Consider the following 57671-nt stretch of genomic DNA (forward strand, 5'->3'; position numbering starts at 1 on the left):
AAGGTATGCCAGCAAAGCAGAAGAAAGCGATGCGCAGTACAGCTTATCTTGAAAAGGTATTGAATTTATAGTGTTTTTTCATGCTCTTGCCCTGGATGACAACCCTGAATAACAATATACCTTGATATGAATATTAACAAGTTAGAAAATAACGAGTATATTCATCTTAATATTATCTCATTGAGCATAATTTCAGTAGTAATATTATCTTTAATGGAAATTAAACTATGCACTTTTATAAACCAAGGCAGATTGGTGACAAGCATGTAATTAAAGTTGCTCAAGCATTAAATGAATATTTACAAGGAGAATTAATGCCTGATAAAAGTTCAATTAGTGGCGCGACAGCATTATATATTATTGATAAGCAGCCTACATTTGAATCCGTAATTAGCAAGTTTGAATATGAAAGACCAGATCAACACTCAGATTTAACTTTAGTTAAACCTGGAGGCGAAACTGTATTAGTTAACTTATACAAAATAAAAAATAATCAACACATACAGCCTAAAAATTTAGGGGCGAAAAGTTTTATTGAAAAATACTTTGGCTCTTTAGATTTACAAACTGAATTTAATAAAGATTTTGAGGATGTTTATCGTGATTACTTAGAAGGTATTATTACCACTGTGGGTGTACAACCTGATCCTTTAATGTCGATTCGTGATTTAAAGAAAATTGTACGATGTAACTACTCAAAATTCGAAAAAAACATAGACAAATATCGGTCGCGGTTACTTTATGAATTAAGAGAGAAATGCTTTTTTTTATTTTTAAAAGAGTACAACAGTAATAGCGGCTCAATTGAGAGTGCTTTTAATACTTTATTTATGACTGACTCATTCAATGTAGTCACACGATACCGAGATGACGAGTTGCTCAGAGTAGAAGAATTTTTAGTTAAAATTGGTAGCATCAAAAAGGTCAGTATATCAAAAGTCGGGATGAATTCTCTTGGTATTACCTCTGATAAAATAACACTGCTACTTCGCTTTAAGTTTGAAAGTAACCCTACAAGTTCAATCAAGCTGGCGACCAGCTTTGCAAAATCCTCAGATAAAGACACTACAGTTTCGGAGAATAGAAATTCAATTTCACTTTTTAAAAATGCTATCTCTAACAGGATGCTCATTGACATTAAATCCCGTGATAGCAATGCCATTGGAAAATGTGCTGAAGCCATTTTTTATTTCCAGTTTCTCAGTGATAATGATGCTATAAGGCAAGTTGATAAAAATAATTTCATTAATATGCTTAATACATATGCGAAAAATGTCCCGAATAAAGATCTAGACGATATTCTTTTATCGGTGGTACAAGCTACTAAAAAATTAGCTAATTTTATCATCGATAAGTATGGGTCACACACTATCGAATCAATAGAGCTAGTTCCTGAAAACTATTTAAAAAACCGATTAGATACCGCTGATTTAGAGCTTTTGCTTAATGTGTCTGGAAAATATATTACTGAGCCTATTTCGCTTAAAGCTATGGCTAAAAATACGGGAGAAATTATCTGTAAAAATCCGGGGGTTGGTAAAATAATGAGTTCAACTTATTTTAATCTCGATCAGAGGCACCTTTCCTCACTTGTTGATGAGGCAAAAAAAGATTTTAAAGATAATAAATTAGATCATCGAGAAGCTTTAGAATTCATCTCAGATAAAATTGCTTATCAACTTGTTAATGCACCACAAAGTAATTTAGTAAAAGGGCTTAAAGCAATACTCGGTGAGGCGTTAGTTATCGTTTTGTTTTATAACAGAAATCAATCTCTGATATTTGAGCACGACGAGCATATTTCAAATGTAACTGTTCATAGGAATACACCGAGTTTGATTCAAAATGGCCTGTCGTGGAGAAATGAAGATCATTTGGTAAGTATGAGAGTAAAATTTTCAAAAGGGCAAAGTTATGGGTGGAGCTCTTTAAAATTAGCCTGCTCATATAGTATAAGAGTGTGTTGACTTTTTAGTAGCTCGTCAGGGTCAGGCTTTTCTTTTTGCCATTTGTGATTATTGTATTGCTTATTTTATTGGAATATCAAGGCAGAGCATTGCATTATTACTTAACTGAATTTGAATAATTAAAATAACCGTGAGGCATTATTGAGTATTGCGATGTTGGTTTTTTTCTCTTTGGATCGTTTTACCTGCATTAATTTCGGGATAGATAACTTAAAAAATCACACCTTATTGGAGCTGCGCATTATTAGTATTGTGCTAAATTCAAGTTTTAATATTTATAATCGTAGCTCTAACGTAAAATATAAGAAGCACTTTAAACTAAGCCGTAGAGAGTGCCACAAATTATGACAAACCACTTTTAGGCTTAATACACCCCGTTAATTGCTAAGGAAAGCTTATGAAGACATTGTTTACTATAATTTTTGTATTAGTGTTTTTTGTCCCTGGTTTATTTTTAATATATGGGTCTATTTTTAGTATAATATTGCTGTTTATAGGTGACTACACTCGATTTTTTGGTATTGTTTTTAGTGTTGTTACAGGAGGGCTTGGTTTTTTTTCAGCGGCTCAGTTATTAAATAATTCCCTTGAGAAGAGTGCAAAAACAATGAAACCTTTATGGTTAAAATGGGGCTTGTTTTTTGGGTTGTCTTCTATTGTTTTTACATTAGTTAATTCACCAGACACTCCTAATGTTTTAATTTCTGTCTTGCTAATTCTTCCTATACCTTTTGTTTTAGTTTTAATGTATTTAAACAGACTCTATCTTTGGCAAGGGGCTAGCAAAAAACGTAATGGCTAAGTAGCTGATTATTTACTCGCTGATTTTAGCTTGTTACTCGCAATTATAGCCATTCATTAGTGCTTGGCAAAGTGTTATATGTTTTCAATAAATGGAGTTTTAAGATGAGAAAAGAGTTTCAGTTCAAAGTTAAAGGGCACGATATTAACGTTGTTAACTCATGGATTAGAGGGATAAAGCTGTATGTTAATGGTGATATTCGTGATCAAAACGCCAGTTTTTTTGCAAATCGTAAAATAGCGCTTTTATCTGCCAGTATTGGCGATATTGGCATTTTAGAAATCTATCCAGTTTCAACGTTAATTTCTGTAGAAATAGATGCATATTTAATTATAAATAACGCAAAGCAGTATGTTTACAGCTCACATAAACGTTTAAGTTTAGCTGAACAAAGAACCGCACAATAAACGTAACGTAAGCTGTTTAAGAATGCGCATATACGGTTGACTGCTTCGTTTATCAGCACACTAGCAAACTTAATTTAGCTTGTAGTAATGATTTATTTTGAAAAAATCTCTTATGTTCAATTTAAAGTTCATTAAAAATGAATGATGATAGTGAGCTAGCAATGACTTTGTATAAAAAAGGATTTTTGATAAAAGTATTTTTTGTGATTTACCTATCACTTTTACTTACGTCTTGTGATTCGTTTAAAGGAAATAGCAAACCCAAAAATCTATTGCTTATAGCTGCTGAAAGCTCAGAGTTAATAAACCGTGATGAATATAATGTACGATTAAACGCTATACCTAGTGCTATTAACCAAGAGAATTTATATTACATTTTATCCGATGTTTTCTTTATGGAAAAAGCCAGAAATAGCGTTATATCTATAAGTAAAAATAGCCACCAAGATTATTACGATGTGGTTATAATTTACGATGATGTGCCCGACGATGACTCCGTAAGTGGTTATCGATACGACATAAAAATACATCGTACTGATAATGATGAGTGGGAATTTATTGAGATAAGACAAAGCTGGCGCTGTTGGGAAGGTCGAGGTCACAGAGAGTTTAGTTCATCGGCTTGTGTATGACCCTAAAATATATTAATCACTAAGTTGGTGAGTTGTACTTTGGGTTGTATTTTTGATTGTACTCAAGGTAATTAGTTGATTACTACATAGGGAGAAGTTAGCAGGATGCGAATCATTAAAATTTTAGTATGGCTTAATCTTATATCGTTTATATTAATGCCATTATTTCGTTATTGCTTTTATAACTCTATGTATTTAGAGCCCAATGAGCCTTATGGTATTGCAGATGTGATTGAGCTGTTTTTAGGCTTTTGGTTCATGTTTGTAATTTTTATATCAGTAATTATATCGCTTTACTTAATGGTAAAAAAACACCCTAACAGAAAAAAACAAAGCGGGTTTTTAATCATGTTTTGTTTAGCGCTAGTAATGTTAGCTGACCCTTTGAGAAGCCTAGCTGCTCGCTTAGCGATATAATTGTTTATGTATGTATTTAAAATAAGTGCCTTTATTTTAAATACATACAACCAAGTACCTCATCAATAAAGTTTATAGCTATTCCCTTGCTTAAAATTACTCAAACCCTTTTACATAAAGTACGAGCGCGCTGTACATTACACTGAGTGCCTTTGTTACATCGCGGTCTATAACCGCTTCTGCTGGGTGATGGCTTATACCGCCTGGGCTGCGTATAAATAACATGCCAACGGGGCAAATAGGAGCGATTGCCATTGCATCGTGCCCAGCGCCTGAGGCAAGTGAAGGCGATGCTTGGTTATTGAGTTTGCATGCATTGGTGAATAAATGTTGAATAGTGGTGTCGCACGCAACGGCATCGGCGGCATGCGTCCATTGCCAATCAAGCGTTAAATTGCGTTTGCTTGCTATAGATTGAGCGCTGCTTTGTATGGCGCTTAGTAAATTAGCGAGATCGGTGTCGCTTTGTGCACGTGCGTCTAGGCTTATGGTTGTTTTACCTGCAATCACGTTTGTTGCACCGGGGCGAGATTGTATTTGCCCCACGGTTGCAACTTCGCCATTTTTAGCATTGTTTGCTAGTTTTTCAATTTCGGTTACTAATTCGGCGCAGCCTGCTAACGAATCCTGACGTAAATTCATAGGCGTAGTGCCTGCATGACCGCTTTGGCCTGTTAGGGTGATCATGGCGCGTTTTGCCCCTGCAATGGCCGTTACAACGCCTAACGCCTGATTAACCGATTCGAGCACCGGACCTTGCTCTATATGAGTTTCCCAGTAAGCTAGTAATTCGCTTTTATTTAGTGCGGTTTTTGCGTAGTCGTTGGGGTTTAAGCCAAAGTCGAGCATGGCTTGGCGCATAGTTATGCCGTTTGTGTCTTCAATGTTTAGCCACTGTGGGTCAAATTCGTTAGCGAGGGCTTTTGAGCCAATTAAAGTTGTGGCAAAGCGGGTGCCTTCTTCATCGCAAAAGCCCACTACATCTAAATGAAAGGGCAGGTCGAGCTTAAGCTTATTTGCAAGTGCTGCAATTTCTATCCCTAGTAGTACACCTAAAATACCATCAAACGCACCTGCATTTGGAACTGTGTCGAGGTGTGATCCTATAATTAAACGTTTAGCATGTGGGTTTGATGATTTTAGTCGCCCCCAAAGGTTGCCCACTTCGTCTTGCCACGATTGCATGCCTGCCTCAACCATCCATGATGCAGTAACGGCGTTACACTCTTTGTGCTCTTTTGATAAGTACACACGGTGAATGCCACCTTGCATTTGCGATAGTGTGCTGAGGGTTTTACAGCGAGATAAAGCGCGTGTTGCGTATTCATCAGCAAGTTCTTTGTTTAACAAAGGCTTTAAAAGGGGGCTTACAATCGTCATGCTAAATCCTTTTTTTATTTATAGTGAGCGAGGGCGGCAATGGCGGCTTCGCCTTTAGGGCCTTTGTAGCCATTGGCATGCAAGCAAGCGTCTAGGCTGGCAAGTGTTTGTAGTACGGTATCTTTTCGGGCGTTGTAGCCCATAGTGCCAATACGCCAAATTTTGCCATGAAGTGGTCCAAACGAGGTGCCAATTTCTATTCCAAAATCGGTTAGCATTTGTCCGCGTACGTGATCGGCATTAATGCCCTCGGGTATATAAACACCCAGTACGTTGTTCATTTTATGCGTTAAATCGCCAAATACATTTAAGCCCAGTGCTTGAATGCCCGTTAGCATGGCATCGCCATGTAATTTGTGGCGCGCTACGCAGTTATCTACGCCTTCTTCAATTACTATGCGGGCGCATTCTGAGGCGCAATACAGCATGCTGGTGGCTTCGGTATGATGATTTAGGCGCTCCTCTCCCCAGTAATTCATTATCATGCCTAAATCAAAATAGTTAGAGCGCACAAAGGGCTCTGTGCCGTCGATATGATCGGCTGTGCGAATACCAGCTTCTACCTTTTTACGTTTTTGGATCCACTCAGCGCATTTGTCGCTTAGTGTTAATGGCGCTGACCCAGAAGGACCGCCTAAACACTTTTGTAGGCCAACAGAAAGTGCATCGAGTTTCCACTCATCGGCAGGAAGTTCGTTACCCACAATAGATGCGGTGGCATCGCAATAAAATAGTACATCGTGCTTTTGGCAAATATCGCCAATATGCTCAAGAGGTTGGTTCATGGTGGTGGATGTATCGCCTTGTACCATGGCAAGTACATGGGGTTTTACATCAACAATGGCTTTTTCGATTTGTTCGGGGGTAAATACTTCGCCCCACGGTACTTCTATTGTGTGCACCTTTGCGCCAACGCGTTCTGCTATTTCAGCCAGTAAATGCCCAAAACGCCCCATAATTGGCACCAATACTTTATCGCCTGGGCGCAAAATAGAGCACAGCACGGCTTCAATCCCTGCGCGCGATGTGCCATCTATTAGCATGGTCCATTCGTTTTTGGTTTTAAAAATTTCGCGATAGCGCGCCATGGTTTCGTTCATAAAGCCGGTCATTACAGGGTCGTACTGACCTATAAGCTGCGCCGACATAGCACGTAAAACACGGGGATCTGCATTAATTGGACCTGGTCCCATTAATAAACGCTGTGGTGGGTTTAAGGTTTGAACTTGCGTGTTATTAAACATGTTTAGGCTCCCAGAGTCTGAATAAGCATGCGTATACCGGTTATCATTAAGACAACGGCAAAAGCGCGTTTTAGTTGTTTTTGATCCAGCTTACTACCAATTTTTACGCCAATAGGCGCAAATAAAATAGTTAGCGGAATAATAAGAAAAAAGGCCGGGAGGTTAACTAACCCCCACGTACCTAGGGGAGCATCGATTGGCGTTGTGCCAATACTTAATAAGGTAATTACGCCAGGTAGCGCAATTAATAAGCCAAAAACGGCCGCAGTACCTACCGCAACATGTGCGCGTACGTTAAATGCGTTTAGCATAGGTACGCCAATAGTACCGCCACCTATGCCAATCATGACCGACAAACCGCCTACAATACTTGCCATAATGCCTTGCCCAAATTTACCAGGTAGTTGTTTTACAAGTGCAGGTGCGCCGGCTCTAAATAACATGTTTAAACTGACTAAAATAGCAATACAGGCAAACATGAGTACTAATGCGTTACCGCGAACGGTATGAGCAATAATGCTACCCACAACCGCCATAACTAATATAAACGGTGCCCAATATTTTATTAGAGCAAGGTCAATATTGCCTTTGCTATGGTGCGAGCGAATAGATGAAAGCGAGGTAGGTACTATAGTGGCAAGTGATGTGGCGGTTGCTATCATCATTGCCGACTCTGGGCTTACGCCAAAACCTTGTAGCAGGAAGTACAGTACAGGCACGATAACAATACCGCCGCCTACGCCAAATAGTCCTGCTAAAATACCAGCAAAAATACCGGTTGCTATTAAGGCCACTACTATTGGCCATTGGTTAATTATTTCTGACATTGTGTTCCTGCTGTAGTTACTGTTGCACGTCCATTTGAACGAGGATCTGTTGCAGCTTCAAGGCTTGTAGGTGTATCTAAAATAGCCCCAGCGTGCCCCATCATCTCGTTATTATTATCAACGCTTACCCAATCGTGGTCACGTTGATTTAATTCATGTTCTATATGAGACGCTAAACTTTCTTCAATTTTTAAATTTGTACTTGTATCGCCCCATGTTCTTCCAAGTAACCACCGAGGGTCGCTAATTGCTTGGTTTATTGACTTATTTCGCCATGCATAACCTGCAAAAACAGCGGCTTGGGTTTGTGGTTGGCCTTCACCGCCCATTGTTCCGTAGGCAAGGCGACGACCATCGCTAAATTTTGCCATTGCAGGGTTAAGTGTGTGTGCAGGCTTTTTATTTGGGGCAAGGGCGTTAATATTGTTACTCGCATCAATATCTTCATTGCTTAAACTAAAGCTTAAACCTCGGTTATTCCACACAAAGCCGCCTTCGCTCATTAATATCCCGCTGCCAAATTCCCAGTAAATACTTTGAATAAAGCTTACTAATTGCCCGTTTTTATCTCTTGCAGCCATCCACACTGTATCGCCAGGCTCTGCGTTAAATGGCCACTTTTTGGCTTTACTCATATCAATATTGTTAGCAAGTTCGCTTAAGCGATCATCGGTTAGTGCGTTTTTATAATCATCCCCTAATATTTCAGGATCAGCCCAAAGAGTAGGGCGATGCGTAAAGCTTTGTTTAGTTGCCTCAACAATTAAGTGCGTCCAGTCGGCATCGGTTTTAGCTAAATGCTTTAACTTATTTACGGCACCAATTATTTGCAGCGAATGCACGCCCTGTGTTGGCGCGGGTAAGTTGTAGCAGTCAATACCACTTAGGTTTGCATTTAGCGGGGTAACTACTTCGGCTTGGGTACTTGCAATATCATCTGTGGTAATCGAGCTGCCTGCCTTGGCTAAATCAGCGGCAAATGAGTTGGCAAGTGCACCTTCATAAAATGCGTTTAAACCTTGTTTTGCTAAGTGCTCAAATGTTGCTGCAAGTTTAGGGTTTTTAAAATGCTGACCCGCTTGCAAGGGCTTACCATTGGGTATGTAAAGGTTTTTAAACGCGTCATTGGTATTTTCAACCGCCGCTAATTTTTCGCAGCCTGCTTGTAGGCTTTTTGTAACGGTAAAGCCCTCGCGAGCAAGCGCAATGGCAGGCGCTAAAATTTTTGAAAGTGGCAGTGCTGCGTGCTCATCAAGCTCAAGCGCTTTTTGCCAACCGCGTATTGTACCCGCTTGGGTCAGTGCGCTTAATCCGCCGCGCTCTGGTATTTGCGTGAGCGGGTTATACGCCGTTGTATTAGTTGCTGCGCGACCGCAGGCGTCAATAGCGGTAGGCGTTTTTTGGTTTGGGTTATCGATAAGCCAAAAGCTGTCGCCACCAATTGAGTTCATATGTGGATACACAACGCTAATAGCAGCGGCAGCCGCTACCATAGCCTCGGTAGCTGTACCGCCTTGTTTTAGTATATTTATACCCGCCTCAGTGGCCGAAAAATGAGACGCGGTAAATGCAATGTTGTGTGTGGTCATGCCGGTGTGTCCTGTTTAAAGTGTGCAGCTAGGTGCTTAACGCAAGCAAGTAGGCTTTTATCGTTACCGTGGGTCATCATTAATGAAAAACCATACGGATGATCATTTGCTAAATCAGCCAGCGGTAAATGCACTTGCGCTGAGCCACTAAGCCCTGCAATTGCCGAAAGTGTAATAATTTGCATGCGTAAGGCGCTTGTGTCGGCGCCTAATTTAGGTGCGGTTGTGGGGGTGGTGGGTAAAAATAAACAGCTGTGCTTATCTAAATTATTAGCCACGATTGCTTGCCACTCATGCTGTATTTTTAATGCTTCTTGTTCTTCTTGCTCGGTTAAAGCCAGTGCCATATTAAAACGTGCCGCAATTGCTGGCGCAAAATGAGAAAGCTGATCTGGGAGTTCAAGCCAGTCTCGGTGCGTTTTAGCAATCGCACGACCTTGTAATATTCTAAAGGTATCGGCAAGCTCACTTAGCAGGCTGCTTTTGGGGAGCTTAAAATCGATATGATGATTAAAATAAGGTTTGGTTTTTTCTAAAAGCTTACCCAGTGGGGCTTGTAAAGAGGGGTCAACGAGTTCAAAGAGTGCTTCGCACATAACCAGCGTATTTACTTTATTAATAGGTTGTTGTGGTAATAATACATCGCCAACGCTGCTTAATAGCTCGGCGCTTTGGGTAAGCCAACCTATGGTATCGAAAGGGGGAGCCAACGGTATTAGGCCGTCTTTTTCAATCACGTTATGGCTTGGCCTTATGCCATATAAACCACAATAGCTGGCGGGTATTCTAATTGAGCCGCCAGTGTCGGTACCTAAGCCAATATCGGCTAAGTTAGCAGCCACGGCTGCTGCCGAACCCATACTCGAACCACCGCAAGCATGCCCTTTTAATTTAGGATTTTGCGCAGCGCCATAATGTATATTATTACCCTCTAAGCTATAAGCCAGTTCGTCTGTGTGGGTAAAGCCTATAAAGTTACAACCAGCGGTCATGAGCTTATTAACCGAGCTTGCCGTATTTTGAGCCGGTTTAGCTGTTTTAAACCAATGTGGATTGCCTGCGCTGTTACGCTCGCCCTTTACTGCAAATACATCTTTTACGGCTAAGCGATTGTTTGCAAGTAGACCAGAGTGGTTTGTTTGCCACAGGGTAGAACCGTGATTGCAAAATATACTTTTGTTGTTTTTTTTATCACTCATTTGCAGCTCATTATTATAAAACTGACCAAGTACTTACTTATTAAGTTAAGAGTGATTAAAAAGCGGGCTGGTTATTATTGTTATGAATACCAATTTTATTAAAAACATGATCATTCTATCGGATTAAATAGCGCACTTACTTCGTTAAAAATTATTCATAGAGAACAACTATATGTCATAATTTTTTCCTTGTTATTACGCTATTTTCTTCGCGTTATAATAGATCACTAATTTAATGCAATTGGTATAACTCCGCTTTTTAATCGGTAGTTTTGATTTTATCGTGTTTAGACTAAGCAAGAGGAATGCCATAAATTAAAATCCTGTCCAATTGGTCAGGTTTTGGTGGGTTGTATGAGGTTTATAAATGCGGGCTATAAAAATAGTGACACTAAAATGAGTTAAAACAAACCAACTTGGTGCGAAGGTGCACCAAGTTGGTCTTTATTTATATGGTTTTGAGTGCTAAATAAGGGCCGTTTTACTGATGATTAAACCGTTAATATCGGCGTAAACCCAATCGTTAGGTTCTATGGTGGTGCTAAGCATGGTAATAACTTGGTTTTTATCACCAAAGCCGCGCTTTAAGGTACTACGCGGTGTAGAGCCTAGCGCCATTACAGGTAAGTTCATCGTGGCGAGTATTTCTATATCTCGGCAACAGCCATTTATTATTACGCCTTCCCAGCCATTACTTAAGGCACGCTCAGCCATAATATCGCCTATAAACGCAAAGCGTTTGCTCGCAAACCCGTTTATAACTAATACTTTACCTTCACCATTTTCATGCAATATATCGGCGGCAAAAGAGTTGTCTTCTGGGCAGGTAACGGTAACTACTTTGCCATAAAATGTGGTTTTTTTACCAAAGTGGTAAAGGCCGCTGTCTGCTACTTGTACGTTATCGCGATGATCGTCAAATAAATCGGGTGTAGTAAAGGATGTCATGGGTTAAGTCTCACTTTGCTCAGGTATTTTAAGACCAATACCTTTTAAAATTATGTGGGCAATTGATTGCGTAATCTGTGCCACATCGGTTTCGTCGTACTCTAATTTGTTCATTACGAGTAAAACCTCAGCCTGAAAGTCGGCGTAATATTGGGTGGTAGACCAAATAGTAAAGAGCAAATGGTAGGGATCAACTTTATCCATTTTATCTGCGTCCATCCATGCTTGAAGTACATCAACCTTTTGTTTAACCCAAGGGCGGGTATTGGTTCTAAAGTAGTTTTGTAAATAAGGTGCACCGCGCAGTATTTCACTGGCAAATAAGCGAGATTGCATTGGCTGATTTACGGCGAGTATTACTTTGCTTTTAATATAGTTATAAAGCACGGTAGCTGGATCGTCGTTAATTGTGACGTTATCGAGGCCCAAGTTCCAATTAGCTATTATGCGGTCGATCACAGACTCGTACAGACCATCTTTACTTTTAAAGTAATACAAAATATTAGCTTTTGGCACCTGCGCTTCTTTAGCAACCATGCTCATACTTGCTCCGTCGTAACCTAATTGCGAAAACAATTGCTCGGCGGCATCTAAAATTAATTTTTGGTTTTTCTCGCGTGTAACTTCTTTTTTATTTGGCTTTATTTGTGTGGTCATTATAGAGTTTGCGTGTTTAACGTATTGATTGATTGTAGCTTTACTGACCAAAAGGTCAATTACTAAAAAGGGTGATTATTAAAAGAAATGTGAGAGTTAAGCTATTAACTTTAATTGTTTAATTAAATAATTGCTGTTAGTTTAGCTGCAAATTTATAAGTAGTACTTTAGGTTTGATATGGGTTTTTTAAGCAAAAATAAATACACGCTTTATGGCGTAGCTGCAATATTACTATGGAGCTGCTTAGTTGCGTTACTTAGGGATGTGTCTGAGTTGTTTAGTCCTATTGGTGGCGCAGCAGCTATGTACACAGTAAGTGCTGTGTTTTTAATACTTGTTATGGGGCTACCTAAGTTAAAAGGGTTTTCTAAACGCTATTTAGTAATAGGTACTTTATTATTTGTATTTTATGAGGTGTGCTTGGCGCTCTCTATTGGTATGGCTAATAATAGGCATCAGGCCATGGAAATGGCGGTAATAAACTATTTATGGCCCACTCTCACTATTTTATTAACCATTATGGTAGGGCGCAAAAAAGTAAGTCTATGGGTTTATCCGAGTATGTTTGTTGCCTTTTTAGGGGTTGCTTGGTGTATTACCGGCGATCAAGAAATGTCGTTGGATACACTAACGACTAACTTTGCTGATAATCCAGCTACTTATTTAATGGCATTAGCAGCGGCGTTTATATGGGCTGTTTATTGCGTAGTAATGCAAAAGTTAAGTAATGGTAAAAATGCGATTACGTTGTTTTTTACTGTTACAGCAATGAGTTTGTGGGGGCAATATGGTTTTAGTAATGAGGCGCCATTAACGTTTTCACTCAGCTCAAGCATGACGTTATTATTAGCTGGTGTAGTCGTGGGGAGCGGTTATGCACTGTGGAATCAAGCTATTATTGGCGGTAACTTAATGCTGTTGGGTACGCTTTCGTACTTTACACCGGTGTTCTCTACTATTATTTCGGCGTTGTATTTATCTATTTCACTGAGCGCTTCGTTTTGGCAAGGGGTAGTACTGGTAACAGTGGGCTCGCTAATTTGCTACTTTGTAACGCGAGAAAAGCCTAAACGCACAGTAAACTAATCTATTTTAGTTAACTCTTTTAAGGTGCTGATATTTAATAGTTTATATTTTAAATCTAAATTTATACTTTTAATGAGGCGTGCAATACGCCTCATTAAGTTTTTCTTTATAATTTTGCCGGTATAACTGCATAGCTTACTGATTTATTTCTAACTTTTTTTGCACAATAATAAAATATTAATGCAAATACTGCAGCGCTAATATCAACAAAACCGCTTTGATAATATTTTAAAAAATCATCAGCTAATAAAGCCTGTATAAGTGTTGAAACCCCCATTCCAGCAGATAAAAATGCAATGCCGATTAGGCCCCAATAGCTAGCGTGGTGAGTTCCTTTAAAAAAGGTATAAGCAACAAAGGCAAAAAATACCAAATAGTAACTATAGAGATAGCTGTAATTTGCGTTACCCATATATTGGTTAGTCCATTTAGCTTGTAATAAAGTGGCAACCACTGCAATCATTGACCCTAAGCAAACACCAATTGTTAAATTTGCCATAAATCGTGTACTTCGTTTGTTGGCATCTTGTTTAAAGCGCTTGTCTAGCCATAATAAGTTACCAGAGTAAAATAAGAATGCGCCAAGTAGCCCCATAACAAAATACCCCCAACGTCCCCATTCACCTCCATAAGTACCAAAGTGAAGTGAAAAGAAACTTCCTACTATATTACCCCAAACACCATCATCTCCTTGCGGATAGCTTGAGTTAAGTACTTCTAATGTATAGGGGTGTAAGAATAAGTAGTCGGTATCAGGTCCGCGAACGACAGCGCTGCTATTACTCATTTTTAATGTTGCTGTCGGACTGTTTGTATTTAAACGACTAAATGTAATGTGAACTGGCTCATAACCTGGGGCGTAGTTTTTTGCCGCTAGGAGCTGCTTATTTATGCTTGGTAAGTTTGCAATATGATAATTATGTGCTGCTGGGGCAGGTCGTTGAAAAAAGGATTTATCGTCATAAAATGCTGATAGACCATCATAAACCAGATCATGAAATGCAAATACCACCACAGTAAACGCTATAATTAAATGAAAAGGCAAGCTGGCGATCCCAACTAAATTATGACTATCGAGCCAAAAGCGACTGGCGCCTTTTTCTTTTCGAATCGCAAAAAAGGTTTTTACAAGCGTAGGTAGTAAAATAATTACGCCAGACACCAATGCTAAAAAGTACAGCGCAGATGCTATACCGAGTATATATACGCCTGATTGGTCGTGCCCAATTTCGCCTGCAAACCCTGCGGTTCGATGTAAGTAATCTATTAAATCTGCAAGTTTATTCTCACTTTGTTGCTGTATTACAAGATCATTTTGCTGGTTTAGATAGAGTACCTGTAATTGATTATCAAGTTTCATCCCGCGCTCTTTACCTTGGCTATACCAAGATAGTGGCGCTTGATTTGTTAATAAATCGAGAGAAAAACCATTACCCATTTGCTCAGGGTACTTAGTTATTGCTTGATCAACTAATATTTGGTGATTGTTAGTGTGTGGTTTAGTCACTGGTGCACTGGCGGGGTTTGCCCACTGTGCTAATTCGTGTTTAAACATGGTTAAACTACCAGCATAAAAACCTATAAAAAGTACTAAACCTGCAATTATTCCTGTCCATGTATGCACGCCTTGGTAGGTACGCAAAATATCGGCTCTTACTCTCATAGCCAATTCCTTAAAATTATAAATAGACTATATAGCGTTATATTTAAGCCCCCAAGTGTCAGCCAAGCATTTTTTGCTGAACTAAACAGGTAGGTGAAGCTAAAAATAGTTAACCATAAAATGGGTATTATCCACATATTAAATTGCACTTTGTCGGGCGCATCTATGCCTCCCGCTCCGTACCATGCAAAAAAAGCAACGAGAATAAACGCTAGCGCTAGCCCTAAAAAACAACCAGCCAAACTTTTACCAAGCCAAGTTGGTTTTATTTTTTGCCTTTGTGCAGATGACATTATTTTACTTCCTTGTGTTTAATAAGGCTTACGAGCGGAATTATTATTAAAGCGAGCATTATCATTAAAATGATAAAAAATACGGCTGCCGCATTAGAAAAAACATATAAGGCTAATGGTATTGCAATAACAAAAAGGATAAATGCGAGCTTGCGCCAGCTTTTGTTAATGGGTTTGCTTAGAAGTCGTTGGTGGCGGTTACTAAGATAAAACAGGGATATAGCAGTAAATAAAATAAGAGAAAGGGTAAGTTGCAACATAAATTAAAACACTTGTTAATGATGTTACTATTCTAAATGATAACTAAACTCAATTGCAACAAGCGTGTGTTTATGCTATTTTTTCGAAAAATAAAACAACTATCCATAAAAGGAAATAACTGTGGTAGCTTCATTTAAGCTTAATAAACTTTCACTACTGATTACAAGCTCTTTATTGTTGGCTCAAAGCAATGCATTTGCTGATGAAACAAGTCGCGAATCAATAGATACAATTATTGTAACAGGCGAAAAAATCGAAAGGTCACTCAAAGATACGATTACATCGGTTGCAGTGGTAGATAAGTCACTATTAGAAAATGGACAACTAGGTTCTGTTTCAGAAGCTTTGGCAGAAATGGCAAATGTAGTGGTACTTACTGGAGCCGTGCCAGACATGCGCGGTGTGTCGGGTAATGGTGGTGCAACAGGTTTTAACTCATTTAGTGGTGGCTCTAAAGCAAGAGTATCAACGCTTGTTGATGGTGTAAGTCAGCCGTTTGTAGCTGATTTAACCGGTGATACAGGTTTGTGGGATATAGATCAAATAGCGGTATACCGTGGACCGCAGTCAACTAGCAATGGTCGTAATAGCATTGGTGGTGCAGTTTATATGACAACCAAAGCACCAACACAAGATTTTGAAGGTGCTGTACGCGTTGGGTATAGAAATCAAGATAGTTATCTTGATACAGCCGCGGTTGTTTCAGGGGCTTTAATTGAGGATGTACTAGCATTTCGTTTATCTACTCAATATGTAAATGGTGAAACCTTTAGCAACCCAACGATACATGAAACCAATCCAACAGATAAAAACTTAAATCAGCTTAATACCAGTAGTACGCGTGCAAAATTACTGTATACCCCAACAACAGATTTAGCTGTACAGCTAACTTACTCTACCTACAGTGAAGAGGGTAATACAGGTCGTAAGTATTTTGAAGGCGATGAGCCATTTGACTATGTACCTTTATTTCAGCGCGATATGGATACCCAGTCAGACACGACTCAGGTAAATATTGACTATAAAATAAATGATAACTTTTCGTTCGATATATTACTCGCATATATGGATTATGATTGGGGCTTCGAAGCATATGAGGCACTTGCCAGTGCTGAGTCTGATATTTTTATGGATGAAAAAAATATCACAATTGATAGTAAGTTAAACTTTGGCTTAAATAGTGATTTTTATTCGGGCTTTGTAGGTATTGCTTATTTTGACCGTGAACAAGACTTTAAAAGCGTTGGTGCAACCAATTATTTTGGTGACGATAGTAGTGACTCTAAAGCAATTTATGGCGAAACAAGCTTTGAGTTAACAAATGAGCTTACGTTAACAGCGGGGCTGCGAGTTGAGCGTGAAGAACAACTTCGTAATTTTGATATGGCTTTTGGTGGCAGCAGATTAGTTGAGCAATTAGATAATTCTAATACGATAAAACTACCTACGGTAGCTGTTCAATATAAAGTAACTAATAACACTACCTTATCGGCAAGTGCTCGTCGTGGTTATAACGCTGGTGGTGGTGCCTTAGATTTTGCTGCACAAGAATACTATTACTACGAGCAAGAATCAGTAAATACCTATGAAGTAGGCTCGCGTAGCGTACTAAATAATGGTGATTTAAATATTAGTGCTAATATTTTTTACAATAACTTTAATGGTTATCAAGCCTTAAGCTCAAGTCGAAAAATCACTAATATTGACGATGCGCATAGCTATGGCTTAGAACTTGAAGCATATAGCATGCTAGGTGAGCAATGGCAGTTACATGCAGGGCTAGGTTTATTAAAAACTAAAATAGATGAATCAGCGACTTATTCAGATGCAGTGGGTAACGAATTAAACTCAGCACCAGAGCTAACTGCAAGTTTAGGTTTATCGCATTGGTTTACTGATAGCTTAAAGTTAAATGTGAGCGCTAATTATGTAGACGATTACTATGGCGATTTAACTAATACAGAAGAGCGTGTTGCCGGAGGTTATACAATTACGCGTGCAACAATAAGCTATAACAGCGATCATTGGTTGGTGAGTGCTTTTATTAATAATGCATTAGATGAAGAAGCATTTACGTCAGTTGAGCCTGCAAGTGGTCGTTACCCAACGGGTTATGTTGCGGTAGTGAATCCTCAAACGTTAGGTGCTTCAGTAACGTATCGTTTTTAACATGTATTAATTAAGTAGTAAGACAGACTATTAAAATTAAGCAGTAAATTTTAATAAATAAAGTAGCCCTATTATTTTAGGGCTTTTTGTTGCGTGCAGTTTATTTTGCATTATTTACCTGTGCTAATAATTCAATAACTTTTTGTTGACCAAAGGTTTGTGCAAATTGCTCGGCTGTTTGACCTGCTTTGTTTTGATGCGCGTTATCGCAATCAAGTGATACAAGTGTTTTAGCTATACTAAATTCACCTCTAAAAATAGCAGCCATAAGCGCTGTGTTACCTCGGTTATCTTCTAAACAGGCATTAGCACCTAAGTGTAAAAGTGTGTTAACCGACTTTTTATTACCATGGTAAGTAGCAATCATTAACGCGGTGTAGCCTTTATTGTTGTAGCTGTCGATAGGAATACCAGCATCTACAAATTGCTCTATTACATCGGTATCGTTAGTACGTGCTGCAGCAAAGTAATAAGCAAATAAGCTTTGGTATTGCTCTTTTACCTGATCTTGTGTTTGTTCACTTGAGGTTTGAGTATTCGTATTTTGTGTAGTAGCAGTTGATTGAGCATAAGCGCTATTGCCAAAACTTAATAGTAGGGTAAATATAATTAATAAGTTACGCATAAAAATGACCTTTAAAAAAGAGGAAGAGATTTACTCTCTTCCTCATGGTTGTGGTTGCTTATGTAGCCGTTTGTTTAGTTGGAACTATTGTTTTCAACTAGCTACTTACAATTTAGCTGCAAGCTGTTTAACTACTTTAATGTCGCCTTTTACAGCTTTTGTTAAGCGTGTACCGTACTCAGTATCTGCTTTGTAAAAGTGGCTAAGCATTTTGTGTTTAACATTACTGTTTTGCACTTTACCTAAATCACCCGCTAGGTTATTTATTAGGTTTGTACGTTCTTGTTTGCTAAAGCCACGGTATAAAACACCTGCTTGAGCAAAGTTTTGCTGCTTTTTAATTGCTGCTTGTTGTACAAATCCTTTAAGCTCTGTATTACTTCTGCGTGCAATTGGGTTTTCAGCTACGTTTTCTTGGCTTGGCTGGTAGTTCACATTGCTTGTTGTGTTACCGTAGTTCATTGCGCCGTCTTGGTTGTAATTAACCACTTCAACTTTTGCACGGTTAATTGGCAATTGCTGGTGGTTAGCACCTAGGCGGTACATTTGTGTATCAGCGTAAGAAAACATACGACCTTGTAATAAACGGTCTTCTGAAGGCTCAATACCAGGAATAATGTTTGCTGGTGCCATTGCTACTTGTTCCGTAGATTGGAAGAAGTTAGTTGGCATACGGTTTAACGTCATTGTTCCTACTTTAGTTTCTTTAATATCTAACCACATTTTTGTTGCATCTAACGGGTTGTAATCAAAGTCATCAAGTTGCGATGGATCAAGCGTTTTAATGTACAGATCCCATTTAGGGAAATTGCCTCTGTTTATTTCAGTGTATAAATCTTGTGTTAAATGCTGAAAGTTTTGGCTTTGTACTTTTGCCACTTCTTTTGAGTCAAGGTTATCAATGCCTTGCTGGCTTACCCAATGAAACTTAACGTATTTAACATCGCCCGATTTATTAATCATTTTGTATGCATGTACACCCCAACCGTCCATTTTACGAAGACTTGCTGGTGTACCGTAGTCGCTGTAAACCCACGTTAGCATTTGTGTAGAACCTGGTTCATGCGAGAAAAAGTCAAATACACGGTTAGGATCTTGAATGTTATCTACCGGAGATGGTTTTAAAGAGTGGACCATATCTGGAAATTTGATTGCATCACGAATAAAGAACACAGGTAAGTTATTACCTACTAAATCCCAGTTACCTTGGTCTGTGTAAAACTTAGTTGCAAAGCCACGCGGGTCGCGCAGTGTTTCTGGGCTACCTTTAGAGTGAATTACTGATGAAAAGCGAACAAATACGTCAGTTTCTTTACCTGCTTGTGCAAACGGTGCTGCAATTGTTAAATCGTCTAGCTCTTTTGATGCTACAAACACACCGTGTGCGCCAGTACCACGAGCATGCACAACACGCTCAGGAATACGCTCACGTGCAAAGCGTTGTAGTTTTTGAATTAGTTGTACGTCTTCTAGTAATACGCTGCCACGTTCGCCAGCCGTAATTGAATTTTGGTTGTCGCCAACAGCTGCGCCGTTGTCTTTAGTTAACGTAGTCGCTGCGCTTGCCGGTAATGCCATTGCAAGTGCTAGTGCACTTAGTGTTAATTTTGTTTTGTTTATTTGAGTATTCATTGTCGACCTCATCTATTTAAAAGTGCCGGCAGTGGTGCTGGCTGTTAATCTGTTAACGATAGTATTCATTTTTTTAACTTCGGTAAAACTGATTAATTAGATTGGTCTGATTTGAAAAACAGATGAAATAATTTAACAGGTGTATGTTTAGAGTTAACACCAATTTTGGTACTACGACCTTAGTCGATATGCATATTAATAAAATTGATTAAATACAGAGGTTTTTAATTTTAATTGCGTGTATTTTCACCAAGCTGGTGCGTTTTATACTTACAACGTGTTGACATATCAATTCAATAAAGGGAATATGCTCAATCGCTGGGCTTATGCTCATCATTGAGGGTTGCACCAAAATAGTTTTACTAAACTGGTTATACTAGTCGTTAAACTAATTATTATTTATAAGGTGGCAAAATGAACACTAAAATTGAGCTTGTAATATTTGATTGTGATGGTGTTGTAATAGACAGCGAAATTTTGAGTGCTCAAGTATTAATTAATATGCTTGTTGAAAAGGGCGTTGATATTGATCGTGCTTATGTACAGCAACATTTTTTAGGGTGTAACTTTAAAACAGTAAGCCAAAAAATAGCTAACGCATTTAATGTCACTCTCCCAGAGAGTTTTGAAGGTGATTACCGAGAAGCTCTTTTAAACGAATTTGAAACATCGCTAACCACAACCGATGGTATAAGCGATGTACTAAAGAATTTAGCTGTGCCTATTTGTATTGCTACAAGCAGCAGCCCAGCACGCACCGCCAAGGCGTTGAGCGTAGTAAGTTTAAGTAAATACTTTAGTAATACAGTATTTACGAGCAGTGAAGTAAAGCGCGGTAAACCAGCGCCTGATTTATTTTTACATGCAGCTAAGCAAATGAGTGTAAAACCTAAACATTGTTTAGTGATTGAAGACAGTAAAGCCGGTGTAAGTGCAGCAATAGATGCAAATATGCAAGTGCTGCATTACAGCGGAGGGCAACATATGCAAGAGGCAATTAATCATGTACATAAAGCCTACCCAAATGTTGCTCATTTAACGCATTGGAAACAGTTTTTTAATACTTACCCTATGCTTAAAAGTAGTGATTTTTAAATATTGATGAAATAAAGAACACTGTAAATTTACAGTCATTTAAAATTGTTATTTGTAGCCATACACTGACTGGTTCATAAGTAGCAAAATATAAGCGTTGTTAGTTATTGCTTTAACAATAACAAAACAAATTAAGGAATTACGCGTTTATAACTAAATTATAAAAGGCGCTGTATTTAGGTATTAAATACTTTGCTGTTAACAATAGGAAATACCATGGCAACGAGTCCACACACACAATCATTTAAAGATGTAAACGAAGAGCAGCTTCCCGTTGCTAATAACCGATTACACGGTTGGAAACATTTTGCTGGGCTATATGCTGGCGAGCATGTTGCGGCTACTGAATTTGTTATTGGTGCAACGTTTGTTGCATTAGGTGCTTCAACCATCGACATTCTACTTGGTTTACTAATAGGTAACCTTTTAGCGATGTGTTCTTGGTGGCTTATTACGGCTCCTATAGCAGTAGAAACACGCTTAAGTTTATATAATTACTTAAACAAAATTGCTGGTAACTCAATGACCAAGCTCTATAACTGGGCTAATGTGGTTATTTTTAGTGTTATATCGGCCGCCATGATCACGGTATCCTCCACGGCCGTGCGGTTTTTGTTTGATATACCTGCTCAACTTGATTGGTACCCTAATAGCTTTTGGTTTGTGGCTATTGTTTTAGCGGTAGGCTCTATTGTTGTGTTTGTTGCGATGTATGGTTTTTCGACGGTTGCTGACTTTTCAAAGCTTTGTGCACCGTGGTTATTTGTTATATTTATTGCCGGGTCGTTCGCATTATTCCCAGAACTTTCTAACCATGTTTTAGGCTCAACATCTTTAAGTAGCTTTAGTGACTTTATGACCATAGGAGACTCCTCCATATGGACCGGTACAAATGCCGATGGCGAAAAAGGTATTGGCTTACTAGAAGTAATTGGTTTTGCATGGGCTGCTAACTCAATCACTCACTTTGGTTTAATTGACATGGCTATTTTTAGATTTGCTAAACGTAAAAGCTATGGTTTGTTCTCTGGTGTGGGCATGTTTTTTGGTCATTACTTAGCGTGGATCTCTGCCGGTATTATGGGCGCAGGTGTTGCTGTATTACTTAAAACAACTATTTCATCGCTTGATCCGGGTGATGTTGCATACCATGCATTAGGCTGGACTGGATTTGTTATTGTAATAATTGCTGGCTGGACTACAGCTAACGCAAACCTTTACCGCGCTGGTCTTGCAGCACAATCTATATTTGTAAATCAATCACGTGAACGTACAACCGCTATAGTGGGTGTTGTTACGGTGATTATTGCGTGTTTCCCATTTGTATTTTCACAAATGCTACCGCTACTAACATACGCAGGCTTATTAGTTGTACCAGTAGGCGGCATTGTGTTTGCTGAGCACGTATTGTTTCCTAAAATTGGTTTAACACGTTACTGGGCTAAATATAAAAACATTACCCGCAGCGTACCGGCTATAGCATCTTGGGCGTTAGCGCTTGTGTTTGGCTTTGGTTTAAACGCCATTGATGTAATGTCATTTTACTACTTGTTTATTCCTACGTGGATTTTCACAATCGTTATTTACACTTTACTTGCTAAAAAATACGGTGCAGGTGAAGACTATACGAGTGAAATTGCTGCCGACGAGCAAGAGTTAAAAGCAATTAAAGAGTACCAAGCAACAGAAGCTAAAGATTTACCAAAACCGGTAATAGATAGCTCTATGTTTAGTAAGGTGCTTAATGCTATTTCTACTATTTCGTTAATTGTTATTTTTGTATTTGCCAGCCAAGTCATGTTCTTTAGCGACACAATGAGCATGTATGGTGCGAACAAATCGCAATTCGAAATAATCTGTTTTATCTGTACTGTAATTTACTTTGTAACTGCTTACTGGTCGTTGAAACGCCATAAAGTATTGAATACAGTATCGTAAATACAGTTTGAGATATTAGTTTCGTATCATAATTTATATTTTATTTTTTGTTTGAGTAAGGCCGCACTATGACGCAATTACAACACACTGACGCTCTTGTAACAGGGCTAAACCAGCAGAGCTTGGCTCAACTACCAAGCCATGTTGATACACCAACGTACGATCGTAGCGCACTTAAAGCGGGCATTGTACATATTGGTGTGGGCGGCTTTCATCGCGCCCATCAAGCCGTTTATATTAACGAGCTTTTAAAAACGCCAGGTTCTGAGCAGTGGGGCATTTGTGGTGTTGGTCTTTTAGAAGGTAACCGTGGGCTGCGTGATATTTTAAAGCAGCAAGATTACCTTTATACCCTTACGGTAAGACACCCAGACGGTAAAATTGATAATAAAGTTATTGGCTCAATGATCGACTTTTTGTTTGCACCAGAAGACAAACAAGCGGTAATTAATAAGTTAGCACACAGCGATACAAAAGTAGTATCGCTTACTATTACCGAAGGTGGCTACAACTTTAACCCAGTAACGGGTGAGTTTGATTACAGCAATCCAGACATTATTAACGACATTAATAACCCGAACGACCCAATTACAGCGTTTGGTTACATTACTGCCGCTTTAAAATTGCGTAAAGAGCAAGGCTTAAGCGCGTTTACAGTGCAGTCTTGCGATAACATTCAGCACAATGGCCACGTAACACGTAAAATGCTTTTAGCTTTTTCAAAAGAGCAAGATAAAGAATTAAGCGAGTGGATTGAACAAAATGTTACTTTTCCAAATGCAATGGTTGATCGTATTACGCCAGCATCTAAAAAAAGTGATATTGACTACGTAGTAGAAGCTTACGGCGTAAGCGACGAGTGGCCAATTACGTGTGAATCTTTCATGCAGTGGGTTATAGAAGACTCGTTTTGTAACGGTCGCCCAAATTGGGATACCGTAGGTGCACAGTTTGTAACTGATGTAACACCATACGAAACAATGAAAATTCGCTTATTAAATGCAGGGCATTCGGTACTTGGTTTACTTGGCTCTATTCATGGCTATGGCACTATTGACGAAACGGTATCAGACACATTATTTGCTACTTACTTACGTGCATTTATGGATAAAGAAGTAACCCCGTTACTTGAACCGCTAGAGGGCATTGACCTTGAAGTTTATAAAGACACGTTAATAGAGCGTTTTTCTAATCCAAATATTAAAGATGGTTTAGCGCGTATTTGCTCTGAAAGTGCAGCAAAATTACCTAAGTTTTTAATTGCATCAATAAACGAAAACTTAGTAAAGGGTCATGATGTATCACTTGCAGCATTAGTTATTGCAACGTGGTGTTTGTACAGCGATAAAGGCGTGAGTGAAAACGGCGCTAAACTTGATATTCAAGATGCTATGTATAAAGAGCTAAATGCATACGCACAAGAAACCGTTGTTGACCCATGTGCATTTTTAAAGTTAACCAGCTTGTTTGGCGACCTTGAAAATAACGACAGCTTTACTGTTGAGTATAAAAAATCGATTGCTGCGCTGTATGCACCTAACAGCAAAATTAAAACCATTATGCAAGCTGTGCTTGATCAAAAGAGTAATTAATAATGAGTATTTTAATTAATCATAAATCAAGCGAGAACGTAAGTGTTAGCTGCTTTGGCGAAGTGTTGTGGGATTGCTTTGATTCGGGTAAACGTTTAGGCGGTGCGCCGCTTAATATGTGTGTGCGTATTAACTCATTAGGCATCAAAGCCGACATGATAAGTGCAGTAGGTAACGACGAGTTAGGCACTGAGCTTTTAGGCGAAATTAAAAGTAAAGGCGTAAGCTGCGAATACATTGCTATTAATAATGATAAAAAAACCAGTACTGTTGAAGTAACGCTCGACAGTGGTGGCTCGGCAAGTTACGAAATAGTCGGTGATACCGCGTGGGATAACATAGCACTCACTGACGCATTACTCGATAAAGTTAAAAATAGCGACGTGTTTGTATTTGGTAGCTTAATCGGTCGAAGTGAAGCATCGCTGGCTACATTAAAACAACTAGTTGATGTAGCTAACTTTAAAGTATTTGACGTAAATTTACGTGCGCCGCATTACACGCTAGAAACACTGGTAGATTTAATGAATAAAGCCGACTTTGTTAAATTAAATGATGAAGAGCTTTACGAAATAGCAAAAGCAATGGGATGTAAATACCACTCGCTTGAGCAAAACTTAGCGTTTATTGCAGAGCAAACAAATACAGAATATTTATGTGTTACTAAGGGTAGCCACGGTGCATTGTTAACAATTAAAGGTGTTAACTATTACAACTCTGGTTACTTAATTAGTGTGGTTGATACTGTAGGCGCAGGAGATTCTTTTTTAGGTTCTCTAATTTATCAGTTATGTAGTAACGATGATGCTCAATTTGCTGTTGATTTTGCTTGTGCGGTTGGCGCTATAGTAGCCGAAAGCGCGGGAGCAACACCAAGCTTAACGCATCAGCAAATTAGTAATTTTATGAATCCTTTATAAGTTTATTTAAACAGACGTAGAAAACAACCAATCATTGTGTGTTAGCGGTTTTGCCTTAGGTAAAATCGCTTTTTTTATGTCTAAAATAAAACGCGATTATAAAATAAGCTGTGTGGATTGTTAAATATACATATTGCATAAATAGTAGCTTACATTGCCGATGGTATTAGCTAAACGTCTTATTGTTTGGGTTATGGCGCTTTGTTAAGATCGTTGATTATTCACGGATTGAACAGGCGGGGCGACACACATGCGCTCTATAACACACATACAAAAAGAGAAACGTGCTTTATGATAATCTTTTTTATCTGCCTTACTATTTTAATACTGGGTTATAAGTTTTATAGTCCATTTGTTGAAAAGCAAGCAGGCTTGGATTCAACCGTTGATACACCACAAAAACGCTTTAGCGAAGGTGTTGATTACGTAGCAATTCATCCTGTACGTGCTTTTTTAATTCAATTTTTAAATATTGCAGGTGTAGGCCCAATATTTGGTCCGATACTGGGTGCTTTATACGGTCCGGTTGCTCTAGTTTGGATTGTACTTGGTAACGTTTTAGGTGGTGCTGTACACGACTTCTTCTCAGGTGTAATGAGTATAAAAGAAGACGGTAAAAGCTTACCAGAAATCGCAGGTCACTATTACAATGTAGTATTTAAAGGCTTTATGCTTGTATTTACTGCCATGCTACTGTTTTTTGTAGGTGTAGTGTTTATTATGAGCCCTGCGGGCTTATTGAGTAACCTTGATTTTTTTGAAGGTACAATATTAGCAAACAACACCTTTTGGGTTGTGGCTATATTAGCGTATTACTTTTTAGCTACGTTATTACCAATTGATAAAATTATTACTAAATTTTACCCAATTTTTGGTGCTCTTATGATTGTAATGACAGTGGCAATTGCTATTTCATTATTAATTAATGCTCCTCATTTACCTGTTCCAAGTGACTTTTTGGCTTATTTTGAAGCCGACCACGCTCACGACTTTTTAGAACCAAACCCAGATGGATTACCAACGTGGCCGTTATTGTTTATTACTATTACGTGTGGTGCTATTAGTGGTTTTCACTCTACTCAAGCGCCAATTATTGCCCGTTGTTTAACAAATGAAAAATACGTACGCCCAGTATATTACGGCGCCATGATGTGTGAAGGTATTGTTGGTTGTGTATGGGCACTTGCGGGTATTGCAGCGTTTCCAGATGGTTACGCAGGCTTAAAAGCATTACTTGACCAAGGTGGTCCAGGTTTAGTTGTTAACCATGTAGCTAACAGCTACTTAGGTGTGTTTGGCGGTATTATGGCAATTATTGCTGTTGCGGTATTCCCAATCACTTCTGGTGACACAGCGTTTCGCTCATTACGTTTAACGGTTGTTGATGCGTTCAATATTCCACAAAGTTTACGTAATCGTTTATTAGTGGCTGTACCAATACTAGCTATAGCATACTTTATGACTAAATTAGATTTCTCGTTAATTTGGCGCTACTTTGCATTCTCAAATATGTTGCTTTCTACAAGCGTACTATGGCTTGCAACTAAGTACTTATTTGACCGTGGAGCTTTTCATTGGATTGCGAGTATTCCAGCTGTTATAGCAACAGGTGTAACAATGTCTTATATTGCTACTGCAGCAATAGGGCTTAACTTATCAAGCGATTTAAATAAGCCAATTGGTGCTGCAGTCGTTATACTTGGTTTAATTGTGTTAGTTATTGTGCATTCTAAGCATAAAGTTAAACCTGCAATGTAATATCTAAAAGTGGCGTAAGTTATTACGTTATTTTAAGTACAAAAAAAGCGAGCTATTTAATAGCTCGCTTTTTTGTGCGCTAAATTTAAGTTTTATTACGTTAACTGAGTTGCAAGTTCAAAGTAGCTGTTATCGTCGAGTGTTTTACTTATCATCATTGCACCCTCTAGTAGGCTAACAGTTTGAATAGCCGATTGAGTAGGGTTTAGATCGCCATTAACTAAATGTGCAGCAGCAAGCCATGCTAGGTTTTCGTTAAAAAAGCGCTTTACTTCAAGGCGTACTTTATCCGGTAAGCTATCGCTTTCGGCTCCTAATAAACCACATAAACACATTTTTCTGTCGGTTACTAATGCACTTCTAAAAAGTTGAGTGTACACATTTATCGGGTTTTTACCGCTCGCTTTAAGTTCGTTTGGTTCACCTAGTGCAGCTAAAAACGAATTAGTATATTGATGCGCAAGCTCTGCACCTAAATCAGCCTTAGTAGGAAAATGGTAGTGAACACTTGCACTTTTAATTCCAACTTCACTCGCAAGTTCTCTAAAACTAAAATTACTATAACCGCCAAGACGTACCTTGTTTTCAGCTGCTTTTAATAAAGCTTCTTTCTTACTCATTTTAATATTTCCTATTCGCAATAATAAAATTATCGACCAGTAGGTAGTTATTTACAAGCGTTTTTATTTTTAAGCAACACACTAATTTTATTATAAATTAAGTTAGATCCTATAAATAAGAAAAATTTAAACGTTGACTTAAGTTTAGTTTAGTAATATAAATTACCTATCGGTAGGTAGGTAGTGCCGTTTTATTTACTTTTAACAAAAAATATAAGAGATAATTATGAAAATTTATGATGTAGAAAACTTCCCAAATCCACTTCGTGTTCGTATTGCTTTAGCTGAAAAAAATGCCACTGCAAATGTTGAATTTGTACCTGTTGATTTATTAAATGGTGAACACAGAACTGACGCTTTTTTAGCTAAAAATCCATTAGCGGGCGTACCAGTATTAGAACTAGATGACGGCACGTTTATATCTGAAAGTACGGCTATTACCGAGTATATTGATACCGCATTTGAAGGTCCGTCATTAATGGGTAAAACTGCAAAAGAGCGCGCAGTTATTAATATGATGCAAAAACGTGCGGAATCTATGGTGCTTGATGCTGTGGCAACATACTTTCACCATGCAACTGATGGCTTAGGACCAGATCTTGAAGTTTATCAAAATGCAGGTTGGGGTGAAAAGCAAGGTGAAAAAGCGCGCCAAGGTTTTAGCTATTTTAATGACGTACTAGAGCAATCAGCGTTTGTTGCTGGTGAACAATTTAGTATTGCTGATATTACATTGTATGCAGGGCTTGTATTTGCAGGGTTTGCACAAATAGCAATTCCAAGTGAATTAACACATTTAGTTGCATGGCAAGAAAAAGTGGCAAAACGTCCAAGTGTTGCTGCTTAGTACTACAATTTAAGAATCATATAAGTTTAGGTTTAAGCCAAATTATAGTTAGGAGCTAAGTATGAAAATTGCTGCCGATTTTAGTAAACGAGTTGTTGTGCACAGTGAAACACTTGCCTGGGTTGCATCGCCAATGGCTGGAGTAGATAGACGAGCGCTTGATAGAGTAGGCGATGAAGTTGCTCGTGCAACAACGATTGTTCGCTACGCACCAGGCAGTGAGTTTTCGCCGCATATACACACCGGCGGCGAAGAGTTTGTTGTGCTTGAAGGTGTATTTCAAGATGAGCATGGCGACTTTCCGGCTGGCTCCTATATTCGTAACCCGCCTGAGTCAAAACATAAGCCAGGGTCTAAAAACGGTTGTATTATATTTGTAAAATTATGGCAGTTTCAGCCAGATGATAGAACGCATGTACGCTTGCAAACAGATTTAATGCAAAGTGCGGCACATTCTAATTTTAAAAATGTAGCAGTAACGCCTTTATACAAAGACACCTTTGAAGAAGTAAGCTTACTACTTTTCAAACCTAACGCCGACATGGTAATAAATGCACAAGGTGGGGCTGAGCTGCTAGTACTTGAAGGCTCACTTGATGAACAAGCTGATACTTTGGTAAAAAACAGTTGGCTAAGAGTGCCTATTGACAGCACTGTTAATGTTAAAGCGGGGAATAATGGCGCAAAAGTATGGCTTAAAACGGGTCATTTAACGGATGTAAGTAACCAAATTTCTCGTGTACAAAATACATAAGCCTAAACCTAAACATATATAAAGTGAGCTACATGCTCACTTTTTACTTTAACCTTAGTGTTTTTTTCATTTGCTTCATAATTCATTAATCTAATGTAACGTACTCTCAAAGCTTAATTGAAGAATGAGATTAAGTGATGGCACATTCAAACCATGGTTTATCGATTGATATTGAAGGCAAAGGCAGTGAGTTTTTTTTAACGTTTAAGGCTGTTGGTAAGCTTACTCACGAAGATTATAAAAACATTACCCCTAAGATTGATTCAGCCCTCTCGCAAGTAAAACACCCCGTAATAAGTATACTAATTGACAGCATAGAACTTCAAGGTGTTGGCTTTAAATGTGTTTTTGATGACTTAAAGCTAGGTAAAAAACATAACAATGAGCTGAAAAGGGTCGCTATTTACGGCAATAAAAAGTGGCAATCAAATATCGCAAAAATAGGCAATAATGCTGTATCTGGGGAAATGGCATATTTTGAAAATGCCACCGCTGCAATTGAATGGTTAGAAGAGTAGCTAATTTGCAGGTTAATAAGTGGCTGATTATAAGTAGATTCAACGCTTTTAGTTTTGAAAATAACTGCTTGAGTTAAATTTACTACCCAAAATTGATTTAATACACAAACGAATAAAAACTTAAACGCTCTTATGGGCGTTTTTTGTTGTTTAAAACAAATATAGAGCATTACCACTACAAGCATTACACATAGTGCTTTTTATAAACATTTGTATTCGTTTTAATTCAATTGTGAATGTTTAGTTATTCAAATACACTTGTACCTATTGAGCAAATTACACATTACATAAACTATGAAATTAATACTTACCTTTATCGCATTATTTATATTTTCATCATCAATACAAGCCGCAGAAGAAGACAATATATTCACACCTGTGAGTGACCTTTTTTTAGCTGTTTCTAATATCGATCACGATAAAATGCGCGCAGCAGTAGATGATTCATTTTTACTTTTAGAGCACGGTGAAGTGTGGACTATTAACGATTTTATTAATGCAGTTAATCCTTCGGAGTTTACAAGAACTAACTATTTTAGTGTGATTAGTTCGAAAGTTGTTGGCGATACTGGTTTTATTAATTATTGGAATCAAGCAAATCTTAAAAGTGAAAAAAAGAGCATGGACGTGTTTTGGTTAGAAAGTGTAGTGGTTACAAAAGTAGATGGTAAATGGCTAGTATCGCAAATGCACTCAACTCGCCTACCTGAAGGGAAACCACCGATAGGCGTAACGTTTGTAAAACAGTAAACGTGAAAAAGTAGGCGTTACTTTATTTAATTAATACCTAGCTGTGTTTTATTTAAAATTAATTGGTGAATTTCTCAATTAGATTAAATAAATGACCTAATAAAAATGCGCAATTATTGTCACGAAAACCAACATACTGATAAAGCGAAATTACAGGATTTAGTTTTTTATGATTATATTTAAACCAATTTGTCATTGGTGCTTATGGGCCCAAAAATCACGTTAAAAATTGCTTGCAGCAACTAACGTTTATTTAATTTATGACTTTGTTTAGCAAAAGTCGTATCTACTTGTAAATGATTCGTTGAGAAAGCAGATTTACCTGATGTTAAGGTGACCCATAATATAACTCCTTAAGCAAAGTGAAATTATTAAATAACTTAACTTAAAGGAGCATGACTATGTCGTTTAGCTTATCTGGAATCATTAAAGGTATTATTGCAGGGTTTATAGGCACATTGGTATTAACTGGTTTAATGATGATGAAAAAGTACGTTGGCATTATGCCATCGTTAGACCCTGTGCAAATGATCACCAATATGGTAGCCGAAAAAACGGGTACACAAACGAATATGATGGTTGGTTGGGTTTTACACTTTGTTATTGGTTCGGTAGCATGGGGTGTGGCTTTTTCAGTTATAAATGATTTATTGCCAAGCAACTCATAAGTAATGAAGGGTATTACTTTTGGTCTGGGTGCTTGGTTATTAATGATGATTGGTCCTATGCCGATGAGTGGTGCTGGTCTGTTTGGCTTATCGATGGGGATTATGGCACCTGTGCTAACCTTGGAGTTACATATTGCTTTTGGTGCAACGATGGGCTTAACTTTTGCTAAATTTAAAAGTACACATAACAGTACATTTTAAGCTAACTCACTAATTGTGTTCATCTGTAAAGATTAAATTTACAGAAGCGTGTTTGTTTAAGGCAAGTAATGCAGCTATTTTTGAATTTATTCAATAGCATTACAGCAAACACGCGTTACTTCATAATAAATAACGTATATAAAACCCTGCTTAATACACATTTTAACTACTACGAAATACGCTCTGCTAAAAAGTGCTTTTTTAGTTGTAATAAAGCTACCTAAACATCGTCTAAAACACCCATAAAAACTAGATTAAACTCCCTTTTATATGCGAGGTAACTATATAGTAACCAATTGATCCAATGCAGGAACTCGGATATGGTTTGTTTATTAATAAAAATAAATATTGATGCTGTCGAATTACGCTTATTTAAGAAAAATAGCCTGTATTATGGGGTCTAAATTCATTACCAAATACTTTAAAAGTGCTTAGGGTTGATTTTAGTAGCTCGTTTTTTAATTTAGGCTGTTGGATTATTTTACAACCTTGCGATAGGAAATATTGATCATGAATTACTTAACAATTGAAAAAGCAAAAATGCTTATAAAACAGTTTAATATTCCTCATTTTTTTAATGACGTACTTGATGAAAAACTCAGTTATCCATTAGATATTTACTTTACTTGCCCTGTTGTATATTTCCTTAATAAAGAGGAGCAAGCAGCCTATATGCTGGGTGATATTATTCCACTTTGGGCTGATATAGGTGGATATATACATTATGCATATGACATTAACCAACAAAATTTCATATCCTTTGATATTGAGGAAGGTAGCATAGAAAAACGTTATTCTTGGGATGAAATAATGAAAAAAATTATTGGAATAGCCATAGAATATGAATGCGATGAACATGATAGTATTGAGCAGACAATCGGATCAGTAAAAGATTATTTTGCGTGCATAGAAATATCAAATTTCGATTTATTAGCTGAAAAATGTAGACTTGAATACATAAACAGCTAAATTAAAGTTTGTAGTTAATCTAATAAAAAAAGCAATAAAAACAGACGCTAAACGTTTGGCTGCTATTCGTTTTTCACTACAATTGTAGTCAAATATTTTGCTATTTATTTACTTAAAATTTGAATCTTTATTCTATTTCGGTGTTATGCACGCTTTGTTACGGCGTTAGTTTTTTAAAATATATAGGGCATTAATCATATGACTGAGTTTGTTAGAATTGCTATGTTAGTTGTTGGAGCGATTCCCTTAGTCGTATATCCATTTATAGTTATTGCTAGCCTCATGGGGCTGGGAAGTAACTCACATATTCATATACCCTTGTTTAATAGAATAATGAATCAGTTTTTTTTATGGGGTACATTAATTTACCCTTTAGTGTTTTTTGGGTGTTATAGGCTTAGTGACAAAATTAACGAATATAGTATTTTGGTTGCTTTTTTTCCATTAGCTTTTTTGATTTTACTTTGGGGGAGTTTTCATTTTATGGATGCACCGGCCAATACTAAAGTAGAAAAATAATGTGTAAGAGCAATGAAATTTGAACGTTACAATTTACCTGGATAAAAGTGAAAAAATATTGAAAGTATTAGAAGATAATATTGAATCTATTCGAGAGCAAAGCAGAATACATAAAAAAGCGGAGAAAGCTTTAGGTGAGAATAATTCAAAAAGCCCGTGTTTAATTGGTCCTAAAACAGCGCAAGATTATCAACACATGTTAAAGGACATTAAGGAGTCAGGGGAAGGTAAATGACAAGTATATATTTAGCGCAATATTAGGAGCTGTTTATTTTTCGAGGTTAAATTTCAGCAGTGTGTTTAGTATTTAGGCAATGCAGAGCCGATGTAGCGTTACGCAGGAGCAGTTACCGAAGTCACTGGGTTACAAAGCCTCAAGATGCGACTAAATCTCCATAGAGGGAACAAATTTTAATCCTGAAAGGTTACAAATCCTAATGTATCCGACTTTAAAAAAACAAAAATCAATTAGCTTGTACTTCTTCGCCGCTTATTTTAGTAAGTTGTTGTTAGTTTATTAATTAGACATTGAATTTCGTTGGTAACTTACTTAAGGTTTTATATGCCTCTTTGGTTTGGAATATTAATTGTTATAGCAATAGCTTGTTTATTCGTATGGTATATCTATCCGGATAGAACTTCTTCACCGAGTTTTTTACGTAAATATATGGCAATTTCTTGGGTTATTATTCGACGTGTAGTTTGCTTTTCGGCAGCGATACTTGGGCTGTTTATTATCTATATAGTGTTGACTTCAAATGAGGAAATTACGCTAAAACTCATATTTACCTTAGTAATATCATTAGTGCTATTGAGTGGTTTTGTATTTATAGGAATAGTAGGGTTTGCAAAGGATGAAAGCATGCTTGATTTATATAAAAGAATTAAGAAAAAATACGGTTTACGCTGGTAAGCTTAATATGTTGTTTAAATTATTAATAACTAGTTGTGCTGGTTATTTCGGTGTTACACGAGTCTTAGGGTTTTAGATGATAATTAATGGTCGAAAGTTTACATTTAAAGTTGCTAGCGATATAGAGTGTAGCGGTACATATGCTTGGCAGTTCTGCCAGCGACGAATCTGGTTATATTAGGCTTTATAATCAAGATGATAAATTATTAAATGAAAGAGAAGTTGAAATGGTGCAGTTAATCGAAACTGTTGACTGCAGTGATGATCACGTATCAATTAAGCTAATTGCCGATTGGTCTTTACAGTGAATAATTCACAAGACAGTCATGCTAAACTCTTAATTTGTGGGCTCCAAATGCTTAAAGCCTTTAGAGTTAATTTCAGGAACTTGTTTTAAATTTTTTAACTAACACACTATTTAATTTTTCAGTGTATGTATTATTTGTTCAGAATAATCAAATTTATTTGCCAAAAATAAACACCTATCAAAAAATCGAAATCCCATTTCAAACTTTGCTGTATGAGATTAAAAATATGAATGTTAATTATGAGCCACTTAGCACCGTAATCATTGATTTTGCCGAGCATCTTAAAAAAGGTAAGTTAATCCAACCAATTTTAGATAATCAAATATCAAATGAAACGACGGCTAAAGAGATCTTAGTGTTTATAGAAAAAATGACCGATCTGTGTGCTGAACTTTTACAAGAAGAAAAGCAATTGAACGGTAAGCCCTTAGACTATTGTGTTGTTGAAAAAGCATATATTTTGATTGAGTGTAATGTATCTGATGCGGGGTTTGAGTATCTTATGCATTCGCTTGAATGATAAAGTAGAACTTTAACTACAGCCAAGTTTTTTAACTGTACCATTACAAGCTCACATTATTTGTACTCGGCTAAGTATAGGAAATGGCTGTTTGCATGCACTTTATATTTGTAATTCTAAAACGTAATAAAGATAAATTGAATTAATGTATGAGAAATTTATTATGCCTTTAAAAAAATGGGTTTATTACCTATCTAAATTTACACTAATTGATGAAGTTTTAGGTTTTATGTACTGGGCGTTTGCTATTTACGGTATGTTTATTATTACGGGTTACATTAAAACTCAAGCTATTATGATGTTCGCTCTTTTTATTTATATTTTTGTCGTATCCATTTTCTATATTTTTATATTAAAGAGATTTAAAAGGTATTGGAAAGGTGAGCCAAAGTAAATATGCAACAAAGGTTTGTATCATGGCTACACATTTGCTGCACTCCAAACTTACCATTCAGCGTAGCGTTAAGTGCCTCTCATATAATACCTTTTTAATAAACCATATTGTTGTTAACGAATACGTTACTTTTTACATATAGACTTTATTTACATAGAGTTAAATTTATAAAAGCATGTTAGTTGAATTTGGTGATAGGTGGTATTTTAATGCCAAGTTAGCATAATAAGGTGAGCATATTGAACTTTACAGACGGCGATATAGAACAAAGAAAACCTGTTTGGATAGCGCTGGCAAACTTGTTTTTGGACACTGATGTAACTTTAAATTACCCCTATATAATACGTATTTGTTCTGAATCTCCCTATTCTATAGAAACCCTACGCAGTATTTTGTACGAAGAAGTAGCGCCAGTTGTATCAATTAATTTGTTAAGCATTACCGGTGAATGGGCGGGCTTTAACGAGCAATGGTTAATAAAAGAAATAACTAAACAAGTTAAAAGTAATAACTCAATACAAGGTAAGCTTTTAAGGTTGCTTCCACGTATGTCTTGTCGGTTATATGTTGGAGAACATTGGAATAGTATTGAGCCTAAAATCAATATATTACGAGGAAGCATTTAAGTCCTCCTGCCTGCATAGTAGTCATTTTAAGAGATGTTAATGAATCAAAAACTAAAATTATTAGAAGACATACTAAAGCGAAATAGTGAAGATCCTGATTCAATTGATATTGAAAATGAAATTGACCATTATTTTTTCTTTAATGCTATTCATAATAAAGATGACTTAGAAATTGCGTGGTCAGTTTTTGATGAACACGAAGATATACGTAAGAGATTGTCAAAAATACAAAACAATGCTGATTCTATTCCTGGGTGGGGGTATAAAACACCCAATTTAGACTACGTTAAGTGTGATGATGAAGAGCTTAAACGTATTGTTTCTTTACACGTATCGAGCTTACGCTCCATTTTGCTTGAAGAAGATTACAACGCCGACATTATTACTTTTATAGACAATGGGTTTAAAGTTGAAATTGCCCCTTCAAATATAGAAATTCCAGGTACTTCAGTTAACACGCTTTTTGGTGTGCTTTATGAAGCGATTACTGAGTATTGGATAGAGTACTTTCCTTATGATGATGAGCACTACGAAGTTCTTAAAAACTGGGCTATCCATCTTACTAAATGCGACGAAGTTGCAACTTATTTAATGTGGCCATTTTTAGAACGAAGCAATGACCTAACGGATAATACAATGGATGCTGGTGCTAAGTTATGGAAATTTGGTTGCAGAGACCGATATTGGGTTAAAGATTTAGATTATTCAAGCAAAGTGGTTTATGTAAGACCGCCATGGTTAGATAAATAATTTGGTAATAATAGTTGTAAAAAATTTCCGTTATTTTAGTTCAATTTTTGGTGGTTTATAATAGATTTTAAAGTATAAATTTATAAAAATCAGCAAAGTGGAAGTTGTTTTAACAGTTTCTATCGCACTTTTAAGTTTACTATTTAAGGCAACTCTATATTGGTTTATGCCTGTTACTGATGGTGAACCTAACTGTTTAGGTGACGCATAGAGCTTGCTCTTGTTTTTATAGCTGGTTTTTTATAGTGATATAAAGGTAGATATTTGAATTATGAATTTTAAAAAATTGAGTGGTTTAGCCTTAATTGTCATTATTTTATTAGCTACTTCGTACTCATTTTTAGCGTATAGATTTATTAATACTGCACTTCAAAGTACAGTGACGTATTCCTTAGAAGATGTGATTTTGATTAGTAGAAGCCCTGATTGGAAATACGGCAAAGGTTTTTATACTGCTGTTGTTACGTTAAAAAAAGAAGGGGATATTTATAATGTTAACTGCAAAGTTCACATCGGAGATAGCAGTTATCATCAATTAGTGGCATTAGGCAGTGTTACTTCTAAAGAAGATGCATATTCTCGCTGGGCTAACGTTGAGTGGACTGATACCGCTTTAATAATAGGTGATGACGCTCCGTATCAAGTCACAGTAAAACGCAGCCAAATCGAGAGGCACCGATAGAAATACGGTACAAAAATTTAAGGTGCTAAATAAATAACGCAGATAGCGTAATAATATTCTCAACAATCCTTTACTAATAGTACAACACTTAAATTGGTAAGTTGTTGTAAAGTAATAGATAGTAATCATTTTTTTGCTGTGAAGTAAATAATTTAAAAGACCAAGGGGTGTAATTATTACGTATACGCGTTTAAAGACTGCAGAGGGACAGTTTCGATGTCGATAATAACGAAAGTTGCTCTTATTGCGCTATTTTTAGTGTCGGCTGTAATATCACTTAAGCTCTCTTTTGGACCCGATATACCAATTGCAGAGTATAAAGATTTAGAAAAGGTATCAGGTGTTGTCACCCATGTTGGTTGCTCAGGACGACACAATGAATATTTTTCATCGGTTAAATTAAATGATTCTAAATTTTATGAAATTCCGATGAGTATCGATTCACTTTATTGTGATGATGCACGAAAAGAGTGGGTTGGAAAGACTGCGTTTTTAAACATACTTCAAAACAGAGGTGCTATTGATGTTTACGAACTACGCATTGATCAGAATCTTATTTACGATATTTCATGGTATAAAAAACAAAAGCAATTAGAAGAAAAGTGGGTAATTGCTTTCCCTTATATATTAATTGTTATTGCGTTACTTGTTTATTTTAATAACCAACGTAAAAAACGACAAGTTAATTTTTAAGCCTATAACGCTTACGTAATTCGGTAAAAATGTTTAACTAACCCTGCATAAAATACGGGGTTTTCCTCAATACTCACGTTCTATACTCCTATACTTTAGCTCCCATATATAGGCAATACCACAACATAAAGATAAAACATACGCTGCCATTTTGGTACTTTCTACCTAATTAATTTGCTCTTTGTTGTCTGCACGGGTGTAGGTAAGAGACGTGAGTAGGGGGCCGTTATAGAGTTCACTAAGCTACAAACTACGCATCGCGTTTAAGCCTCTTCGAAAAAGAACAAATTTTAATCCTCAAAAGTTAATAGAGCCTAATATATCTCTTAATTAGGGTTCAGATTAAATCGTAATTTAACTGCAGTTGACGATCTATAACTTTTTTTGAAATATTTAATTAACACTTTATTCACTTTGCTGTTATTTTTTAGTGCAAGTAGTGTTTAAATATCAATGCGTTACTCTGGACTTGTTACAAGTTGAGATCTTTTTTATTTTATTGTTATCAATATTTTTGAAATTTAATTTGAAATTTAATTTGAAATTTATTTTTATGCAAATAGGTCTATTAAATTGATAAAACGGCGATACCGCTTATCCTTATTGTACTTGTTTATGAGAATGTGGATGTTTATTCGCATCCATTGATAAAACAAGAAAAAATATTTTAATCAGGAGCATACAAATGAAAAAAGTAAATTTAACTACGGCTTTATTAATTGGCGCATCAGCAGCAGTATTAAGTGCAGGCGCAGTAGCTGGTCCTAACAGCCAGTTAACAGTTGCAGAAGGTGCTTCAGCAAAAGTACAAGAGCAATTTAAAGGCTGGGTAGCTGGTGATAAAGTTCGCGGTCGTAAAGATAAATGTTTTGGTATTGCTTTAGCTGGTGAAAATGATTGTAAAGCAGGTGCAGGAACGAGTTGTGAAGGCACTTCAACTACAGACTTCCAAGCTAACGCATGGACATATGCACCTAAAGGCGTATGTGAATCAGTTGTAACTCCTAATGGTAAAGGCTCGCTTGAAGGTTAATAAAGCAGGTTTTCCCCAGTACATTGTTGCTGGGGAGCAATTAGGTGCCGGCCTAAGTTTAAAGCCAGAACATCTTGACGACATTTTAGCTTTACCAGTAGAACAGCCAGTTACAAATAATAATCTTTGGTTTGAAGTGCATACAGAAAATTATTTTGTAGCAGGTGGACCTCGGTTAAATTATTTGAGAGCGGTACGTGAAAATTTTGATATTAGTTTTCATGGTGTTGGTGGTTCGTTAGGCTCTGATCATAAAGCCATGCTTGCTCATACTAAACGAGTTAAAGCGTTGATTGATGAGTTTCAACCAGCACTGGTATCTGAGCATGCAGTTTGGTCTAAGTCTGAGGGTAAATATTTTGCAGACTTAATGCCTTTACCTCGCACACAAGACGCTCTTGCATCTTTAATTAATGGGATTGATTGTTACCAGACGGGCATAGGTCGGTCAATCTTAGTAGAAAACCCAAGTAACTATTTAGATTTTATAAGTGATATGGATGAACCTCAGTTTTTAGTTGAGGCGGCTAAGCGCTCTGGTTGTGGCTTACTGATCGATATTAATAACTTATATATCAGTAGTAAAAACACGGGTATTGATGCGCTTGATTATTTAAAGCAGATCCCCGCTGAGCTTGTTGGAGAAATTCATATTGCAGGGCACGATCCGGATCCAGCTCTTGGTCAGTCACTATTGATAGACAGCCATGCAGCACCGGTGGCAACTCCTGTATGGGATTTGCTAGAACAAGCAATTGAGATATTTGGTCAGCGACCAGTGCTTGTTGAGCGAGATGCTAATATTCCATCGTTTGAAGAGCTTATGAGCGAGCGAGAAACTGCGCAAAACTATTTGAATCAAAGCGAGTCACAAAGTCGCTTAAATATATCTCATAAAGAAGTGGTTCGCCAATGAGTACCAATCAATATATTGATGCTTTTACTCGCTATTTGCGAACGGGCGATCCAAGTGCAATGGAGCATTTTTGCGAAAATCCTTCGCACATTAAAAGATTAGCTGTGTATAGAAACGGGTTTTATAAAGGCTGCGTTGATGCATTAATAGCTAACTTTCCTATGTGTGAAAAAAAAGTAGGTAGTGAGAACTTTCGTAAAATGGCACGACTTTATGTTGACCGTTTTCCACCAGAGCAGGGCACTTTGGTGGGATACGGATTAAGCTTTCCAGACTTTGTTGCAGATTTGATTAAAGATGGTGAAATTGAAAATAAACATATTTTTGAAGTCACTGTAAATCAGCAAAGTGCATCAGATTTATATATGAACTTAGTTGATATTGCGCATTTAGACTACGCGTGGCTAATGAGTTTGATGAGCGCTGATTCAACTGAAACTTTAACTATAGAATATGTTACTCAACTAATGGAACAAGGTACTGAGCTTACTGAGCTTAATGTAAAGCTTAACCCCAGCGTACTGCTACTTAGTGTGAGTGAAGGCGCATTTTTTGAATGGATTTCGCTAAAAACAAATAATAATGATGTCGTTGTAACTAAATCCTCTACTGAGGATTTTATAATGTTATGGCGTTTGCAAGGTGCGGTGCAAGCCCGCTCTCTTTCTATCGCAGAAGTTGCACTTATGCAGGCTCTACAGGGTACAAGTAGGTCTTTAGGTGAAGCTTTTGATGCAGCAATAACGGTAGATGAAAACTTTGAAGTGAGCGATGCTTTTACAGCATGCTTGCAAAATGAGTTATTAGAAATCCAAATCAATTAGTACACATTACAAGAGTAGGAATAAATATGGGCATGATAAAAAAAATACAACAACTGTACGTACAGATGGGAGAGCAGTTATCGCGGTTCTTAGAACCTATAGCACTGTTTTTTCTTCGCTTTATGGTCGCTAAAGTATTCCTAGACTCTGGGTTGAGTAAATGGGATGGCTTTTTACAATTTAATGTTGATAAATACGACTTATTTAAATACGAATTTTTCTGTCCTGATCCAGTTAGAGAAGGTGCTTTGCAGCTTTGTGATCCAAAAACATTAGATTATGTTGATGGCTCATTCCTTGTAAAAGCAATTGAAACGCTTGCTGTGGTTGCTGGTGTTGTTGAAGTGTTACTCCCAATATTACTGATTATCGGTTTGTTTTCTCGCTTTGCAGCGTTAGGTCTTATTGGTATGACAATGTTTATTCAGCTTGCAGTTTTTCCTACACTCGATCATTGGATTAATCCGGCATCGTGGTGGGCTGTTTCATTATTAGTGATTTTTGCTCGTGGACCTGGCTTTTTATCTATTGATAAGTTACTTGGTTTAGACGCAAAACGTGCAGCAGCTAAATAAGCTTTTGCATATTAAAGTTAAACGTAACCGGCAGGCTAATGTTATTTAGGTGCCGGTTATTATTTTAGATTAAAGTTAAAAATAAACTTATAAAAATTAACTCAACAAATTGTGCTGATTTAATATAGCTAACCCCAACCCTGATATTTTCTAATAAAAATACCAAGCCATGCCTAATAGGAACTCCCAATGGAAATAGGATTACTCATTCTTCTTTTCTCAGTTAGTGCTTACTCTATGCTAGCAAAAAAACTCTCTACCACTATTATCACGGCGCCAATGGTATTTTTAGGTATAGGTTTTGCTGTATCTCAGGTTGGGCTGATCAATATAGGCGATGCACACGAGACCGTGTATTTAATAGCAGAAATATCGCTAGTTGTATTATTATTTTTAGATGCTTCACAAATAAATTTACGCAGATTAAAAAGGCAAAATACGTGGCCTTTAAGAATGCTATTGATAGGTTTGCCGTTGAGTATTTTGATTGGTACAGGCTTTGCTTATTTGTTTTTTCCACAGTGGCCTTGGGCAATGCTAGCCTTAGTTGCGGCAATTTTAGCACCGACTGATGCAGCTTTAGGGCAAGCTGTTGTTAGCAATGAGAGCGTACCTTTAAACGAGCGACAAAGTTTATCAGTTGAGAGCGGTTTAAATGACGGACTAGCATTACCTGTTATTTTATTTTTTGCCAGTTTAGTTGCTATGGAAACCGGCTCTCAAGAAAATGAAATGTCATGGTTAGTGTTTGGATTTAGCCAAATATTTATAGGTATTTTGGTTGGCGCATTTATGGGGTTTTCGAGCGGACGTTTATTTTTATACTCTGAGTCAAAAAAAATATCATCGACTATATATGAAGGAATTGGCGTTTTAGCACTTACCGGCACATCATATTTAATGGCTACTTTAATGGGTGGAAATGGATTTATATCAGCGTTTGTTGCAGGTTTAGCCTTTGGTAATATTGTAAAAGGTCATTGCCGATTTATATACCAATTTACTGAAAGTGAAGGTCAAATATTAATATGGACTTCGTTTGTTATTATTGGGCTTGGCTTACTTCCTTCAGCTGTTGAGCATTTAACCCTCCCTGTTGTTGGTTATATTTTAGTAAGTATATTTATTGTACGACCTCTTGCTATTTATCTTTCATTGATTGGCACTAAAGCTAAGGTATTAACAAAAGTGTTTATGGGGTTCTTTGGACCTCGAGGTCTTGCAACAGCGCTGTTTGCACTTATTATCTCTAAGGATATTTTAGGTGAATACGGTCACTCAGTTTTAATTGTTGCGATTAACGCTGTATGGATGAGCACTTTAATACACGGTATTGCAGCAGCACCTATGGCTAATTGGTACGGCGCTAAAATTAAAGTGCTAAAAATTAAATCAAGAGAGCTCGCAAAACTAAAAAAACAAAAGTAGCAATTGAACCAAAATAGCAACTCGGTTATTGTTTGACCATTAATAAACATAGGTTATAAACGAGTTGCTTTAAATACTCGTTATACGCTTACAAGGATAGAAGTATGTTTAGTCAATTCACTAAAAATATAAAACCATATGTAAATGCCGAATTAGACTTAGCTCATTTAGCTAATAAAAATGGCAAGTTTATGGAGGCATTTGAGCATTTAGAAAATGCTCATGTACTCGGTCAAGAATCCACTTATTTTCATGTTAAAGTGCATGTATTGATGTTTTGCTGGGCGTTTAAGCAAAACGATTTACGTGAGCTTTTTGGACAAATATTTCGTATAGCTGGAGCAGCTACCAAAACTGCGTTTGGATTAATTCCCAGCGGTAACACTGGCGGGGCAAACGTCAGCCCCTTCAAAGTCATGCCTATTTCTGCTGAGTATTCTGGTTATATTGCACGCGCTAAATCAGAGATATAATAAAAATTCATTTTATTGTTGGTGCGTGTAGTACTTCATTTTTAGCGAAAACACCTTACCCGACTAATTTTTAAAAATGCTTCAGTTAGCTAACTAGCTCTTAATTATAAATAAAAGTAAACTTTGCATTATTGTCAGCTTATATTTAGCTTAGCATGTTTAAAAAGCTAATAATTAAATGGATTTTTATGACTATAAAAACAAAAATAATCAACTATGTATTACTCCCAACTTTACTACTATCACCACTTGTAAATGCTGGACATGAGCAAGCTGTACCCACAACGCCAGAGCAGTGGCGCAGTGTTACAAATAGCGATATAGAAGCTGCTTATAGTATATCTGCACAAAATCACCCTGGTATGTTTGATGTTAATAACCCAACTTTCCCTGATTTATTAAAACAAGCAAAAGCAGAAGCACTTACATTGTCGGCTCAAGCGAGCGGACCGCAAGTTCATGTTGCGGCAATTGCACGTTTTAGTACTGTTTTACAAGATGGTCATGCTGGTGCGTTTTCAAGCGTAGAGAGGCCCGCGCGCCGCTGGCCAGGCTTCAGTGCTGTTTGGCGAGGTGATGCGCTAAAAGTGTATTACAGCGAAGCCAAAAATATTAGCAAAGGTGATGTTGTAAGCCAATGCGATGGGCAAAGCATTGATACCTTAATGCGGGAGAGAATATTTAAGTTTCATGGTGAAGTGGCACAACCTGGGCATTGGTGGCAGCAAGGTTGGCGGTTACTAATTGACGAGGGCAATCCATTTTTAACTCCTTTAAAAGCATGTGAATTTGTTAAAGCCAATGGTGATACCTATACACAAGTACTAAATTGGTCAGTAAGGCCTAAGTCAGTAAGTAAGCATTTAGAAAATGCTTATAACGGTGATGAACTCCCCATTGATTTAACGTGGCCTGAAAAAAACATTGCTTGGATTGCTATGCCTAGCTTTTCAGTAAACGATAAACAAACAGCTGCATACAATAAAGTGTTTGAAAAAATACAACAGCAGCGTAGTAAGTTACTTAATGCAAAAACCGTGGTATTAGATTTGCGCCATAACCAAGGTGGTTCATCTTACTGGAGCTTACAAATTGCAAAAGGGCTGTGGGGCGAAAAAGTTGTAGAGCACAATGCGGTTGGCTTGTCTCAAAACACGCAAGTGTGGTGGAGAGCATCAAAAGATAATACTGACTATGTAGAGTCTTTATTTAGCGTTGTAAAAGATCAACCCGAAGTACTGAAAACTCTTAAAACCGTCGCTGCTGGCATGGCTCTATCACTTGAAAGTGATGCCCCGTTTTATGTAGAAGAAAAGACTAATACGCTAAATAACATACCACATACGCCTTTAGTGAGTGACTTTAAAACCAAGGTGTTTGTTATTGTTCCGCCGCAATGTGCGAGTGCCTGCTTAGATGCGATTGATGTGTTTAAGTTACTTTCAAATACGCGGTTGTTTGGTGCTCCAAGCAGCGCTGATTCTATGTATATGGAGGTACGTTTAGCTGATTTACCTTCAGGCTTAGGCAAAGTGATTGTACCTAACAAAGTATACGTAAACAGAGCGCGAGGGGCTGGGGCTTACTACAAGCCAGATATTGCGTATAACGGCATTGATTGGACAACCAATCGGCTGCTTGAGCAGATTAAAAAATACTAGGGTTTGTTAATAATTACCTACTTTAAAATTAAGTAGCTTAGAAGTTGGAATAACATGAAATCAGATAAATTTTTTAAATGGGTATGGAATCTTAATGGGCTGGTTTTATTTAGTGGACTTATAATTGCTATATTGTTTGTTTTTTATCAACTTGCTTCTGTCATTTTTAAAGATCAGGATCTCACAAAACAGACAACATTAAATTTAGCTCAAGACGATAACAAAGAAGAAAACTGGCGCCTAGGTTATCCACATAAAATAAGTGGCACCGATTTTTATTTTATTGCACTTGAGTCCGAAAAACTGTTTGTAGAAAAAAGTACAGTACTGGGGATGTATAGTGAGTTTGGCGGGAGTAGCTATACACCAACCAGATCAAAAAACGTTCTCTTAATTAATAGCAGTACGAATAACTCTGTTTGGTTATTTAAATCTATAGATCAGTTGATTATAGATATAATCCCACTTGTAGATGATGAGTTTAATAAAAGCTCAGCCACCCGCGCTATCTCTTATGAGGTAATAAATAGTGATACAAATTTAGATAATAAATTAGATAATACCGACAATCGGACTTTTGCTTTAAGTAAAGTTGATGGCTCTAATTACACTGAAATTATTACAGATTATAGTCGTATAGTTGAATCAGGTTTAAATTCTGACGGCGAGCTTTTTGTTGTTTTTATTAATAATGATGTGGTTTATTCGATGCTTGTGGATTTAATTACATTTGAAATATTAAGTAAGAAACCTTTACCAAAGGTCGCAGAGCTTTAGCTTATTAGCTCGTGGCATTAAATACCGAGATATCTATTAAGTAAAAAGCCGCTCAAAAGAGCGGCTTCGTTTTACTGGTAAATACTTTAGAAGCTGTAACGTGCGCCAATGGCGTAACGAGGACCGTATTGATTAGCAAATAAGAATTGCTCTTCGTAACGTCCGTAACCTTGTTCGGTTTCGTTGTTTAGATTTACACCTTCAAAGAATACCGTTACGTTTTCGTTTACGTCGTAATTTACGCTCATATCCCACTGACCATATGTTTTAGCATACTGCGGTGGTGCGTCTGCAGAGCCTTGCGCTTGACCAACACCAATTAAGTACGAGTCGCGCCATGCGTAAGTAATTTTAACTGATAAGCCATCTTTTTCGTAAAATGCTTGAAAGTTTGCCGAGTCACTTAAACCCGATAATGGTGATTGTTGGCTTAAACTTTCAGTGTCAAATTCTACATCGCCGTCTACAAATGTGGCATTTACACCAACACCAAATCCGGTTTCGCCAATTAAGTGCTGCACAGCAACTTCAAAACCATCTACTGATTTACTGTCGCTGTTTTGTGGTTGACTAATATTCCATGTTATTAGCGGATCATCACTATTTGGCTCGATAATACCACTTGAATTAGCATCACCATTTGCGATCATTTGTGCAAAAATAGCATCGGTTGTTGCTTGCTCACCACGTGATTCTAAATCACTCACGGCTTGCAAGTAACGAGGACCGTTTAAAATATCGTGTAAACCGTCAATTGTTGTTTGCGTAATGTTTGTTTGAATAAAGTTATCTACGTCTTTTTTAAAGTAGCCAATTGATGCATAACTACCTTCTGCATAATAATACTCTAACGATAAATCAAGGTTTGTTGATTTAAATGGCAGTAAGTTTGTATTACCTTGGCTACCTGTACGCGAACCAGGTTTAGGGCTGCCTGTTAGGCTTCGACCACCCGCGAGGTTACCTAATGGCGCTCGTGACATTGTTTTACCCCAAGAAACACGGGCAACTATGTCATCGGTTAAATCGAGACTTAAGTCAATTGAAGGCAGTAAAACGTCGTAATCACCTTCTTGTTCTAAGAAATTATCGTCGCCGCCGTCTGCGTATTGCATAATCCATTCTGAGGCGCTGATCCAATTAACTTGTTGTTCTACTCGTTGGCGTACTGTACTGGTTACATCTGTTTGTTCGTAACGCAGGCCTGTATTTACTTTTAAAAAGTAATCACCAAGCTCAAACTCCCAACGTGATTGAACATAAAAGCTGTTGGTAATTTCTTCAACATAGCTTTCGCTGTCAATACCATCTAGATAAGCGTTTGCTGCGTATGCATCGCCGCCGGTAACATCTGAGGTTAAGTAAGCTATTTGTCTTGCTACCGCTTCGTCAAAGTCAAATGTGTAGTAGTAATTAGGCTGTAAGTCGCTGCCACCGCCTGAAAACTGATCAAGCAAACCAGATGTATCATTACGAGTAAACATCGCATCTGGGAATACTTCAGTGTACGACGGGTTAAAACCAGGACCGCCCACTAATCCGCTCCATGCAGTGTAACCGCCAGTGTCTTGCTCTGTACGAGAGGCACCAAATTTAACTTCAACTAAGCCAATATCAAAGCTTTCGTTATACCAAGTTGTGTGTAATTGCAGTTGTTCAATATTTGACTCGCCTGGTGAATGAATAAATTGACTAAAGTTAGAATCTATTTCGCCTTTAGTTAATTCATTTGTCCCATTTTGCCAAAATACTTCAGCGCTTGGTATTTCACCTGTACGGAAATCGTATACTTTATTTACAAGCTGGTCTGAACCTAAAATAACTTGTCCTGCACTACCTAACCCGCTATCTGCGCCGTTATCAGTTTCGTTTTTAGAGTCGTGATAATCAAGTTCAACTTGCCATGTATCATTAATTTGCCATTCTAGGTTCACACCTAAAGAGCGTGCTTTAACTTCGGTGGTACTTTTGCTTGAAGTAAATGAAGCATCATTACCGCTTAAATCCATGTATACGGCAGTGCCGTTTTCGTCTAACTCGTAACCATTAATATTGCTGCCAAAGTCGTTCCAAATACCCCAGCCAATAGTTTGTGAGCCAGTGGTTGCTTCGCTTGCGGTGTAATCTACAGTTGCTACAAAGTTATCAGTTGGCGCATATTGAAGTGTTACTTGACCGTTAGTGCGTTCGCGTTGTAAGTCTTCAATTGAGTAGTTCATATCTTTTGGAAGATAGTAATTACCGGTAGGGTTTCCATCAGCATCAACACTGCGGTTGTCAATAAAATCACTTTGGTCAAGGGTAGGTAAATCTACGTTTGCTTGCCAACCTTGAATATTTGCGCTTTGTTTTTGAAAGTCACGGCGTTGGTGAGAAAACGAAAAGCCAATACCAAAGGTTTCATCTTTAAAGGTATTGCTGTACATCGCCGATACTTCTGGTGTTACATCATCGCCAGCTTCATTTGAGGTATCGTAAAGCGCTTTTGCTGATGCTGTAAAATGCTCGCCAGGTTTTTGTAGTGGACGGGCTGTTGATATATTTACCGTTGCGCCTAAGCCTCCACTAGGTATATCGGCGCGTGCAGTTTTAAATACTTCAAGTGCGCTTACGCCATCTGAGGCAATATTTTCTAAATTATAAGAACGAGAGTAACCCGTGCCTGGCATTTGGCGACCATTTAACGTTATTAAGTTAAACTCAGGGCCAAAACCACGCACTGTAATTTGGCTACCTTCGCCATTTGCACGACTTACCGATACACCGGTTATACGTTGCAGTGATTCTGCTAAGTTAGTATCAGGGAATTTACCCATTTCTTCAGCTGAAATAGCATCTACTACACCTGCCGAATCGCGTTTCATATCCATTGAGCGGATAAGTGAACCACGAATACCTTTTACTTCAATAACTTCTACATCAGATGAAACGCTTGTTTCAGCTTCTGCCGCAATAGCTGTGTTTAATGTGCTCGCAGCAATGATGAGAGACACAGAAGCCGCAAGTTGGCTCTTTTTAAAATTGAATGTGTTCATAATAGCTCTGCTTTATAAAATGTTGTTCAAGAGAGTAGGTGCTGTGTAAGCACCTAGAATTTGTCAGTGAAATCTTAATTACGGGTTTGAAATTTTTACATTATCAACACGATATACTGCGCCAGCACCTTGACCCCAATTAGGAAAAATCATTAATACATCTATTGCACTTACATCTAAACCGGCAGCCGATAAATCAGAAAGCGTATAAGTATATGTTTGCCATTCGTTTAAAGTAGGGGCAATACCTTCAACACTTGCAGTAAGTGCAAGCTCTACGGCAGAGTCACCTTCGTTTGACTCAACTTTGAAAAACCATGGCGCATCGGGTGTGCTTGGCATACTCGTAACTTTCATATCAAACGTAATTTGACCGAGTGTTATGATAGCGCTTGCATCAAATGCCTCGCCACTTCCACCAACAGATGTACGGCTATTAAAGCCGATTACAGTAGGCGTATCATTTATTGTAAACTCTGCTGTTATACCATGTTGTTCATCATCCATTACTTCCACTGGCGTAGAGCCGCTACAGCAGTCCCACATTGGCCAATCAAGATTTTGAGTATCTGAAAACACATCAAGCTCAGGGAAATCTTGCGTAACTTTTACATCATCTACTCTATAAACAGCGCCATTACCAGTGCCCCAAGTAGGAAAGATCATAACCGCATCAATAGCGCTAATATCTAAGTTTGCAGCAACAAGATCGGTTAATTTAAATGTGTATGTTTGCCATTGACCTACAACAGGAGCAATACCTTCAACGCTTTGAGTAATGGGTAGTTCGGCCGCAGTTGTTGTGTCTCCTGCGCTTTCAAGCTTAATAACCCATGTAGAGTTTGCATCAGCAGGTGCGCTAGTTACTTTCATTTTAAATTGAAAATACCCTTGTGCTAACAGGGGCGTTGCATCAAAAGGAGAGGCTACACCTGCCTCATTGGTAATGTTTGCCGCTCTTGAAATAAAACCGTTTACAGTTGGGTTTTCACCAACATTAAATTCAACAGTATTACCTTGCTGTTCATCAACAACTATTGCAGGAGTTGAACCTCCGCAACAATCCCACGCAGGCCAATTAATATTAAAAGAATCACCAAATATGGTTAATGGAGTAACTCCATCAGCTATAGGAACTGGTGCATCACCTTCAAGTAGGGCATCGTCTAAGCTATCGTAACCTGGGCGAATAGTTTCGCACCCTTTACCTGTATCAGGGCTTGATGCACATTGATAAACACGTACGTAATCAATAGCAAAGGTTTGGCCGTTTTCAAATGCGCTAGCATCTATACCTAAATCATTAACGTTTTCAGGCCAGTCGCCGCCTACTGCTAGGTTTAGCAATAAGTGAAAATCTTTATCAAATGGTGCGCTATCCCAATGCGTTGTAAGTTCGCCAGAACCTTGTTCAAAGTATTCTGCAAACCAACCTCGATGCTTTAAGCCCGCAGGCTCACTTTTGGAATTGTATAAAACCTCAGATTGACGCTGGGTTGCATAAAGGTAACCATCTACGTACCAGCGAATTTCACCTTCTTGCCATTCAACAGCATAAGTGTGGAAATCATCTGCTGGATTAGTATTCTCAGGGAATTTATATTCTTGTCCTGTGTAGCTATTATCTGGCCATGCACGTCCGTAATGAAGGGTGCCGTGGATGCTTGACTCTATTCCGCCGTCTTCATCTGGTGTTTTAAGGTTTACTGATTCTAAAACATCTATTTCGCCAGAACGAGGCCAAGTGCCGTAAACTTCATCTGTTGGCAGCATCCAAAATGCGGGCCAACTACCTTGTCCTGCTGGTAATTTTGCACGCACTTCAAAGCGGCCATAAGTAAAATCAGCGTTATAACGTGTATTTAAACGCGCTGATGTATATGGCTGTTCTGCACCTTCTCCAGCGGGGAGGGCAACAATGTTAAGTATGCCGTCTTTTACAAAGGCATTTTCTTCGTTGTCGGTGTAACATTGTTTTTCGTTATTACCACCGCCATCGCAATTTAATTCAAAATTCCATTTATTTGCATCAATGCTAGATGTATCGAATTCGTCATTCCAAACCATTTGCCAATCAGAGACTGGTGCGGTTACGTCTACTTTATCAAAATTTGATGTAGTGGCAGCATCGCCACCACAACCAGCTAAAGATGCTAATGAAATAGCAGCCAATAAGCGAGTAATGTGCGTTGTTTCAATGTTCATAACTGAACCCCGGTTTCAACAGATTATTGTCAGAATTTGTGTTTTAACTTATTAAAAGTTATATCGTTTTTATTTACTGTAAGCGCTTACATTTTTATGTGTGAATTGTAAGCGCTTACAAATGATATTGCGGGGAAGGTAATTGGTCAACATATTTGTCTATGTTATTTACATTTAGTTTACGGTTCGACCAGTTAACAAGGAGTTATAAAAATATAGCATTTATTAGTTGGTTAAAATGTTTAGTAAAAAAGGAGGGGTTACTTTAGTTTGCAGTGGTCTAATGTATGAATGTAAGTAAAGCACAGCTATGTGCTTTACTTACATATTAAATAACAATCTATAACCTAAATATCTTCGTTATTTATTTTTAAAAGGAATTATAAGCAAGTTCCAAAGAGATGCATTTTGCTTAGCACTTGGGTATTCAATTAAGCCTATATTTATATCACCATCAGGCTTTTTAGCTTCGCTTTTATAACTGCCAAACAGTTTATCCCACCAAATAACGCTAAACCCATAATTTGAGTTTGTTTCACTTACCACGTTGCTGTGGTGTATTCGGTGAAGTATTTGGGTCATCAAAACGAGGCGTAATGGTTTTTCAATTTTATTTGGTAAACGTATATTTGCATGATTAAACAATGCTAAACCGTTGAGTGCTATTTCAAATATAAGCACTGCTATTGCGGGTACGCCAAGAGCGCTTACGGCTACAAATTTTACTAGTATGCTAAGCACAATCTCAATAGGGTGAAATCGCAAGCCCGTACTTGTATCAACGTGGGCATCGGCATGATGTACGCGATGTAAGCGCCATAAAATAGGCACCTGATGAAATAACCTATGTTGCCAGTAAATTAATATATCGAGTAATAACATGCTCAATATAATAGTAATCATACTTGGCATGGCTATTTGATTGAATAAACCAATGCCATGCTCTTGATTGTAAAGTGCAACAGCGGTTAAGCCAATGGGTACAACTAAGCGTGCAATAACCGACGAGGCAAACACTAAACCAAAGTTAGCAAACCAGCGTGTGCTGCTTTTAATGGGTGATTGGCGTGCTGGTTTTTGCCATTCAAGTAACATCATAATAATTAAAATGCTAAAAAAACAGCCTAGACGCCACCATACTTCGTTAGTCATTATTTACCTCTGTATCGAAGTGTTGTGCTTTTGGCTCTGCGTTATTAACGTCAGCTTCTTGCTGCTTTAAAGTGTGGTAACCACCATGTATACGGGTAAAAATAGTAACGCCGCAAGCAACAGCAAATATACTTGCCATAATGGCAAAGTGTTGTGGCCAAATACAAAATGCAATAAACAGTGCAATTGTTTCTGTGCCTTCGGTTAAACCGTTTAAGTAGTAAAAGCTTTTATATTTAAACTGAGGTTTTTCAAGCTTAAATTTTTCGGCGGCAATCGCAAACGCTAAAAAGCTTGAGCCAGTGCCAATAAAGGCTGCAAGTAGTAACGAGCCGGCAATTGCATTTTGCTCAGGGTTCGCCAAAATAAAACCAAGCGGAATAGCCGCATAAAATAAAAAATCGAGCGTTATATCTAAAAATCCACCAGCACTAGAGCTTTGATTTGAATAACGCGCCAGTGCGCCATCAAGCCCATCTAAAATACGATTTAAAACAATGGCAGTTAATGCCCCATACCAAAGTCCAAAAGCAAGTAATGGCACTGCTAATAAACCCACTAAAAAACCAACAACAGTGAGTTGATCGGGGGTTATACCGCGTTTGTGCATCAGCATTACAACAGGAGTTAAAAGTGGCTTTATTACAGGGGTGATAAATTTGTCTAGCATGTTTGTTGCCTTATGCGTTTAAGCTATGTATTAAAGCCATATTAAAGAGCTGCGCTTAACGTAATGAGCTTGCCATTGGCAGCCTCTGCGTCGCTGTGGTCGTGGGTTACCATTATTGCGGGTAGTTTGTGATCCCGTATTTGGCTAAACACGAGTTCGCGAGTATCAACCCGCAGTTGCGTGTCGAGCTTGCTAAATGGTTCATCGAGCAAAATAGCTTTAGGCTCGCTCAGTAGCATGCGTAATAATGCTACACGTGCTTGCTGGCCGCCCGAGAGGTTGTCGGGGTGGCGATTGCCCATGTCTTTCAAACCAACTTGTTCAAGCGCGTGTTCTATTTTTTCAAGTCGCTGCTTTTTATTGCCTTTAGGCATAGCAAAGGCAATATTGCCAGCAACCGATAAGTGCGAAAACAATAAAGCATCTTGGTACAGCACACCAATGTGGCGCAAATGCGCAGGCAAGTTATCAATGTTTTCGCCGTTAAGCCATACTTCGCCATTAGCTTTAAAGCCACTTGGTAATGTGCCCGTAAGCCAATTTAATAAGCTTGATTTACCGCTGCCCGAAGGCCCCATAATTGTGAGTATTTCGCCGCCATTCACTTGTTCGTTCAAGCTAAGTAAAAGCTCGTTTTGACGACAAAGCTTTAAATTTTTAATCTGTAAAGATGACTGCATTAAAAAAACCTTAACGATATATGCATTATAATTTATGCGTTTCTAAACTCGCGCACTTTTAAAAAAGTACTTAGGCAATACCCACGCAAGTATAAATCCAATAAGTGGTAGCGCCATTTGCATAATGGCATACACCGCACTTGTGCGCCTACTTGCGCCATTAGCAAGTGTAACGGCTTCAGTAGTTATTGTGGCTATACGTCCGCCACCGGCTAAAAGTGTAGGTAAATATTGGCCAAAACTTATTGCTAAACCCAGTGCCGCAGCGATTAAAATTGGTGCAAATAACTGAGGAAGTTTTACTCTAAAAAACACTTTGCATGGGGCGGCGCCTAAACTTGCCGCAACATTTGCAAAGCGTGGATCTAAGCGTCGATAGCTGCTAGCAAGCGACAAAAACACATAAGGTAAAACAAAGAGTAAGTGTGTAAGTACCACATTAAAAAATGCGGCTTGGTTATTTACTAATTGCTGAATCCACACAAGACCAAACAAAAAAGCAATACTAGGCACAAGCAATGGTAAGTAAATAATTAAACTCGTAAAACGAGAAATTGGTTTATCGTTTAATTGCTCCGACTCTAAGCATAACAACGTAATTATAATAGCAAATACGGTTGTTACTAAACCAATAGCAAGTGTATTAAACAGTGGGCTGCCCATTTGCATTAACGCACTTTTAAAGTGTGAAAGTACAAACTGATCGGGTATAGCTGCCGGAAAGCGCCAAAATCCAGCGACCGACCACATTACTAAACCAATAAGCGACAATAATATAAAACCAATAACAAATATGGTGAGGGTAATGGTAATTTTTTGCCAAAACGCGCCGCCATATTCACGCTCGCCATTGGTAAGTAGGTCACTAAATAGCATTTTAATGGCTTTTTCGCCGCCAAGCCATATAGCCAATAACCCACCGGTTACTGCGAGTTGTAGCAAGGCGCCGGCTGAGGCTTTAATACGCAGGTTTAAATCAACATCGTTAAACCAATGCATAATAGCAACGGCCAAAGTGGGCGGTGTATTTGGACCTAGTATAAGTGGCATTTCTACACTTGCGCTGGCATAGGCAAGTACCGCTAAAAGGGGTAAACGTAAAAGTGGATAAAGGCTTGGGAGTATTACTTTAAAAAAAGCAGTCATTGGGCAGTAACCCAAATTAAGCGCGACTTTGTGTTGTTGGCGTAACTTTTTGCCGAGCTCAGGTTGCGCCAATACGCCCAGTGCCATTAATAACAAAAAAGGAAGTTCTTTAAGTGTTAAGCCTAAAATTATACTAATACCAAACGAGTCATGCGGAAACATGCCGTTTGGTGCAAGATCCCAACCGCTCAACCAAGGTGATATTAAGCGCGAAATCATACCTGAAGGGGCAATTAAAAAACCAACTGCAATAGCGGCTGCTGCGTGTGGTATTACTAAAATTGGACTCAGTAAACGCTGAATATGACCAAGCCAAGGACTGTTAAAAAACACAGCTAAAATCATTAAGGTAATGACAAAAGCAAGTAGGGTACTTACCAAGCCAGTTGCAACACTTAATGCAACCATTTGGCTCAAACCAGGTGTTTGCCAAAGTGCATTAAAGCCCTGTAAACCAATACTGGTTTGTTCAAGCGCTGGAGCCCAACCAAAGGCGGGTAGTAAAACACTAATTAAGCCACCAAGTACGGGTAATATCAGTAAGGCGAGTAAAAAGCGCGGGCTAAACTTAACTATACGGGTAAATATATCAGTATTACAATGCGTAACGGGCTTTGAAGTTGCAATCACTTTGTTTGAAATTACACTCATTTGCTTACCCCATAACGCGTTTGCCACCCTTGCATAATTGCATCAACCCAGCTTGGGTGTGGCTCACTTAATGTGCGTTTAATACTGTTAAAAGGAAGGGCGCTTGGGTGTGGTTTAGTTGTTTTAAACAAAGCTTGTTGCTCAGCATTTAATGTCGATTGAATAAGTACCGTTTTATCCCCCCAAACATGCGCCTGCTGTTTATGAGCCTGTGCTTGTGGGCTAAGTAAAAAATTAGCCACTAATTGTGCACTTTGCTGGTGGCTGGCATTGTAAGGAATAGCGATAAAATGGGTGTTACTTAAACTGCCATCATTCATAGCGTAACTACGAATACTGTTTGGTAAATCATAGCGTTTAACTGCTGCAGGCACTTCGGGTGCTGAAAACGTAAAGGCTAAGCTCAGCTCTGTATCGTCTACTAAGCGTCGCATTTGTGCACCACTTTGCATAAAGTGCGTACCACCACGCCAAAGTGTTGGGTGCAGTTTATTTAAAAAGTCCCATAACGGATTTAGGACTTGTGCCGTATTTAAAGCGGTAGCTGGTTGGTTTAACTGTGCTTTTACACTTTCATTACTTTGTTGATGCAGCATTACTAGTGCGTACTTTAAAAAGCTCATACCTAAAAAGTCAGGTGGTTTTGGGTAGCTAAAGCGGCCTGGGTTTTGCGCGCTCCAGTTTAATAATTCGTTTAATGTAGTGGGAAGTTTATTATTAGCTGAGCCATCTATTGCTAGGCTATCGTAATAAAATGTGAGCGATGCTTGCCCCCAGGGTGCTTCCATTCCATTGGTAGGTAATCCAAAATCAAAATTAACAGCCGGATTGTTTATCGGATCGGTAAATACAAAGTTAGGTAACTTATTAGCCCATTGCTTTAAAAGCAGAGAATGCTCGCTCATGGTGGCAAAGTTAGCACCATTTATCCACACTAAATCAACACTGCCTTGGTTATTATTATTGGCTGATTTTTCTGCAAGTACACGGCTTACCGCTTCGCTGGTGTCGCTGAGTTTTACATGCACTAAGTTTATGTTGTACTTAGTTTTAACTTGTTTTGCAGCCCATTGAATATAGGCATTTATTTGTGCATCGCCGCCCCATGCATAAAAGTACACGTCTTGGTTTTGACCTTGCATTTTAATATGTTCCCAACGTGATTTTTGGGCAGCATTATTCTTTATATTATTTTTGATATTAGTATCGGTGCTAGTAACCGTACTGGCAAACGTTGAGGTCGAAAAAACACCAAAACTTGCCGTTATACAAACGCAAAACGCGACACAGCAAAAGCTGTATCGCGTAATGATTTGCCAAAACTTAATGGCGTGCATTTAAATCCCAGTTGTAATCTAAAAATTTAATTTTCATCTCACCACTTTTAAGTGCTTTTTGCTGATTAGGCATCAGTTTAAGCGCATCTGGATATTGCAGCATAAACTCACCCAGTGTGTTTGTGCCTCTAAAGCCTTTTTCAAAATCATCGCCGTACCACTTAAATATAGAAGACACGCTTAGCGTATTATCTTTTGCAATGTTACGAGTTGTATCTGATAAAAAGCGAACCGTTTGTTCTTGTAGTTGTGCTTCTAAAGTGTCGGCGGTGTACGCTTCTTCACGAAGTGCAGGGCAACCAACACTCGCACAATTTACAGCAAAGTGAATACGTGGGTCGTTATATTTACCGCTACCACGAATTAAACCATGCTCTATATCATCAAGACTACGTGTTTTACCAAGTAAAGGAACAAACTCTTTACTCCACGGTGAGCTAAAAAAGCTACCTAAATCTTTAATTGACTTAAGATCAGGGTACTTAGTTAAAATAAGCTCAACAGTCCACGCATTATAAGCATTGATTAAAAAAGCGAGTTGCTTAGGCTTTTCCCAGCCATCAAACTCACTTTGTGTTACTGCTGTTAGTGAGTCTAAATAACTTTTAAGTTCTTTATGCTGTAATTTTATAGCAGCGTAATCAACCTCAGTACTATGGCCATTATTAATAGCAACAACATTGTTAGTTACTAACGTGTTCCAGCTATCGTGCATGCTTTGGGCTTGGGCTGTAAATGAAGTTGCAAACGATGTTGCAACTAAAACCGAGCCAATTAGTAGTGCTTTTAAAGGTGTTTTAAACATAATTAACCTCTGCGCCAAGTGTGGTATTTTTCAAGTAAGTTAAGTACTTTTTCAGGAGCATGAGCGCGTTTCCACTCACCTGCTGCGTACTTATTACCTTCAGCCCATGTAGGGTAACTATGAATAGTACCGAGTATTTTGTTAAGCCCTAAGCCGTGCTTCATTGCCAGTACAAATTCAGCAATTAAGTCGCCAGCATGTTCAGATACTACGGTAACACCCAATATTTTGTCTTTGCCTTTTGGTGTAATTACTTTAATAAAGCCTTTAGTGGCGCTATCGGTAATTGCACGGTCTAGCTCTTCAAATTCAAAACGAGTGATTTCATAATCTATCCCTTTATCAATAGCATCTTGCTCGTTTAAACCAACACGTGCTACTTCTGGGTCAATAAATGTAGTCCACGGAATAACACGGTAATCTACTTTAAACTTTTTAAGGTGACCAAATAAACCGTTTACTGCTGCGT

General features: G+C 38.0%; 54 protein-coding genes and 1 pseudogene (1 of these 55 running past the window's edge). 35 read left to right on the top strand and 20 right to left on the bottom strand.

What is annotated here, in order from left to right; all coding sequences use genetic code 11:
• Nucleotides 1-227: 227 nt before the first annotated feature.
• The 5 genes from GQR56_RS03485 to GQR56_RS03505 all read left to right on the top strand — a co-directional run bounded on the left by GQR56_RS03485 (nt 228) and on the right by GQR56_RS03505 (nt 4225).
• Nucleotides 228-1967: a hypothetical protein gene (locus tag GQR56_RS03485; RefSeq protein ID WP_166109167.1), complete on the top strand. Its 1740-nt coding sequence runs from the start codon at nt 228-230 to the stop codon at nt 1965-1967.
• 397 nt (nt 1968-2364) lie between these two features.
• Nucleotides 2365-2769 carry a hypothetical protein gene (locus GQR56_RS03490; protein WP_024609677.1) on the top strand — a complete coding sequence of 135 codons (405 nt, stop codon included), beginning with the start codon at nt 2365-2367 and terminating at the stop codon, nt 2767-2769.
• A gap of 104 nt (nt 2770-2873) precedes the next feature.
• Entirely contained in the window at nt 2874-3176 is a 303-nt protein-coding gene (locus tag GQR56_RS03495) for a hypothetical protein (RefSeq protein WP_024609678.1), read from the top strand.
• A gap of 137 nt (nt 3177-3313) precedes the next feature.
• The gene (locus GQR56_RS03500) at nt 3314-3808 is read left to right on the top strand and encodes a hypothetical protein (RefSeq protein ID WP_166109168.1); all 495 of its coding nucleotides are present in this window, start codon (nt 3314-3316) and stop codon (nt 3806-3808) included.
• A gap of 105 nt (nt 3809-3913) precedes the next feature.
• Nucleotides 3914-4225 (top strand): hypothetical protein, encoded by a 312-nt coding sequence (locus GQR56_RS03505; protein WP_024609679.1) that lies wholly within the window; start codon nt 3914-3916, stop codon nt 4223-4225.
• Nucleotides 4226-4321: 96 nt separating this feature from the next.
• Here the strand turns inward: GQR56_RS03505 and GQR56_RS03510 are convergent, their stop codons facing one another.
• The 7 genes from GQR56_RS03510 to GQR56_RS03540 form a co-directional block, all read right to left on the bottom strand.
• On the bottom strand, nt 4322-5605 hold the full coding sequence (locus tag GQR56_RS03510; protein WP_166109169.1) for an allantoate amidohydrolase: 1284 nt from the start codon (nt 5603-5605) through the stop codon (nt 4322-4324).
• A gap of 14 nt (nt 5606-5619) precedes the next feature.
• Nucleotides 5620-6849: an alanine--glyoxylate aminotransferase family protein gene (locus GQR56_RS03515; protein WP_121954396.1), complete on the bottom strand. Its 1230-nt coding sequence runs from the start codon at nt 6847-6849 to the stop codon at nt 5620-5622.
• A gap of 2 nt (nt 6850-6851) precedes the next feature.
• Nucleotides 6852-7676 carry a sulfite exporter TauE/SafE family protein gene (locus tag GQR56_RS03520; RefSeq protein WP_166109170.1) on the bottom strand — a complete coding sequence of 275 codons (825 nt, stop codon included), beginning with the start codon at nt 7674-7676 and terminating at the stop codon, nt 6852-6854.
• Nucleotides 7664-9265 carry a gamma-glutamyltransferase gene (locus GQR56_RS03525; protein ID WP_166109171.1) on the bottom strand — a complete coding sequence of 534 codons (1602 nt, stop codon included), beginning with the start codon at nt 9263-9265 and terminating at the stop codon, nt 7664-7666. Before GQR56_RS03525 ends, GQR56_RS03520 begins: the two co-directional genes overlap by 13 nt.
• A complete protein-coding gene (locus GQR56_RS03530; RefSeq protein ID WP_166109172.1) occupies nt 9262-10464 on the bottom strand; it encodes an amidase family protein in 1203 nt (400 codons plus the stop codon). The genes GQR56_RS03525 and GQR56_RS03530 overlap by 4 nt, the downstream gene beginning before the upstream one ends.
• A gap of 465 nt (nt 10465-10929) precedes the next feature.
• Nucleotides 10930-11412 (bottom strand): putative 4-hydroxy-4-methyl-2-oxoglutarate aldolase, encoded by a 483-nt coding sequence (locus GQR56_RS03535; protein WP_166109173.1) that lies wholly within the window; start codon nt 11410-11412, stop codon nt 10930-10932.
• 3 nt (nt 11413-11415) lie between these two features.
• Nucleotides 11416-12069 carry a TetR/AcrR family transcriptional regulator gene (locus tag GQR56_RS03540; RefSeq protein ID WP_004334664.1) on the bottom strand — a complete coding sequence of 218 codons (654 nt, stop codon included), beginning with the start codon at nt 12067-12069 and terminating at the stop codon, nt 11416-11418.
• Nucleotides 12070-12247: 178 nt separating this feature from the next.
• Here GQR56_RS03540 and yddG point away from each other — a divergent pair, with 178 nt between their 5' ends.
• On the top strand, nt 12248-13156 hold the full coding sequence (gene yddG, locus GQR56_RS03545) for an aromatic amino acid DMT transporter YddG (protein ID WP_166109174.1): 909 nt from the start codon (nt 12248-12250) through the stop codon (nt 13154-13156).
• Nucleotides 13157-13262: 106 nt separating this feature from the next.
• On the opposite strand, the gene GQR56_RS03550 is transcribed toward yddG, so the two are convergent.
• Nucleotides 13263-14819: a PepSY-associated TM helix domain-containing protein gene (locus GQR56_RS03550; protein WP_166109175.1), complete on the bottom strand. Its 1557-nt coding sequence runs from the start codon at nt 14817-14819 to the stop codon at nt 13263-13265.
• Nucleotides 14820-15493: 674 nt separating this feature from the next.
• Here GQR56_RS03550 and GQR56_RS03555 point away from each other — a divergent pair.
• The gene (locus GQR56_RS03555; RefSeq protein WP_166109176.1) at nt 15494-17542 is read left to right on the top strand and encodes a TonB-dependent receptor; all 2049 of its coding nucleotides are present in this window, start codon (nt 15494-15496) and stop codon (nt 17540-17542) included.
• Nucleotides 17543-17642: 100 nt separating this feature from the next.
• Here the strand turns inward: GQR56_RS03555 and GQR56_RS03560 are convergent, their stop codons facing one another.
• Together GQR56_RS03560 and GQR56_RS03565 are read right to left on the bottom strand one after the other, a co-directional pair.
• Entirely contained in the window at nt 17643-18167 is a 525-nt protein-coding gene (locus tag GQR56_RS03560) for an ankyrin repeat domain-containing protein (protein WP_024610852.1), read from the bottom strand.
• Nucleotides 18168-18272: 105 nt separating this feature from the next.
• Nucleotides 18273-19799: a catalase gene (locus GQR56_RS03565; RefSeq protein WP_166109177.1), complete on the bottom strand. Its 1527-nt coding sequence runs from the start codon at nt 19797-19799 to the stop codon at nt 18273-18275.
• Nucleotides 19800-20213: 414 nt separating this feature from the next.
• Between GQR56_RS03565 and GQR56_RS03570 the strand changes: the two genes are divergently transcribed.
• The 5 genes from GQR56_RS03570 (at nt 20214) to GQR56_RS03590 (ending at nt 27102) form a co-directional block, all read left to right on the top strand.
• Nucleotides 20214-20894 (top strand): HAD family hydrolase, encoded by a 681-nt coding sequence (locus tag GQR56_RS03570; RefSeq protein ID WP_166109178.1) that lies wholly within the window; start codon nt 20214-20216, stop codon nt 20892-20894.
• 216 nt (nt 20895-21110) lie between these two features.
• Entirely contained in the window at nt 21111-22832 is a 1722-nt protein-coding gene (locus GQR56_RS03575) for a hypothetical protein (RefSeq protein WP_166109179.1), read from the top strand.
• Nucleotides 22833-22900: 68 nt separating this feature from the next.
• On the top strand, nt 22901-24424 hold the full coding sequence (locus GQR56_RS03580) for a mannitol dehydrogenase family protein (RefSeq protein ID WP_166109180.1): 1524 nt from the start codon (nt 22901-22903) through the stop codon (nt 24422-24424).
• Nucleotides 24425-24426: 2 nt separating this feature from the next.
• Entirely contained in the window at nt 24427-25344 is a 918-nt protein-coding gene (locus GQR56_RS03585) for a carbohydrate kinase (protein ID WP_166109181.1), read from the top strand.
• A 291-nt stretch (nt 25345-25635) separates the two neighbouring features.
• Nucleotides 25636-27102 carry a carbon starvation CstA family protein gene (locus GQR56_RS03590; RefSeq protein WP_024610858.1) on the top strand — a complete coding sequence of 489 codons (1467 nt, stop codon included), beginning with the start codon at nt 25636-25638 and terminating at the stop codon, nt 27100-27102.
• Nucleotides 27103-27197: 95 nt separating this feature from the next.
• On the opposite strand, the gene GQR56_RS03595 is transcribed toward GQR56_RS03590, so the two are convergent.
• Nucleotides 27198-27722: a TetR/AcrR family transcriptional regulator gene (locus GQR56_RS03595; protein ID WP_024610859.1), complete on the bottom strand. Its 525-nt coding sequence runs from the start codon at nt 27720-27722 to the stop codon at nt 27198-27200.
• A gap of 226 nt (nt 27723-27948) precedes the next feature.
• On the opposite strand from GQR56_RS03595, the gene GQR56_RS03600 reads away from it, so the two are divergent.
• From GQR56_RS03600 to GQR56_RS03710, 23 genes and pseudogenes are all read left to right on the top strand, one after another.
• Nucleotides 27949-28569: a glutathione S-transferase gene (locus GQR56_RS03600; RefSeq protein WP_024610860.1), complete on the top strand. Its 621-nt coding sequence runs from the start codon at nt 27949-27951 to the stop codon at nt 28567-28569.
• A 61-nt stretch (nt 28570-28630) separates the two neighbouring features.
• A complete protein-coding gene (locus GQR56_RS03605) occupies nt 28631-29323 on the top strand; it encodes a cupin domain-containing protein (RefSeq protein WP_166109182.1) in 693 nt (230 codons plus the stop codon).
• A gap of 137 nt (nt 29324-29460) precedes the next feature.
• Nucleotides 29461-29841 carry an STAS/SEC14 domain-containing protein gene (locus tag GQR56_RS03610; protein WP_024610862.1) on the top strand — a complete coding sequence of 127 codons (381 nt, stop codon included), beginning with the start codon at nt 29461-29463 and terminating at the stop codon, nt 29839-29841.
• A gap of 294 nt (nt 29842-30135) precedes the next feature.
• A complete protein-coding gene (locus GQR56_RS03615; RefSeq protein ID WP_166109183.1) occupies nt 30136-30591 on the top strand; it encodes a nuclear transport factor 2 family protein in 456 nt (151 codons plus the stop codon).
• A gap of 401 nt (nt 30592-30992) precedes the next feature.
• Nucleotides 30993-31460, top strand: a pseudogene (locus GQR56_RS21685) (DUF6789 family protein).
• A 510-nt stretch (nt 31461-31970) separates the two neighbouring features.
• Nucleotides 31971-32429 carry a hypothetical protein gene (locus GQR56_RS03625; protein WP_024610864.1) on the top strand — a complete coding sequence of 153 codons (459 nt, stop codon included), beginning with the start codon at nt 31971-31973 and terminating at the stop codon, nt 32427-32429.
• Between the two features lie 198 nt (nt 32430-32627).
• Nucleotides 32628-32948, top strand: coding sequence for a hypothetical protein (locus tag GQR56_RS03630; protein ID WP_166109184.1), 321 nt, complete (start codon nt 32628-32630; stop codon nt 32946-32948).
• Between the two features lie 58 nt (nt 32949-33006).
• On the top strand, nt 33007-33183 hold the full coding sequence (locus GQR56_RS03635) for a hypothetical protein (RefSeq protein WP_166109185.1): 177 nt from the start codon (nt 33007-33009) through the stop codon (nt 33181-33183).
• A gap of 327 nt (nt 33184-33510) precedes the next feature.
• On the top strand, nt 33511-33861 hold the full coding sequence (locus GQR56_RS03640) for a hypothetical protein (RefSeq protein WP_166109186.1): 351 nt from the start codon (nt 33511-33513) through the stop codon (nt 33859-33861).
• Between the two features lie 140 nt (nt 33862-34001).
• Nucleotides 34002-34169 (top strand): hypothetical protein, encoded by a 168-nt coding sequence (locus GQR56_RS03645; protein ID WP_158001063.1) that lies wholly within the window; start codon nt 34002-34004, stop codon nt 34167-34169.
• A gap of 157 nt (nt 34170-34326) precedes the next feature.
• Nucleotides 34327-34689, top strand: coding sequence for a hypothetical protein (locus tag GQR56_RS03650; RefSeq protein ID WP_158001064.1), 363 nt, complete (start codon nt 34327-34329; stop codon nt 34687-34689).
• Nucleotides 34690-35322: 633 nt separating this feature from the next.
• Entirely contained in the window at nt 35323-35709 is a 387-nt protein-coding gene (locus tag GQR56_RS03655; RefSeq protein WP_166109187.1) for a hypothetical protein, read from the top strand.
• 39 nt (nt 35710-35748) lie between these two features.
• Nucleotides 35749-36459: a hypothetical protein gene (locus GQR56_RS03660; protein WP_166109188.1), complete on the top strand. Its 711-nt coding sequence runs from the start codon at nt 35749-35751 to the stop codon at nt 36457-36459.
• A 271-nt stretch (nt 36460-36730) separates the two neighbouring features.
• Nucleotides 36731-37141, top strand: coding sequence for a hypothetical protein (locus GQR56_RS03665; RefSeq protein WP_166109189.1), 411 nt, complete (start codon nt 36731-36733; stop codon nt 37139-37141).
• Between the two features lie 216 nt (nt 37142-37357).
• Nucleotides 37358-37834: a hypothetical protein gene (locus GQR56_RS03670; protein WP_166109190.1), complete on the top strand. Its 477-nt coding sequence runs from the start codon at nt 37358-37360 to the stop codon at nt 37832-37834.
• 685 nt (nt 37835-38519) lie between these two features.
• Nucleotides 38520-38867, top strand: a complete 348-nt coding sequence (locus GQR56_RS03675) for a DUF2282 domain-containing protein (protein ID WP_008165743.1) — start codon at nt 38520-38522, stop codon at nt 38865-38867.
• The gene (locus tag GQR56_RS03680; RefSeq protein ID WP_024610874.1) at nt 38857-39783 is read left to right on the top strand and encodes a DUF692 domain-containing protein; all 927 of its coding nucleotides are present in this window, start codon (nt 38857-38859) and stop codon (nt 39781-39783) included. The genes GQR56_RS03675 and GQR56_RS03680 overlap by 11 nt, the downstream gene beginning before the upstream one ends.
• Nucleotides 39780-40607: a DNA-binding domain-containing protein gene (locus GQR56_RS03685; protein WP_024610875.1), complete on the top strand. Its 828-nt coding sequence runs from the start codon at nt 39780-39782 to the stop codon at nt 40605-40607. The genes GQR56_RS03680 and GQR56_RS03685 overlap by 4 nt, the downstream gene beginning before the upstream one ends.
• 32 nt (nt 40608-40639) lie before the next feature.
• The gene (locus GQR56_RS03690) at nt 40640-41182 is read left to right on the top strand and encodes a DoxX family protein (RefSeq protein ID WP_231613060.1); all 543 of its coding nucleotides are present in this window, start codon (nt 40640-40642) and stop codon (nt 41180-41182) included.
• 189 nt (nt 41183-41371) lie between these two features.
• Nucleotides 41372-42610 (top strand): cation:proton antiporter, encoded by a 1239-nt coding sequence (locus tag GQR56_RS03695; protein ID WP_166109191.1) that lies wholly within the window; start codon nt 41372-41374, stop codon nt 42608-42610.
• Between the two features lie 104 nt (nt 42611-42714).
• Nucleotides 42715-43083 (top strand): DUF3703 domain-containing protein, encoded by a 369-nt coding sequence (locus GQR56_RS03700; RefSeq protein WP_166109192.1) that lies wholly within the window; start codon nt 42715-42717, stop codon nt 43081-43083.
• 188 nt (nt 43084-43271) lie between these two features.
• Nucleotides 43272-44744 carry a S41 family peptidase gene (locus tag GQR56_RS03705; RefSeq protein WP_166109193.1) on the top strand — a complete coding sequence of 491 codons (1473 nt, stop codon included), beginning with the start codon at nt 43272-43274 and terminating at the stop codon, nt 44742-44744.
• 54 nt (nt 44745-44798) lie between these two features.
• A complete protein-coding gene (locus GQR56_RS03710) occupies nt 44799-45521 on the top strand; it encodes a hypothetical protein (RefSeq protein WP_166109194.1) in 723 nt (240 codons plus the stop codon).
• Between the two features lie 86 nt (nt 45522-45607).
• On the opposite strand, the gene GQR56_RS03715 is transcribed toward GQR56_RS03710, so the two are convergent.
• From GQR56_RS03715 to GQR56_RS03755, 9 genes are all read right to left on the bottom strand, one after another.
• Nucleotides 45608-48556, bottom strand: coding sequence for a TonB-dependent receptor (locus tag GQR56_RS03715; protein ID WP_166109195.1), 2949 nt, complete (start codon nt 48554-48556; stop codon nt 45608-45610).
• 78 nt (nt 48557-48634) lie between these two features.
• A complete protein-coding gene (locus tag GQR56_RS03720; RefSeq protein WP_166109196.1) occupies nt 48635-50761 on the bottom strand; it encodes a glycoside hydrolase family 16 protein in 2127 nt (708 codons plus the stop codon).
• 360 nt (nt 50762-51121) lie between these two features.
• Nucleotides 51122-51913: a sterol desaturase family protein gene (locus tag GQR56_RS03725; protein ID WP_024610882.1), complete on the bottom strand. Its 792-nt coding sequence runs from the start codon at nt 51911-51913 to the stop codon at nt 51122-51124.
• The gene (locus tag GQR56_RS03730; RefSeq protein WP_024610883.1) at nt 51906-52583 is read right to left on the bottom strand and encodes a CDP-alcohol phosphatidyltransferase family protein; all 678 of its coding nucleotides are present in this window, start codon (nt 52581-52583) and stop codon (nt 51906-51908) included. Before GQR56_RS03730 ends, GQR56_RS03725 begins: the two co-directional genes overlap by 8 nt.
• 41 nt (nt 52584-52624) lie before the next feature.
• Nucleotides 52625-53263: an ATP-binding cassette domain-containing protein gene (locus GQR56_RS03735; RefSeq protein ID WP_166109197.1), complete on the bottom strand. Its 639-nt coding sequence runs from the start codon at nt 53261-53263 to the stop codon at nt 52625-52627.
• Nucleotides 53264-53305: 42 nt separating this feature from the next.
• On the bottom strand, nt 53306-55060 hold the full coding sequence (locus GQR56_RS03740) for an ABC transporter permease subunit (protein ID WP_166109198.1): 1755 nt from the start codon (nt 55058-55060) through the stop codon (nt 53306-53308).
• Entirely contained in the window at nt 55057-56397 is a 1341-nt protein-coding gene (locus GQR56_RS03745; protein WP_166109199.1) for an ABC transporter substrate-binding protein, read from the bottom strand. Before GQR56_RS03745 ends, GQR56_RS03740 begins: the two co-directional genes overlap by 4 nt.
• Nucleotides 56384-57202, bottom strand: a complete 819-nt coding sequence (locus GQR56_RS03750) for a DUF547 domain-containing protein (RefSeq protein WP_166109200.1) — start codon at nt 57200-57202, stop codon at nt 56384-56386. The genes GQR56_RS03745 and GQR56_RS03750 overlap by 14 nt, the downstream gene beginning before the upstream one ends.
• Nucleotides 57203-57204: 2 nt before the next feature.
• A protein-coding gene (locus GQR56_RS03755) for a bifunctional TVP38/TMEM64 family protein/FAD-dependent oxidoreductase (protein ID WP_166109201.1) crosses the window boundary here: on the bottom strand, nt 57205-57671 show its final stretch. 1687 nt of this gene lie beyond the right edge of the window; the window shows 467 of its 2154 coding nt (coding positions 1688-2154); its start codon lies beyond the right edge, outside the window — the gene reads right to left on this strand; the stop codon is at nt 57205-57207.

Source organism: Pseudoalteromonas sp. Z9A5, from assembly GCF_011378875.1.
Classification (GTDB): domain Bacteria; phylum Pseudomonadota; class Gammaproteobacteria; order Enterobacterales; family Alteromonadaceae; genus Pseudoalteromonas.

Coding starts and splice junctions, on each gene's coding strand:
- GQR56_RS03485 (WP_166109167.1), top strand. CDS start 228: ATGCACTTTTATAAACCAAGGCAGATTGGTGACAAGCATGTAATTAAA.
- GQR56_RS03490 (WP_024609677.1), top strand. CDS start 2,365: ATGAAGACATTGTTTACTATAATTTTTGTATTAGTGTTTTTTGTCCCT.
- GQR56_RS03495 (WP_024609678.1), top strand. CDS start 2,874: ATGAGAAAAGAGTTTCAGTTCAAAGTTAAAGGGCACGATATTAACGTT.
- GQR56_RS03500 (WP_166109168.1), top strand. CDS start 3,314: ATGAATGATGATAGTGAGCTAGCAATGACTTTGTATAAAAAAGGATTT.
- GQR56_RS03505 (WP_024609679.1), top strand. CDS start 3,914: ATGCGAATCATTAAAATTTTAGTATGGCTTAATCTTATATCGTTTATA.
- GQR56_RS03510 (WP_166109169.1), bottom strand. CDS start 5,605: ATGACGATTGTAAGCCCCCTTTTAAAGCCTTTGTTAAACAAAGAACTT.
- GQR56_RS03515 (WP_121954396.1), bottom strand. CDS start 6,849: ATGTTTAATAACACGCAAGTTCAAACCTTAAACCCACCACAGCGTTTA.
- GQR56_RS03520 (WP_166109170.1), bottom strand. CDS start 7,676: ATGTCAGAAATAATTAACCAATGGCCAATAGTAGTGGCCTTAATAGCA.
- GQR56_RS03525 (WP_166109171.1), bottom strand. CDS start 9,265: ATGACCACACACAACATTGCATTTACCGCGTCTCATTTTTCGGCCACT.
- GQR56_RS03530 (WP_166109172.1), bottom strand. CDS start 10,464: ATGAGTGATAAAAAAAACAACAAAAGTATATTTTGCAATCACGGTTCT.
- GQR56_RS03535 (WP_166109173.1), bottom strand. CDS start 11,412: ATGACATCCTTTACTACACCCGATTTATTTGACGATCATCGCGATAAC.
- GQR56_RS03540 (WP_004334664.1), bottom strand. CDS start 12,069: ATGACCACACAAATAAAGCCAAATAAAAAAGAAGTTACACGCGAGAAA.
- yddG (WP_166109174.1), top strand. CDS start 12,248: ATGGGTTTTTTAAGCAAAAATAAATACACGCTTTATGGCGTAGCTGCA.
- GQR56_RS03550 (WP_166109175.1), bottom strand. CDS start 14,819: ATGAGAGTAAGAGCCGATATTTTGCGTACCTACCAAGGCGTGCATACA.
- GQR56_RS03560 (WP_024610852.1), bottom strand. CDS start 18,167: ATGCGTAACTTATTAATTATATTTACCCTACTATTAAGTTTTGGCAAT.
- GQR56_RS03565 (WP_166109177.1), bottom strand. CDS start 19,799: ATGAATACTCAAATAAACAAAACAAAATTAACACTAAGTGCACTAGCA.
- GQR56_RS03570 (WP_166109178.1), top strand. CDS start 20,214: ATGAACACTAAAATTGAGCTTGTAATATTTGATTGTGATGGTGTTGTA.
- GQR56_RS03575 (WP_166109179.1), top strand. CDS start 21,111: ATGGCAACGAGTCCACACACACAATCATTTAAAGATGTAAACGAAGAG.
- GQR56_RS03580 (WP_166109180.1), top strand. CDS start 22,901: ATGACGCAATTACAACACACTGACGCTCTTGTAACAGGGCTAAACCAG.
- GQR56_RS03585 (WP_166109181.1), top strand. CDS start 24,427: ATGAGTATTTTAATTAATCATAAATCAAGCGAGAACGTAAGTGTTAGC.
- GQR56_RS03590 (WP_024610858.1), top strand. CDS start 25,636: ATGATAATCTTTTTTATCTGCCTTACTATTTTAATACTGGGTTATAAG.
- GQR56_RS03595 (WP_024610859.1), bottom strand. CDS start 27,722: ATGAGTAAGAAAGAAGCTTTATTAAAAGCAGCTGAAAACAAGGTACGT.
- GQR56_RS03600 (WP_024610860.1), top strand. CDS start 27,949: ATGAAAATTTATGATGTAGAAAACTTCCCAAATCCACTTCGTGTTCGT.
- GQR56_RS03605 (WP_166109182.1), top strand. CDS start 28,631: ATGAAAATTGCTGCCGATTTTAGTAAACGAGTTGTTGTGCACAGTGAA.
- GQR56_RS03610 (WP_024610862.1), top strand. CDS start 29,461: ATGGCACATTCAAACCATGGTTTATCGATTGATATTGAAGGCAAAGGC.
- GQR56_RS03615 (WP_166109183.1), top strand. CDS start 30,136: ATGAAATTAATACTTACCTTTATCGCATTATTTATATTTTCATCATCA.
- GQR56_RS03625 (WP_024610864.1), top strand. CDS start 31,971: ATGAATTACTTAACAATTGAAAAAGCAAAAATGCTTATAAAACAGTTT.
- GQR56_RS03630 (WP_166109184.1), top strand. CDS start 32,628: ATGACTGAGTTTGTTAGAATTGCTATGTTAGTTGTTGGAGCGATTCCC.
- GQR56_RS03640 (WP_166109186.1), top strand. CDS start 33,511: ATGCCTCTTTGGTTTGGAATATTAATTGTTATAGCAATAGCTTGTTTA.
- GQR56_RS03645 (WP_158001063.1), top strand. CDS start 34,002: ATGCTTGGCAGTTCTGCCAGCGACGAATCTGGTTATATTAGGCTTTAT.
- GQR56_RS03660 (WP_166109188.1), top strand. CDS start 35,749: ATGAATCAAAAACTAAAATTATTAGAAGACATACTAAAGCGAAATAGT.
- GQR56_RS03665 (WP_166109189.1), top strand. CDS start 36,731: ATGAATTTTAAAAAATTGAGTGGTTTAGCCTTAATTGTCATTATTTTA.
- GQR56_RS03670 (WP_166109190.1), top strand. CDS start 37,358: ATGTCGATAATAACGAAAGTTGCTCTTATTGCGCTATTTTTAGTGTCG.
- GQR56_RS03675 (WP_008165743.1), top strand. CDS start 38,520: ATGAAAAAAGTAAATTTAACTACGGCTTTATTAATTGGCGCATCAGCA.
- GQR56_RS03685 (WP_024610875.1), top strand. CDS start 39,780: ATGAGTACCAATCAATATATTGATGCTTTTACTCGCTATTTGCGAACG.
- GQR56_RS03690 (WP_231613060.1), top strand. CDS start 40,640: ATGATAAAAAAAATACAACAACTGTACGTACAGATGGGAGAGCAGTTA.
- GQR56_RS03695 (WP_166109191.1), top strand. CDS start 41,372: ATGGAAATAGGATTACTCATTCTTCTTTTCTCAGTTAGTGCTTACTCT.
- GQR56_RS03700 (WP_166109192.1), top strand. CDS start 42,715: ATGTTTAGTCAATTCACTAAAAATATAAAACCATATGTAAATGCCGAA.
- GQR56_RS03705 (WP_166109193.1), top strand. CDS start 43,272: ATGACTATAAAAACAAAAATAATCAACTATGTATTACTCCCAACTTTA.
- GQR56_RS03710 (WP_166109194.1), top strand. CDS start 44,799: ATGAAATCAGATAAATTTTTTAAATGGGTATGGAATCTTAATGGGCTG.
- GQR56_RS03715 (WP_166109195.1), bottom strand. CDS start 48,556: ATGAACACATTCAATTTTAAAAAGAGCCAACTTGCGGCTTCTGTGTCT.
- GQR56_RS03720 (WP_166109196.1), bottom strand. CDS start 50,761: ATGAACATTGAAACAACGCACATTACTCGCTTATTGGCTGCTATTTCA.
- GQR56_RS03725 (WP_024610882.1), bottom strand. CDS start 51,913: ATGACTAACGAAGTATGGTGGCGTCTAGGCTGTTTTTTTAGCATTTTA.
- GQR56_RS03730 (WP_024610883.1), bottom strand. CDS start 52,583: ATGCTAGACAAATTTATCACCCCTGTAATAAAGCCACTTTTAACTCCT.
- GQR56_RS03735 (WP_166109197.1), bottom strand. CDS start 53,263: ATGCAGTCATCTTTACAGATTAAAAATTTAAAGCTTTGTCGTCAAAAC.
- GQR56_RS03740 (WP_166109198.1), bottom strand. CDS start 55,060: ATGAGTGTAATTTCAAACAAAGTGATTGCAACTTCAAAGCCCGTTACG.
- GQR56_RS03745 (WP_166109199.1), bottom strand. CDS start 56,397: ATGCACGCCATTAAGTTTTGGCAAATCATTACGCGATACAGCTTTTGC.
- GQR56_RS03750 (WP_166109200.1), bottom strand. CDS start 57,202: ATGTTTAAAACACCTTTAAAAGCACTACTAATTGGCTCGGTTTTAGTT.